The sequence below is a fragment of the Bacillus sp. 22-7 genome (assembly GCF_010628845.1).
Taxonomy (GTDB): domain Bacteria; phylum Bacillota; class Bacilli; order Bacillales; family Cytobacillaceae; genus Cytobacillus; species Cytobacillus firmus_B.
Genome location: NZ_NJQY01000004.1, coordinates 92,262 through 133,538 on the forward strand (window position 1 = coordinate 92,262; position 41,277 = coordinate 133,538).

Consider the following 41,277-nt stretch of genomic DNA (forward strand, 5'->3'; position numbering starts at 1 on the left):
AAAAATCGCTCATAAAATAGGAATTTCGCCCATAAATACAAAAATTGCTCATAACATCCCAAATTCCGCCCATAACACGAATAACCAAAGGAGCTGCCATGTACATTAAAATCTATCAATATCATATCCGCCCGGAAAACGAACAGGAACTGATGCTGGTCCAGCGGAAAGCTGGTAAAATCTACCTGAATTACATCGAGGCTCAGACTAAAATGTTAAAAAATAAAAAAGATGAGACAAAGTGGACAGAAATCAGTTTTTTTAAGTCGGAAGAGGACTATCAAAGCAAGCTGCCGCTGATTAACAACGATCCCGGCATCCAGGAGCTTTACAAAAGGTTTGAATCACTTCTGATCAGTGATATAAGGGAAGAGGATTATGAGGAGTGGTTTTAAAAACTATAGCTAATGACTTTCCCTCTTAGGGAAAACCTCCTATTTATTTCCCATTCTGTCATTTTGAAGTTATAGTACGATATAATCGAAGAAAGACATAAGAGGGGAGATATATACATAAATGGAGCCTATTCATAAAGTTTCAGCGTATCTTACTCAAAATGCAGAGGTTTTATCTAGAGAACTGGTTAAAGAAATCGTAAAGCGATTTGGTTTCGAAATTCCCAAACCGGAATTTGAGGCTGCCGTTTCGATGTATTTGGAGTTTATGAAGTTCCTGGGAACCATGATTGCAAGCAGCAGTGACATGGTTCCTGAAGGGCTGGTTGAATGGAGCAAAGGAAATGGCGAACGGGCTGCCTCCGAGGGAGGGAAAATTTCTGATATCGTCATCCGGTATCCGGACACCCGCCTCGTTTTTACTGATAGATTAAAGAATATTGGCGAGAAGTTTGAATTAACGGCTGATGAGATTATTTCTATTGTTAAAAAAGTGAACTTTATGCTGGATATCAGCATCAATGAGACCGTATTTGCCTTTGAACGGCACTCCGAGGAACAACTGAGAGAGACGCAATCTCAGGTAAATGAGCTTTCTGCAGCCATTGTACCGATTCAGGACAGCATTGCAATACTTCCATTGATCGGCAGCATAGACTATGACAGAGCTCAAATCATCATTGAGAGGACAGTCCCTCGGGTCAGTCAGCTGGGAATTGAAACCCTAATTATCGATTTTTCGGGCACGGTGAATATAGATGTTGAAATTGCCAATCATATTTTTGATATCCGGAATATCCTCCAGCTAATAGGTGTTAAGACCATTGCCACAGGTATCAGACCGGATTTGGCAAAAAATGCCGTTGTCCTTGGCATTGACTTGTCATCCCTTGAAGTATACTCGAACGTCCTGCAGGCGATTAGAAGCATTAAATAACGGGAATGAATGGAGCTGCTCATAAAGCGGCTTTTTTTTATAAAACTAGAAAATGAATATTTAAAAAACAATTGTCGAACCCCAAATCACATGATAGTATTTAGATATTTTCCAATATATTAAATTAACAAAATTATAGATACTATTAAAAAGATTCGTATGGGAGGCTTTTTGCATGACTGTTTTTACATCCGCTTATTTTACAATGACTGAACAGGAAGCCATTGAATATGCCAGGACAAGGCTGAATTATTTTGCTCCAGATGCTGAATTGGACTGCAGGGAAATTGGCGATGGCAATTTGAACTATGTTTTCAGGCTGACTGACCATAAACACAAGAAGTCGCTGATTATCAAGCAGGCCGGACCGGTTGCCAGGATATCAGATGAATTTAAGCTGTCTCCTGACCGCAACCGTATTGAATATGAAATTCTTGATCTGCAAAACAAGCTCGCTTCTGGCTTCGTGCCACAAGTGTTTAACTACGATCCAGTAATGAATTGTACCGCAATGGAGGATCTGTCAGATTACACTATTATGAGAACAGCCTTAATGCAGCATGAAAAATTCCCGCTGTTTGCTGACCATATCTCGACTTTTCTGGTAAATACCTTATTGCTTACTTCAGATGTCGTAATGGGGCATAAGGAAAAGAAAGAGCTCGTCAAAAAGTTTATCAACCCGGAACTATGCGAAATTTCAGAGGACCTCGTCTTCACAGAACCGTTTTACGATTGTGTGAGAAATGAAGTATTTGAAGGCACCAGGGAATTTGCCAAAAAGGAAATTTGGGAGGATCTAAAGCTTCAGCTTGAAACGGCAAAGCTTAAATTTGAGTTTATGACCAATGCCCAGTCCCTGCTGCATGGCGATCTGCACACAGGTTCAATTTTTGTAAAAGAAGATTCTACTAAAATTATTGATCCTGAGTTCGCCTTTTATGGCCCGGCCGGATACGATATCGGAAACGTGATTGCCAACCTGATTTTCGCCTATGTGAATGCGAAATATACCATCACTGAAGATGAAGCAAGAACCGATCAGCTTGGTTATCTTGAAAACACAATAGAAGATATTATCGACTTGTTCCAAACGAAATTCCTGCAGGCCTGGGATGAGAAAGCAACTGAACAAACAGCCAGCTATGAAGGCTTTAAGGAATACTATCTTGATACAATTCTGCGTGACACAGCAGCAGTCACAGGACTTGAATTGTGCAGGAGAATTATCGGGCTGGCTTCTGTAAAGGATGTCACATCCATTGAAGATAACACCAGCAGAGCTGCAGCAGAAATGATTTGTCTGGCAGCCGGAAAAATGTTTATTATGGATAGGGAATCTTTTAAAACAGGAGCGGATTTTGTGCGCACTTTAAAAGACTGTGAAAAAAGATTCTAGAGGAGGCAGCATGATGGGGAAACCAGTGGATGTGATCCAGTCTGTGAGATTGGACGATGAAATCAATACACTCATTCTATTAGATCAAACAGTTCTGCCGAATGAAAAGAACTTTTTGCATTTGAAAGAATTAAAGGATATTTGGGATGCAATCTATCATTTAAAGGTCCGAGGTGCACCTGCCATTGGAATAGCCGCGGCTTACGGTGTTTATTTGGGCACAAAGCAATCAGCCGCAGATAGCTATGAAGAACTTTATCTGGATTTTAAAAAAGCGAAAGAATACCTGGCGTCATCACGGCCAACTGCTGTCAATCTGTTTTGGGCGCTCGACCGCATGGAAGCCCGTTTCCAGAAGGAAAAAGGTAAAGCTGCAGCGGAAATAAAGCAGGCCCTGAAAGCGGAAGCAGAAAAAATTCGTGCTGAGGATGAAAAAGTTTGCGAATCGATCGGACAGTACGCGCTTTCTGTACTTGAGCCTGGATGGGGCATTCTGACACACTGTAATGCAGGAACAATTGCGACCGCTAAATATGGGACAGCCCTTGCTCCGATTTATTTAGGGCAGGAAAAGGGATATGATTTTAAAGTATACGCCGATGAAACCCGTCCGCTTCTGCAGGGGGCCCGCCTGACCGCATGGGAGCTCGAAGAAGCAGGTGTGGATGTCACGCTGATCTGCGATAATATGGCCAGCATCGTCATGAAAGAAGGAAAGATTCAAGCTGTACTTGTCGGCTGTGACCGTGTTGCAGCCAATGGTGATGCAGCCAATAAGATTGGAACATCCGGCGTTGCGATTCTCGCGAAACATTATAATATACCTTTCTATGTTTGTGCTCCGCTGTCAACAGTTGATCTTGCATGCAAAACAGGGGACGACATCCATATTGAATTAAGAAATTCAGAAGAGATTACTTCTAAATGGTACGAAAAGCCGATGGCGCCAGAGGGTGTAAAAACCTATAATCCCGCCTTCGATGTAACAGATAGTGAACTGATCACAGGCATTATCACGGAAAATGGCATCGCGTATGCACCTTACACAGAAAGCCTTCCAAAGATGTTCAAATAAGAATAAAAATCCTCCTGACCAAGCGGTTAGGAGGATTTTTATTCTTCATATCTTTAAAGCGTTTAACTAGGAAAATGTCCCTGGCATCTATAAAAAACGGAGTGTAATTTTACTCTTTGTATCTATCGAAGGAACTAATATTTTTGGGGTAATTTATTTATTGCTGGAAATATTATGAATTTAACAACATATGGATAGTAGAAAAATTTTGTAAATCAGTCAAAATGCCTGTTACTTTTTGAGAAGCTATGTTTCTATGCCTGATTCTAAAGTCTGATAATTAAACATTTTAGCATATTGTTAGAGTCTGAATATTTTAAATATACTAGAAATACAACAGGAATCGACAGAAAAATATAGACTTGAGAGGAGAAAAAGGATGAAGAAAAAAAGGGCATTAGGAGCAGCACTTCTAAGTATGACCATGGGTTTATCAGTTTTCACAGCGGGGGCATTCGCTAAAGAACCGGAGACCCAAAATGAAACCTACCGGGTATTGATCCAGGGTCCGGCAAATGCTAAAGCCAGTGTGAATTCACAGGTGGACAAGCGTTGGGATTTTGGCAGCGATGGCATGACTGCAGAGGTTAATGCTAAGCAATATCAGGCACTTCTGAAAAATAAGAACTTAAAGATTGAAAAAGTAAGCGAAGTTACTCTTGATACTGCCAGAACAGAGGCATCCAAGAAAGATTCAGTTTCTATTCAGGCAGCAGGATATCCTAGTGATCAAACACCATGGGGAATTGCTTCGATCTATAATAACAGCAGCATTACGAGTACGTCAGGCGGAAGCGGCATTAAGGTTGCAGTTCTTGATACAGGCGTTTATACCGGTCATATTGACCTGGAAGGCTCTGCGGAGCAATGTAAAGACTTCACTCAATCCACTCCGCTTGTAAATGGTTCTTGTACGGATCGCCAGGGCCATGGAACACATGTAGCCGGGACGGTTTTAGCACATGGAGGATATGATGGCCAGGGGATCTATGGAGTTGCTCCACAGGCGAAGTTATGGGCATATAAAGTCCTTGGAGATAATGGTTCGGGATATTCAGATGATATTGCAGGAGCAATCCGCCACGTAGCGGATGAAGCATCCCGTACTGGTTCTAAAGTGGTCATCAATATGTCCCTTGGTTCAAGCGGCAAGGATTCCCTCATCAGCAGTGCGGTTGATTACGCATACAGCAAAGGTGTCCTTGTTGTGGCCGCAGCAGGAAACTCAGGCTACAGCGCTAATACAATCGGCTATCCTGGAGCTTTAAAGAATGCGATCGCGGTTGCAGCTCTTGAAAACGTTCAGCAAAACGGTACATACCGTGTAGCCAACTTCTCATCGCGCGGAAATCCTAACACGGACGGCGACTATGTCATTCAGGAAAAAGACGTGGAAGTGTCTGCACCTGGTGCAAGCATCGAGTCTACGTGGTATAACGGAGGCTATAATACGATCAGCGGAACATCCATGGCAACACCTCACGTAGCAGGCCTTGCCGCAAAGATTTGGTCTTCCAGCCCATCCATGAGCCACACTCAGCTTCGCACAGAGCTTCAAAATCGTGCCAAGCAATATGACATAAAAGGCGGATACGGAGCAGCAACTGGTGATGACTATGCGTCAGGCTTCGGATACCCACGCGTAAAATAACGAACAGAATCATACCCCCGAAAACCGTCTGATCTCTGATCAGGCGGTTTTTTTAATATTTCCGCGGAAATGATCAAATTTTGGCGAAACTACAAAACTAATAGAAAATGCTGAAACAAATTTATTTTGAATATACAATAGGGAGTGGATGTGAATAGGAAGGGAGCTGGCAGCCATGGCTGTTCATAATACATATCTTAATGACCAGGAAGCAAAGGAATTCATCTGCGAAATCGGCAGAAGAATATACAATAAAAACTTCGTTGCTGCAAACGACGGAAACATTTCCATTAAAGTGAACGACCGTGAACTCTGGACATCACCAACCGGAGTGAGCAAAGGATTTATGACACCGGATATGATGGTTAAGATGGACCTTTCAGGTAATGTCCTGGAAGGAGAGCTGAAGCCTTCTTCAGAAGTAAAGATGCACCTTAGAGTGTATCAGGAAAATACTGAAGCAAAGGCTGTTGTCCATGCCCATCCGCCTGTTGCAACTTCATTTGCCATAGCCGGAATCAGCCTTGAAAAACCCGTATCACCAGAAGCGATAGTCTTGCTTGGCAAAGTTCCGGTAGCCCCGTATGCCACCCCCGGAACACAGGAAGTGCCGGATTCCATTGCTCCATACTGCAGGGATTACAATGCTGTCCTTTTAGCGAATCATGGCGCACTAACCTGGGGAAGAAACATAACTGAGGCCTTTTTTCGGATGGAGTCATTGGAACACTATGCACTCATGCTGATGTATTCTGAACACACCATTCAAAAGTCAAACGAACTTAGTACAGAACAAATTGCAGAGCTGATCAAAATCCGCGAAAAAATGGGCATTCATACGGGTGGAATACCGGTTCCGAATAGTGATAAGGAAATCCGGACAGCTTCCAGCCTGCCGGAAGAAATAATCGAAAATATTGTTCGGAGAGTAACGGAAGAAGTCCTAAAAAACGTTTTAAAATAGCCAAAAAGGGATAGCTATAAGGGTATAGCAACATTGTATAATTTACCCCTTTTAACGAAACCTATCTTGAATACCTTATTGAAACGTGAGGAGAGATTCTGATGAAACTGCTGGTCATTGGCGGGGTGGCTGCAAGTATGTCAGCCGCATCGAAATTAAGAAGAATGGACGATAAAGCGGAAATTACCGTCTATGAAAAAGGCAAATTTTTATCCTACGGTGCCTGCGGTCTTCCGTATTATATTTCCGGCGAAAATGATGATTACCGTAAAATGATCGCAAGAACACAGGAGCAATTTGATGAGAGGAACATTAAAACACATCTGCAGCATGAAGTTTTAAAAGTGGATACAAACAAAAGGGAAGTAACGGTTAAAGACCTTGCATCTGGTAAAACGTTTACAGATACATACGATAAGCTGATGATTGGAACAGGCACGTTTCCTACCATGCCCCCATTTCCTGGAGCCGATCTTGAGAACGTTCAGGTGCTGAAAACAATGGAAGATGGAATGGTACTAAAAGAAATTTCCCGCAAACCAGAAGTGAATGATGTTGTAATTGTCGGCGGAGGCTATATTGGAATCGAAGTGGTTGAAGCGATGAAAACCCTCGGCAAAAATGTGCGGGTTATTGAAATGGGTGAGAGAATTTTAGCTCCTTTCGATAAGGAAATAACCGATATCGCTGAAAAAGAAATCCGTGATAACGGCGTACAACTGAATCTGGGTGAAAAGGTAGAGAGCTTCAGCGGCAATGGGAAAGTGGAGAGTGTCAAAACGGATAAAGGCACTTATAAAGCAGACTTAGTGCTTGTTGCTGTTGGTGTAAAGCCTGCTACGAAGTTTCTGGAAGGATCGGGAATAGAGATGGCGGAAAATGGAGCCATCATCATCGACCGTGAAATGCGGACAAATATTGAAGGTGTTTATGCTGCGGGGGATTGCGCTCAGGTTTATCACAAGGTGCTTGAAGAAAATGATTATATTCCGCTGGGAACAAACGCGAATAAATGCGGCCGCCTGGCTGGGGCCAATATAGCCGGCAGTCATGAAAAATATGTGGGAACTTTGGGGAGTGCCGCGATTAAAATTTTTGATATGGAGCTTGGGAGAACGGGGCTTTCCGAGGAGGATGCTAAAAAGCTTGATATTGGCTACACAACTGAATTTGTAAAAGCGGCCGACCATCCGGACTACTACCCGAATCAGACTCCTATCTGGATCAAGCTGATATGTGAGAAAGGAACAAACCGAATACTCGGAGCCCACGCCATCGGAAATAAAGGAGTGGTCCTTCGAATTGATGTATTTGCCGTTGCCATCCACAATAAGATGGCAGCAGAAGAGCTTGGCATGGTGGATCTTTGTTATGCTCCGCCGTTTGCGGGTGTCTGGGATGCTGTCCATATCGCAAGCAATGCAGCAAAGTAATGGATTAAAGTCAGCGGAATTCGCTGGCTTTTTAATTTTCTCAGGAGGTTTTTGTAAGAAGGTGTTGAATATTGTCCATATACAATCCCTTTTATGGAGGCTGAAATGTTTACAAGAATTGATACAGTTTTTCTGCAGGTAACTGATTTTGGAAAAGCCATTGAATGGTACAGCACAGTGCTGGGTTTCCCGGTAAGATGGAAGGATGATCAGGGAGGGTATGCAGCCCTGGAGGTTGGGGAAACGCCTTTAACCCTTGTCCGTTCTGAAAAAGTAATTCCCTCCTCTTATATGCCATTTAACTTTTATGTTTCCGATATTGAAGAAGCACATCAGCATCTGGCAGGGTATAAAGTGAAAACCGGTCCAATCGAGGATGATGGAACGGTAAAGTGGTTTGAGTTTGAAGATCCTGACGGCAATAAGCTTGGCGTATGCCATTTTAAAGAGTAAGGAAAAGCTGCCTTTTTAGGCAGCTTTTACAGTTATTAATAAGAGTCCTTCGCCAGCTTAGGATGGCGGTTCATGGCACCTAGAAGAATCAGTCCGCTCAGGATAAGCAGGAGGCTTGTGACCACGAAGACGGCAGAAAAACCCAAATAGCCGGAGATCAAACCGCCGATGACCGGTCCGATTATATTCCCGAAAAAGCGAAGACTTGTGTTGTACCCAAGCACTTCACCCTGCATAGCAACCGGCGCTTCCTGGCGGATATATGCGATCCGGACAGGAATGATGCCCCCGATGGTGACACCAAGTGCAAAGCGGACAAGAACAAGCTGCCACATGTTTGAGACAAATCCTCCCGGCAGATAAAACACGCCTGCGAGGAAGAGGAGAACAACCAACGTTTTAATATAGCCGTACTGATCCCCAATTTTCCCCCATTGCCTGGCCATCAGCAAGTTGCCAAGCCCTGCAGCTGAAAAAGCAATCCCCGCAAAAAACGCCAGATTTTCCGGTCCGTGCAATTCACTGACATATAGGGATAGGATAGGCTGGATGCTGAAGTGGGCGATTTGAACAAGCGTTGATATCAGCATAACTGTCAGCAGGATGGGATTACTGATAATATGCTGAATGACCGCCTTGCTTGAATACCGCGTTTTCTCGCCCTTTTGAGTTTGGATTCTGTGTTCTTTTGTGAAAAAGACAAGAAAAGCGGAAACAAAGATGGCGATGGAGGTCCATTTGAAGGTATCTGAAAATCCGAATAAATCTGCAAGGACTCCGCCGAGAAGAGGGCCCATCAATGAACCTGTGATGCTTCCGGTCTGCAGTGTCCCCATCACCCTGCCGGCAATTTCCTTCGGAGTTTGCGTGGAAATAAACGCCTGTGACATTCCGATGAAGCCTGTAAAAATCCCCGTAAACAGCCTGAGAAAAAACAGCTGCCAGACATTTGTTACGTACCCCATCAGAAATATGGATATGCCCATGCCGATTCCGGACAGAATCAATATTTTCCTGCGTCCAAAAAGGTCCCCGATTCTTCCCCACACAGGTGAAAAAAGAAACGCAGTCACAAATGTGATCGCAAACGTCCACCCTGACCAATGCTGCACATAGGTTGGAGATTGGTCGCCAAAGCTTTCTATATATAACGAAATAAAGGGAAGGACCATCGTCATGCTGCCAGCCACAAAAAAATTGGCAAACCACATAATCATTAAATTTCTTTTCGTCTGTTTTACCATATTTGAAACACTTCTTTCCGGTCAACGTTTCGTTTCCCTAAATATATAATAACGAAGATTACAAAAAATAGGAAGGGTTATGCTATCACTCTAATTTTTATATATCCTCTCAAATATGATAAAAACCGCTTTACTCAAGGAATCCAGAAAATTCTATGACATTATTACCACAGTCCGTTAAAAAAACATTGTCTTATAACAGTATTTATTCTATAATTCCTAATAGGAAAAAGATTCAGAATATATACTAAAAGGGGGAAGTTGTTTGGAAGCTTTTATTAATCAGCTAAACGGTATTTTATGGAGTACACCTGTTATCTACATCTGTCTTGCAATAGGGTTGTTCTTCTCAGTCTTAACTCGATTTTTACAGGTCCGCCATATCAAGGATATGGTACTGCTCATGTTTCAAGGGAAAAGTTCCGCAGCGGGCGTTTCGTCTTTCCAGGCCTTATCTATTGCTCTTTCCGGCCGTGTAGGAACTGGTAACATTGCAGGTACTGCCACTGCCATCGCAATGGGTGGACCTGGTGCTGTATTCTGGATGTGGGCCATTGCTTTTATCGGAGCAGGCAGTGCGTTCGTTGAATCAACGCTGGCTCAGATTTACAAAGTGAAAAAAGACGGGCTATACCGAGGCGGTCCGGCCTATTATATTGAAAAGGGAATCGGAATTAAATGGTTTGCCGTCCTTTTCGCAATTTCTGCTTTGCTTGCTATGGCACTTTTAATGCCTGGCATCCAGTCAAACTCAATTGCGCTTGGAATGGAAAATGCGTTTGGCATAGACAAAACAGTAACAGGCCTTATCATTATCGGTTTACTTGCCCTGATTATTTTCGGCGGTGTTAAGCGTATTGCAACTGTAGCTCAATATACCGTTCCTTTTATGGCAGTGGGTTATATTTTAGTCGCTTTAATTATTATTGCCATGAACATTGGTGAGCTGCCTGGCGTAATTTCGTTAATTTTCAGCAGTGCCTTTGGTGCAGACTCCATGTTTGGGGGAATTATCGGAAGCGCAATCGCATGGGGTGTAAAACGCGGAATTTATTCAAACGAAGCTGGTCAGGGTACTGGCCCGCATGCTGCTGCAGCTGCTGAGGTTTCCCACCCTGCCAAGCAAGGTCTTGTACAGGCATTCTCAGTATATATTGATACGCTATTCGTATGTTCCGCTACAGCTTTCATGATCCTATTTACTGGAATGTTCAATACAGTCGGTGCTGATGGAAAGACTCCAATTGTAGAAAATCTTCCAGGAGTGGAAGCTGGACCTGGGTATACTCAGGCAGCTGTTGAATCTGTGCTTCCAGGCTTCGGTGCCGGATTTGTTGCTGTTTCTCTTTTCTTCTTTGCTTTCACAACCATCATGGCCTACTACTATATGGCTGAAACAAACGTAGCTTACCTGATTAGCGGCAAGAACAGCAAGCTGGCGATGTTTATCCTGAAGATAGTCTTGCTTGCTGCAACATTCTATGGTGCTGTTAAAACGGCAGGCCTGGCGTGGGCACTCGGAGATGTTGGCTTGGGACTAATGGTTTGGCTGAACTTAATTGCCATCGTGATCCTAAGAAAACCTGCTCTGATTGCACTTAAAGATTATGAGGCCCAGAAGAAACAAGGTCTTGATCCAGTATTCAATTCCAAGAAGCTTGGCATTAAAAATGCTGAGTATTGGGAAGAGGAATACAAGCCGCAGGAAGAAAAAGTATCTTAATAGAAAGATAAGAGATGTCCGGCTGATGCCGGGCATTTTTTTACAATCTTTATACTACTTTTACAATTTTCATGTAATTACTTAGCATTCTCTTAATATTCATCTTTTAGTATTGTACTTGGGTTTGATACATAAATACGCTGCAAACAATATAAAAGAAGAGGTGCTAAGGATGTCAGAATTGAATCGCCGCAAGTTTTTAACGTATGTAGGTACAGGTGTGGGAGCTTTAACTGTAGCTTCGACAGGTTTGGGGGCAATGATTCCAAAAGCAGAAGCTAAGGGCGTTGAAGCAGCCTCCCATTTATTCGGATTCCAAAAAAAAATCTCTGGTTTAAATTTTAAGCCGATTGATCCGACAGATAAGGATGACCTTGTTTTGCCGCGTGGTTACAAATACGATGTTGTGGCAGCCTATGGAGATGTTATTAATAAAAAGGGCGATACATTCGGCTTTAACAATGACTTTACCTTATATTTTCCAATTGATGGGGACAAGCGCGGTCTTTTATGGGTGAATCATGAATATTCAAGCGATCTATTTGTTCATGGTGCAAGGCCGGCAAATGGCAAGTATTCCGCAGGGCAAATTCAAAAAATGCTTTACAACCAGGGCGGATCGATTATCGAAGTATACCGTGATAAAGAGGGCACCTGGAAATTGGACACGAATTCCAAATATGCGCGCCGTATTACAGGCTTGACTCCGTTTCAGCTGACAGGTCCTGCCAAAGGTTCAAAAGCAGTGGGCGGTGCAACGAATGTACAGGGGACTTTTGCCAATTGTTCCGGCGGCATGACATTGTGGGGCACGGTTTTATCAGCTGAGGAGAATTTTGAATCTACATCAAAGGATGCAGGATTAAATGATACGCATTATGGCTGGATCGTGGAAATCGATCCGTTTGATCCAAATTTCAAGCCGCGCAAGCACACCGCCCTTGGTCGCTTCAACCATGAAAATGCAGCAGTCGGCCTGACCAATGACAATCGGGTTGTGGTTTATATGGGCGATGATAAGAAAGATGCATGCGTGTATAAATTCATCAGCAAAAATAAATATGTAAAGTCCCGCGGGAAAGCCAACGCAGACCTTCTGGAAGAAGGGACACTTTATGCGGCTAATATGGGGAGCGGAAAATGGGTGCCATTAACGATCGAAAATGTGCAGAAAGCCGTCAAGGGGAATGCAGATCTTTTAAAGAAATTCCAAACACAGGCTGATGTGGCTGTCCACTGCCATGAAGCAGCTCTGCTTGTTGGCGGAACGCCTACTGACCGTCCGGAAGATGTGGAAATCAGCCCGTTCGATAATACGGTATTCATTGCCCACACCAACAATGATAAACATGGCAACTTTCACGGCCATATTACCAGATTTATCGAAGAAGGAGATGACCTGGGGGCACTTACTTTTGATTTTGAAATCTTCGCAGCCGGCGGAAAACAGAGCGGCTTCAGTGCACCTGACAATCTGACTTTCGATAGCCTTGGCAATCTCTGGACTGTAACAGATATGTCATCAAGCAAGCTGAATACAGGAATCTACACACATTTCGCCAACAATGGCATGTTTGTCATCCCGACGATCGGAAAAAATACAGGTGATGCCTTTCAGTTTGCTTCAGCTCCCGTTGAAGCAGAACTGACTGGACCCTCTTTTACACCAAACGAGACAACCCTGTTCCTGTCCATTCAGCATCCGGGAGAAGAGACGGAAGACCTGAACAATCTGACAAGCAAATGGCCGCACCGCAAGGGAGACACCATGCCGCGTCCGGGAGTTGTGGCGATTACAGGCTTCAAATACTAGGAGGTTACTATGCTATCAAATATCGGGATACCAGGATTGATTATTGTTCTAGTGCTTGCGCTGATTATTTTCGGCCCATCCAAGCTTCCTGAAATCGGCAGGGCATTCGGCACCACCCTAAAGGAATTCAAGAAATCCACACGCGAACTTGTTTCAGACGAACAGCCGGAAGATAAGAAAAAAGAATTGCTGTAAGAATGAATAGGGAAGGGAGAGTTATCTTCCTTCCTTTTATATAAAGATAAGAAAGCATATAATTTTTGAACGTCGATAAGTGTCTAGCTCCAGCGCCTACCCCCTCGAGGTCACAAGCCAATCCTCCCAAAAAGGCAAAGAACGCCTTTCCGGGAGGCTCGTCTTGTGCTTGTCGGGGGTGGGCAAGGCGCTTGCGCTTTTCTATTGAGGTGATTAATATGAACAATGAAGCAGTAAATGTTCTCCAGCATTTTGAGGAGCTCCGGAAGAGGCTTATGATTATAGCTGCTGTCTTTATAGCGTTCTTGGCACTATCTTTTATTTTCGTCAGCGACATTTACCAGTGGCTGGTTAAGGATCTGGACTTTAAATTAGCTGTTCTCGGTCCATCTGAAATTCTATGGGTCTATTTTATGCTTGCGTCTGTTGTAGCCATTGCAGCCGCCATCCCGGTAGCTGCCCATCAAATCTGGCTGTTTGTCAGTCCGGCGCTTACCGGAATGGAGAAAAAGGTGGCCTTATCCTATATTCCCGCGTTATTTTTCCTGTTCATTACCGGTATAGCATTCGGATATTTCATCCTTTTGCCGCTGGTTCTGAATTTTTTAATGACCTTATCCGGAGAGATGTTCACCGCCTTTTTTACAACAGAAAAGTACTTTCAATTTGTGCTGCATTTAACACTGCCATTCGGCTTTCTGTTCGAGCTTCCTGTTGTGATTATGTTCCTGACCAGCCTGGGCATTATCAATCCCTATTCGCTGCAGAAGATAAGGAAGTATGCCTATTTCGTGCTGATTGTGGTTGCGATCTTAGTCACACCGCCTGACTTTATTTCAGATATACTGGTCACATTGCCTCTCCTGCTCCTGTACGAGGCGAGTGTGAGCCTGTCCAAAATCATATATAACAGAAAGCAGAAAAAGCAGGCTGTTTTGCAGTAATTTTAATTAAAACCAAAACACAAAAAAGCTTGGACCGTAAATGTCCAAGCTTTTCTATTATTCTCTTACTTTACACGCGGGAAGCCAAAGCCTGATGCATAATCATCTCCAGCGGCAGCTCCTGTTCCGCCAAGAATATCATTTTGCTTGGCGCGGTTCTGAAGCTCGGCGCGAAGCTGTGTATGGGACATGGATGGATTTTGGGCCCAGATCTTAGCAGCCAATCCGGATACATGGGGAGTAGCCATGGATGTGCCGCTGATTGTGCTGTAGCTGCCATCATACCATGTGGATTCAATCGCTCTGCCTGGTGCAGACACCTCAACATCACGCTCCTGAATCACGAAGTCGCCATCAGTTGCAGGATTGCCCCGTGATGAAAAATCTGCAACACGGTAGGATCCATTTTGCTGAACATTTTCAAGAGCCGCCACTGCAACAGCATTCACCAATGCGCCAGGATAGCCAATCGTGTTATCGGCAGGACCATCATTTCCGGCAGCAGCCACTACCAGGACACCTTTGCTGTATGCGTAATCAACTGCATCTGCAATCAATGTGCTTTTAGAGCTTGAACCTAATGACATGGAAATGACCACTTTAGATCCTGTGCGGACCGCTTCATCGGCCGCATGCTTAATAGCTCCGGCGATGTCATCAGAATACCCTGATCCTCTGTCATTTAACACCTTATATGCCCAGAGATCTGCGTCTGGAGCCACCCCATAAACGCCTTGTCCGTTAGCGCCGCCATGAGCCAGTACAGTACCCGCAACATGTGTGCCGTGTCCGTTCTTGTCTCCGCAGCTTCCGTCAATTAAAGGTGTCTTTCTTTGTGTAAAGTCTTTACACTGTTCAGCTTGTCCAGCAAGGTCAGCATGCGCTGTATTTACCCCTGTGTCCAGCACGGCAACTTTTACCCCATTTCCGCCTGAAGTGCTTTGGATGGAGCTGTCATTATAAATGGCCTCAATTCCCCAAGGTGTACCGTCTGCCGGAGCTGATGCAGCCCCCGATCCAGGTTTTGCAGCTGTCACAGGTGCATTCTTAACTTCATCTACTCTATCAATCTTTAAGTTTTTATTTTTTAAAAGTGCCTGATACTGTTTAGCATTGACTGTTGTAGTAAAACCTTTCTGTCCAAAATCCCACCGTACTCCGTAGTTCGATTTTGCCTTTGCCTTTTCCGCACTTGGTCCCTGAATAACGACCCGGTAGGTTTCATTGCTCTCAACCTGCTGGCCAAATGCCCCTGATGCAAATACAGAAAGCCCCATTGCGACACTTAATACCGCTGATCCAATTATTCTTTTTTTCTTCATCCAAAATCTCCTCTCAAAATATGTATTGTCCACAGCCGGAAAAGCTGTGACTCTATTATATTTACAAAATTCAGAATAGTTAAACTGGTCTTTTGTACTATTTTTCTAAATTAAAAGAAATTTAACTTTTGAGGTAAATATTTCAACTTATAAATTGGATATAAATGGAGTTATTTGAGCACGGAGGAGGGTATAGCCTATTAAGTCAATAAAGGAGTGTGAAGCATGAGAGCTGTAACTTACCAGGGAGCAAAAGATATTCAAGTGAAAAATGTGGAGGATCCCAGAATTGAAAAAAGAGATGATGTGATTGTCCGAATCACGTCAACAGCCATTTGCGGATCGGACCTTCATTTATATCAGGGAAACATGCCGTTGCGGCCCGGGTATATTATCGGGCATGAACCAATGGGAATCGTTGAGGAGACAGGCCCTGATGTGACACGGGTCAAAAAAGGCGACAGGGTGGTTATTCCATTTAATGTGTCATGCGGTCATTGCTTCTACTGTCAGCATGATATGGAGAGCCAATGTGATAATTCGAACCCGCATAATGATTCAGGCGGCTATTTTGGCTATACAGAGAAATATGGAAATCACCCGGGCGGCCAGGCAGAGTTTTTGAAGGTGCCATTTGGCAATTTTATGCCCTTTGTCATACCGGAATCATGCGAGCTGGAGGATGAGTCACTGCTCTTTTTATCAGATGTGCTGCCGACAGCTTATTGGAGTGTGGAGCATTCAGGTGTAAAAGCGGGAGATACAGTCGTCGTCCTCGGCTGCGGTCCCATCGGGTTAATGACCCAGAAATTTGCCTGGATGAAAGGTGCTAAGCGGGTAATAGCGGTCGATCATCTTGATTACCGTCTGAACCATGCCAAACTCACCAATGATGTAGAGGTCTATGACTTCACTAAATATGATGACATAGGAGCTTATCTGAAAGAAATCACCCAGGGTGGAGCTGATGTGGTCATTGATTGTGTGGGCATGGATGGAAAGAAATCCGCAGTTGAAAAAATCGAACAGAAGCTGAAGCTGCAGGGAGGAACGCTTGGCCCGATTCAAATTGCGACAAAAGCCGTCCGTAAATTTGGAACTGTCCAGCTGACAGGTGTCTACGGGCTGACTTATAATATGTTCCCGCTGGAGGAATTTTTCTCGAGAAATGTTACCATTAAAATGGGGCAAGCCCCTGTTGTTCACTACATGCCTGAGCTGTTCGAAAAAATCACGAACAAGGAATTTGATCCAAAGTCGATCATAACTCATCAAATTCCCCTCCAAGAAGCAGATCGTGCATATAAGATTTTTAATGACCATGAAGATGACTGCATCAAAGTCATCTTAAAACCTTAGCAATAATACAAAAACCGGCCAAGAAATACCTTGGCCGGTTTTTTGAAGTTTAAGAATATAACATAATATACATGTTTCGACACAAACGTATATAATAGTGCTAAAGGCATACAATTAATAGAGTTAACCAAGGAGCATGTAAATGAAAGGCTTTAATCAAGATACATTGATAAAAGAAGAAACAAAAGCAGTCACCCTTTTTATCTGGCTGTTTTATATTATTTTAACGCTTTATGATTTATTTTATTATTATCTGCTTCCACTTAATACAGGCGGCACTGCCGGGCTCCCGGATGGAGGGCTCGGATGGGGCTATTATCTGGCTATTATCGGTCTTTTGCCGTTTGGGCTTTATTTTATCAGGGCGAAACGTCCTTTTCTCGTAAAATACTTATTTTTTGCAGGTTTTTCCATGATTGATTTTAGCAGCAGCATGCTGATTTATTTTGGTGAATCGAAGGAATTCCAGAGCGGAAGCGCAGTAGAACTTCTATTTATTATTTTTGCGCCAATTTTTGTGAATAAGCGCTATTTTTGGATTGTAACCGGAGGTATGGTTGCGAAGTATCTTCTGGCTGGTTTGATACTGAGCAGCCAGAAGGTAATGGTGCCAATCGTGCTTTTGATCATTTTTTCAAGTGTTTCCTATGTTCTGCTGAACCGCTTTTATTCATATATTAACTCGCTGACACATGTTTTCCAGGAACTCCGCCAGACGGAAAAGCTGGCTGCTGTTGGGCAGATGGCTTCGGCAGTGGGCCACGAAGTGAGAAATCCTTTAGCAGCATTACGAGGGTTTACTCAGCTGCAGATGGAAAAGCACCTTGAAGATAGGGATCGATATAAAATGATGATTGAGGAAATCGACCGCATTAATCTGATTGCTGATGACCTTATGATCCTGAGCAAACCAAGGCTGCCTATGTTTAAAAGGGTTGAACTGAATGCAGTGGTTCACTACGTCCTCTCAATCATTAAAGAACAGGCAGCCAATCAGAATATCCGTTTTGAAACAGAGAATCTGAAATCCCTTCCTAAAGTTCAATGTGACGAGCATATGCTGAAACAGGCTTTTATTAATCTGATCAAAAATGCAATGGAATCTATGACAGAAGGCGGCACAATCGTGATTTCGGCCAAATTGGCGGAGGGTGAACACGTTTTGATCAGCATTAAAGATGAAGGCTGCGGAATAGATGCAGAAAATATGGAACGGGTCGTGGATCCATTTTATACAACGAAGCCGGATGGAACCGGTTTAGGACTGATGGTTACCAAGCAGGTTATGGATGAACATAAGGCGAAGATCATATTTGAGAGTGAATTGGGAAAAGGGACCATTGTGAACCTTATTATCCCTATAGAACAGCCGGCAGAATAAAAGAATTTCGGGGGATGTACATTTAATGTGCATCCTCTATTTGTATTCAGGACTATTGACCCGATATAAATTAAGTGTTAATAGTTGCTATTTACCTATTAATTATACATAATATATACAAAATATGCACAAATTGGCTAAGAGCCGGAGGGACACGACGATGCTATTTCAGTTAAAAAAGAGGAATCAACCTTCATTTTTTCGAACTTTCCAGGAGTAGAGGAAACAGTTGAAGTAAAAGATCAGCGTATTACTGAACGATTGTGGTATATGGGCTTTTCAAAGAAGCATCTTGAGACACTTCAGGACCTGAACCCGGTGATTTCACCCCTGTTGGATGAATTGCTTCAGAAAGTTCTGGATCATCTATATAAACAGTCGCCATTAAAGAGAATTGCAGATAATAATACAAGCAGGATAGGCTTTATGGCGTATATGTCCGTTATTTCCAGAGCTTATTAAGCGGCAATCTGGATGATGAATACTTCGCGATGAGAACGAGGATTGGCAATACCCATAACGGGGCTGGTCTTCCAGTTGAGTGGTTTCTGGCCACATATTCTGCCATTAATTCATTATTGGTGCCTAAGATCGTCGCGGAACTGCACCAGGATCCTGATAAGCTGACGAACGCATTGCTGGCTCTTACACATATCATCAATCTGGATTCCCAGCTGGTTGTCGAAAATTATCTGCAGGCCAGAATGAATGAACTCAATGAATTAAATGCTTCAAATGCCCATCTGCAGAAAGAATTAAATTCTATCAGCCAGGAAGTAGCAGCCTCGGTCCAGCAAACGGAAGCTTCGATCAATGAGACAAGCTTAAAAGCCGATCAAATCCGCAGGGAAACCGAAACAACGCAAAAAAGCAGCAAAAATCTGCTGAACCTGACTAACCTCAACCAAACACAAATGGGTGAGATGGTTCATGCTTTCAATAAAGTCCTTCAGGATGTGGAGAAGTCTATAAGCGGAATTGAAGCATTAAAAGGAATCTCTGAGCAAATTATCACGATGACAAAAGGGATTGAGGATATTGCCGATCAGACGAACCTGCTGGCACTGAATGCATCTATTGAGGCAGCCCGGGCGGGTGATGAAGGACGTGGATTTGCTGTAGTGGCAACCGAAGTGAGAAAGCTTGCAGAAAACTCTAAGAAGATGAGCAGCCATATCAAGGAACAAATCGAAAAAAGCGACAATCAAATCAGCGTGCTGGTTGATACGATGAACTCCATGAATCTCTCAACAAAAGAATCACAAGCTCAGATTCAGCAGGTTAAAGGCGGGCTTGTTACCGTGAAAATGGAAATGAAACAGTATCTGGACATGTTCGGCCGCAATAAAACAGACCTCGACAGCATTGTTCAGTCCATTCAGGAAATTAATCATACAACCGAAAGCCTGTCCCTTCTTGCAAATGAGCTGAAGGAAAAGGCTGAGGGTGGAGATAGGAATTATTAATCTCTATTATAATAACTAGTTAAAATGATGCAGCATCCTTTGGGGGTGCTGTTTTTTTTAGGTATTTAGAAACTGATTTTTACAAAAAATTAATAAATCGCCACACGAAACGCTCCTATTTACTCATTCTCAAATAAGTCTAAAAATAGATAGAATTATGAATGTTATCATCCTAATCTACTAATATCGAGGAGATGTATCCATTTGAAAAATCCTGCGCGCAAATTAGGTAAAACAATTCTTGCTGCAACTATGTCCCTATCTGTCTTGGCAGCTCCTGTTTCATATGATTCTGTAATGGCAGCAAAGCCTGATCATACAGGGAAACCTGAACATCAATTCAGCCATGAAGTAAGCCTTCGGATACTGGGAACAACGGATATACACACACACCTTTATAACTATGATTACTATAAAGATGCAGAAACCATTGAATTTGGACTGGCTAAAACAGCTACCTTAATTAAACAGGCAAGAAAAGAATCAAAGAATACATTATTATTTGACAACGGCGACTTAATCCAGGGAAATCCGCTTGGCGATTATAAAGCAAAAGTAGATAAGCTTGAGGATGGGGAAGTGCACCCTGTTTTCAAGGCTATGGAACTATTAGATTATGATGCCGCTACGGTAGGAAACCATGAATTCAATTATGGGCTCGATTATCTGGATGAGGTCCTGGATGATTCGCCATTTCCTTATGTGAATGCCAATGTCTACAAAGATGACCACGATCTAAATCCGGAAAATGATAAAAATTATTTTAAGCCATATAAAATCATCAAGAAAAAAGTGGTTGATGAAAAAGGCAGAAACCAGGTTATTAAGGTTGGGGTTATCGGTGCTGTGACTCCGCAGATTACACAATGGGACAAAGCCAATCTTGATGGAAAAATCATCACAAAAGACATTGTAAAATCAGTAGAAGCTAATATTCCTAAAATGAAAGAAGAAGGTGCGGACATTATCATTGCGCTTGCACACTCCGGCATGGGGGATGCAGCATATGCTGAAATGGAAGAGAATGCAGCCTACGACTTAACAAAAGTAGAAGGCATTGATGCGGTCATTTCCGGACACAACCATAAGAATTTTCCGGGAGATTTCACCGATCTTCCTGGAGTAGATACAGAAAAGGGAACGGTCAACGGGGTGCCGTTCATCATGCCGGGCAGCTGGGGCAACCAGCTTGGCGTTATGGACCTGACCATTGCCAAGGTAAAGGGCAAGTGGCAGGTTAAGGATTCCCAGTCATCTTTAAGGTCTATTTTCAGAAGCTATAAAAATGAATCCGGCGCGACCGTCAAGGAAAGCCTGGCAGATGCAGATCCTGCTATTTTGAAAGCTGTAAAGGAAGAGCATGAAGGAACCGTGAATTATGTCCGCCAGCCTGTCGGGGAAACAACAGCGGATATCCACAGCTATTTTGCACTTGTAAAAGATGATCCTTCCATTCAAATTGTAACGAATGCACAAAAGTGGTATATCGAGAAGCAATTAATAGGAACGCCGGATGAAAATACACCCGTGCTTTCAGCGGGAGCTCCATTTAAAGCAGGCGGCCGCAACGGGGCGAGCTATTACACATATATCCCTGAAGGCACAATCGCCATCAAAAATGTAGCTGATCTATATTTGTATCCCAATACAGTCGCTACGGTAAAAATTAAAGGTGCAGATGTGAAAGAATGGCTTGAAATGTCTGCAGGGCAGTTCAATCAGATAAAAGAAAATGAAGCAGGAGAACAGTCTCTCATTAATAATGATTTCCCTACTTATAACTATGATGTAATCGATGGTGTGACATATGAGATCGATGTAACAGAACCTGCTAAGTATGATAAGGATGGCAAGCAGATTAATGCTGATGCAAACAGAATCAAAAATCTTCAGTATAACGGAGCACCTATTGATCCAGATCAGGAATTCATCGTTGTGACAAATAATTATCGGGCCAGCGGCACTTTCCCTGGAGTCAGAAACAACACAGCAGTAGAGCTTTATCCGGATGAAAACCGCCAGGCAATCATTGATTATATCCGTGAAGAACAAACCATCGATCCTTCTGCAGATGCCAATTGGTCATTTGCACCGGTTGCCGGTGAAGTAAATGTAACGTTTGAATCTTCACCGGATGCAAAGAATGCAATTGCTGAAGGCAGCGGAATCGGCTACGCCGGTGAAGCAGGCAATGGCTTTTCGAAGTATTCGCTTCAATTTCCGGAGCCAAAGCCTTTTGAAGTCCAGCTTTTGGGAATCAATGATTTCCATGGCCAGCTTGATACATTTAATGCCGGCTTGAATGCGGGCGGAGTCGAATATTTAGCTGCACATTTAAAACAGCGAGAAGCAGCGAACCCCAATACAATCATGCTGCATGCCGGTGATGCAGTCGGGGCGAGCTCCCCTGTTTCTGCCCTTCTTCAGGACGAGCCAACCATTAATATGCTTAATGAGATCGGTTTTGATATAGGTACAGTCGGAAACCATGAATTCGATGAAGGGGTAGATGAAATGCTCCGTCTCATCAATGGCGGTGCCCATCCTAAAACGGTGGAAAAGTATGGTGAGTTTGAAGGAGCAGACTTTCCGTATGTTGCAGCAAATGTAGTCGATGAAACAACAAAGGAACCAATCCTTGATCCATATGTTATTAAAGAAGTAAATGGAGTGCCTATCGGCTTTATTGGCATTGCCTATTCCGATACTCCTGGAATCGTAACGCCAAGCGGAACAGCTGGAGTAGAATTCACAGACGAAGCGGAAGCGATCAACAAGTATACGGCAGAGCTGAAGGAACAGGGCGTTAAATCGATTGTGGTCATAACTCACAATCCTGCAGTGTCTGATCTGGATGGGGCTAATCCTCAAGAAGAACTCGCAGAAATTGCAAATTCGGTTGATGATGAAGTGGATGTGATGTTCGGCGGGCACAACCATAAGTACACAAACACTGTAGTAGACGGAAAATTGCTTGTTCAATCCTATTCATATGGTACAGCTTTCTCTGATGTAGATTTAACAATTGATCCGGTTTCCGGGGATATTGTTGCTAAAAAAGCTGAAATCGTAAACGCTGCACGTGATATTGAACCAGATGCTGTAATCAAGGAAATGCTGGATGCTTATGTTGCTGATGCAGCTCCAATTTTAAATGAGGTTATCGGCCATACTTCAACTGGCATTTCGAGGGATGTAAATGCTGACGGAGAGTCTCCGATGGGGAACTTAATTGCAGACTCCATGATTGCACAGACCAATACTGACTTTGCCTTCATGAACTCAGGCGGCGTCCGTGCAGGCATTGATGCGGGAGATATTACGTGGAAAGAAGCTTTTACAGTACAGCCTTTCGGAAATGACCTTGTAACATTGACATTGACCGGTGCGCAGATTAAAGAACTTTTTGAACAGCAGTGGGGTTCAAAAGAAAGAATTATGCATGTTTCCGGTTTAAAGGTGACGTATGATTCTTCGAGAGCTGCTGGAGATCGGATCGTTTCTTTAGTAAAGACCAATGGAACGCCAATCACTGCAGAACAAGAATATTCTGTGACAGTAAACAATTATATGGCTGATGGGGGAGACGGTTACAGCGCCCTGTTAAACGGCAAGAACCGCACTGTGGATATCGTCGACCTTGATGCTTTACTCAACTACATCAAAGAACAGAAAGAAGTAAACCCAGTGGTTGAAGGAAGAATTACCAAATTGAATAAATAAAAGTAAGGGGGCATCAGAGCAGTCTGATGCTCTCTTTTTTTATACCCCTAAATAAGCATTAATACCCAATTATTTTTTCCTGCTGAATAAATTGATCAAAATTACCTACTAAAATGTTATCAAAATATTAAAATAACAGTATTGTTAGACTATTAAAAACTTTATGTTAGTTTGATAGAATTAATCTCGCACTTCGGAAATTCAGAAAAACTAAATAGGAGGCTATGAGAATGAGTAATAAGAATAAACCTTTTAAGGTTGTATCTTCCATTACAGCCAGCACGATGATGGCAGCTGCACTATTTGCGGGATCTTTTGCCGGGACAACAGCAGCTCCTTCAAAAGCTTCAGCAGAGGAACTTTCTGCACCGATTGATTTGAATATTGTGAACGAAGACCGGCTCGGGAAGGCATTAAAAGAAAGAGGATTAGTTAAAAAGGATGCTTCTTCCAAAGAAATAGAAAAAGCAGTAAAGGAATACATAAAGGAAAAACAAGGTGAAAAGCAGCCTGGAAGTACAAAGAATAGCCATGGCCATGAGGATGCGTTTGACAAAAAAACAAAGGATTTTTTAACCAAACAAAAAGACAAGCTGTCAAAGCAGCTGAATAAGGGTCATAAAAACTTTAAAAAGGGCAAACCGGACGGATATGTAAAAGTAGATCCGGCCAAAGAAGCAAACTACAATGGTGATGTCAGAACAGACAAAGTGCTTGTGCTTTTAACTGAATTTGAAGATTTCAAGCATAACAATGTAACACAGGAAGAGGGCTACATGTACGCTGATGATTTCAGCAAAGAGCACTATGAAAAACTGATGTTTGGCGATACTGAATTTGAGTTATTTAATGGAGACAAAGTAAAAACATTTAAGCAATTCTATGAAGAGCAGTCCGGAGGCAGCTACACGGTGGACGGCACTGTGTCCGAATGGCTGACGGTCCCTGGAAAAGCGGGCGATTATGGTGATGATAACCCTAACGGAGGCCATGACAATTTATCTCCTCTAGGACCTCGCGACTTAGTAAAAGAGGCTTTAAAAGCAGCTGTAGACGCTGGGATGGATCTTTCAGAATACGATGAATTTGATCTATATGATTTAGATGGAGATGGAAACCTTAACGAGCCTGATGGATTGGTTGACCATCTAATGATTATCCACGCTGGTACAGGACAGGAAGCTGGCGGAGGTGCGCTCGGTGATGATGCCATCTGGTCTCACCGCTGGACGCTTGGCGGAGTATTTGCAGTTCCGAATACAACTGCCAAGGTAGATTATTGGGGCGGAAAAATGGGCGCATTTGATTATACGATTCAGCCTGAAGATGGAGCTGTCGGGGTGTTTGCCCATGAGTTCGGACATGATTTAGGATTGCCGGACGAGTATGATACGCAATACACCGGTCAAGGTGAGCCGGTTGCTTCCTGGTCCATCATGAGCGGCGGCAGCTGGAACGGCAAAATAGCTGGTACAGAGCCAACCAGCTTCTCACCGCAAAACAAAGAATTTTTCCAAAAAGGAATGGGCGGAAACTGGGCCAATATTATGGAAGTAAATTATGAAGATATTGATAAAAAAGGTTTGGCAACAGTTATTGACCAAAGTGTAACCAAATCTAAAAACCCGGGCATTGTAAAAGTAAATCTTCCTGAAAAAGAAGTGAAGGGAATTGAACCTGCGTTTGGAGAGAAATATTACTACAGCACGAAAGGTGATGACCTTCATACCACTTTGACGACGCCTGAATTCGACTTAACAACTGCCAAAGAAGCTGTCTTCAATGCGAAAGTTTATTATGATATTGAGTTTGATTATGATTATCTGACAGTTACTGCAACATCCGATGGCACAGAAACAGTAATTGATACAATTGGTGATGAAGATACAGACGGCGATGCCCGTGCAGAATCTTCAAAAGGACAATGGGTGGATAAGGAATATGACTTAAGCGGATTTGCCGGTAAAAAAGTTAGCCTGACATTCGAATATGTAACAGATGGCGGCTTAGCATTGGACGGATTTGCGATGGATGAAATCACTGTAACAGCTGATGGAAATGTGATTTTCTCAGACGATGCTGAAGGCGCCTCTCAGATGGCACTTGACGGATTCATTGTTTCCAACGGAATCAGCTTTGCGAAGAACCATTATTACCTTGAGTGGAGAAATTACGCAGGCTCCGATACAGCCCTTGCCCAATCAAGAGGTGTAAAATACAACACTGGTTTAGTTGTTTGGTATGCTGATGACAGCCACACAGACAACTGGGTTGGCGTTCATCCGGGAGAAGGTTTTCTTGGAGTGGTGGATTCACATCCGGAAGCCATTACCGGTCTGTTAGATGGCAAAGAAACAGTATCTCAAAGCACAAGATATCAGATTGCAGATGCTGCGTTCTCCTTGGACAAAGCACCAGCATGGGAAGTAAGTTCTCCAACCCGCGGGGATTATGACTACCCTGGTCTTAAAGGAATTTCAGTTTTTGATGATTCCAACAAGTACATCAACAGTCTGATTCCTGATGCAGGACGAATTGTTCCTGAACATGGCTTGAAATTCCAAGTGGTCGGTGAAGCCAAGGACAACTCTGCCGGAGCTGTATGGATTCATAAGTAAGTATTAAGGCACGGATGCCAGAAATGGCTTCGTGCCTTTTCCTGTTAAGGGTGGACAACTTCCTGCCGATAAGCTAGTATCATTACCGATACTAGTTTTTTCCGATTTTTCGGCTATACTAAAAATAATTTATCTGATTACACGCAATAAAGTTAAAGGAGTAACATATGACACAATTTTTTATTGAAAATATGAAACCATTTATCCTGGAGGCATGGAAAAAGTCTGCGTTTACTCAGCCGACGACCATTCAGGCAGAAGCGGTTCCTCCGGCTTTGGAAGGCAGGGATATTATTGCCGAGTCTCCGACTGGAACAGGCAAGACACTTGCTTACCTGCTGCCGGTCCTGGAAAAAATTGATCCGGATAAACAGGCGGTACAGGCTGTCATTTTAGCCTCTTCACAGGAGCTTGTGATGCAGATATTAAGCGAGATCCAAAAATGGGCTGAAGGCAGCGGAATTAAGGCAGCTTCTTTTATCGGCGGAGCTAATGTGAAAAGGCAGCTTGAAAAATTAAAGAAGCATCCGCACATTGCTTTAGGAACGCCGGGACGGGTGCTGGAGCTGATTAAACAAAAAAAGCTGAAAATGCATGAAGTGAAAACCATTGTCCTGGATGAAGGTGATCAGCTTCTCGTTAAGGAACACACTCAGACGGTTCAAAACATTGTTAAATCTACACTTAAAGAACGCCAGGTCCTGTTGTTTTCAGCGACACTGCCGCCGGTTGTTGAGCAGCTTGCAAAAGAACTGACAGCTGATGCTGAAGTCATTCGTGTCGAGAAGGATGAAACCATTCAGGCTGCAGGTGTGGACCATATTTATTTTGTGGCAGAAGCGCGGGACAAAATCAAAATGCTCGAAAAGGTCTCAAGGCTTGAAGATATAAAGGCACTGGTATTTGTCAAGGATATCGGCAACCTCACGGTAATGGCCGAAAAGCTTGATTTTAAAAATATCTCTTCAAGCACTCTGCACAGCGACCTGAGCAAATTTGACAGGCAGAAAGCCATCAAGAACTTCCGCACGGGCAAAACGAATATGCTGATTGCCACAGATGTTGCGGCAAGAGGACTGGACATCAAGGGAGTCACCCATGTCGTACATTTTGACTTCCCGAAGGATATGAATCAATATGTCCACCGCTCGGGAAGAACAGGAAGATTCGGCGCAGGCGGAACCGTTATTTCTCTCGTCACTGAAAGAGAAGAGCGAGAACTTAAAAAAATGGCGAAAGAACTGGGCCTCACTGCCGAAAAGAAAGTCATGCGCGGCGGCCAAATCGTTTAAAAATAAAGTGCCGGGCACCTATATCAATTGGTGCCTGGCATTTTTTTATAAAAAGGAATTTCTCCTTTTCTAAGCGAATTAGTAAGTGGAACTTTATTTCACTAAAGAATAAGGGGAAAATCAATGATGGAGAATCCAAGGCTAAAGAATTTTCATGATGATTATTTGCTTGAAGCCACGATAGAAGAACTGCAGGAAAAAATGCAGAATGGGGAAATCACCTCCAAAGAAATTGTATTAATGTATATGAACCGAATTGGTCAGCTGGATCAAAGCATTCATTCTGTTTTGGAACTCAATCCGGATGCACTGCATATTGCAGCTGCTCTTGATGCGGAAAGAGAAAAGAAGGGGCCACGCAGCCCTCTTCATGGAATACCTATATTGTTAAAGGATAATATCGATACAGGAGACAAGATGCAGACAACTGCCGGGTCACTTGCTTTGAAGGATCACTATGCACAAAGTGATTCATTTGTGGCTTTTCAATTAAGAAAAGCGGGAGCCGTCATTATCGGAAAAACGAATATGACAGAATGGGCCAATTTTATGACAGAAGGGATGCCGAGCGGATACAGCTCACGGGGCGGACAGACCTTAAATCCTTATGGGCCTGGGAAATTTGATGTAGGAGGTTCGAGCGCAGGATCCGGTGCCGCTATTGCCGCTAATTTTGCAGCTGCAGCCATTGGAACGGAGACATCAGGCTCCATACTAAGTCCTGCCAGCCAGAATTCTCTCGTTGGAATTAAGCCGACAGTGGGACTTGTCAGCCGAACCGGAATTATTCCAATTGCCCATAGCCAGGACACTGCAGGGCCTATGGCAAGAACGGTAAAGGATGCAGCATTATTATTGAACGTACTGGCAGTCTCTGATGAAAATGATCCGGTTACCCTGACAAATCAGGATCTGCAGGGGAAGGATTTTACCGCTTTCCTTGATGAAAATGGACTGCATGGCGCACGAATCGGCATTGCCAGGGAGACCTATTTTGACTACTTAAGTTCTGAGAAGCTCGCCGTTATGAATCAAGCTGTAGCCCTGTTAAATGAACTTGGGGCAGAGGTGGTCGACGAAATAGTGATTCCTTCCACAAAAACTGAGTGGAGCTATGATGTCCTGACTTATGAATTTAAAGCGGATGTGAATGCCTATCTGCGGACTGTCGCCCCGCACCTTCATATTCGCACCCTGTCCGATGTCATTGAATTTAATGAAAAAAACAGCGAAAAGTGCTTGAAATACGGTCAATCCATTCTGATTGAAGCGGAGGAAACAAGCGGAGATTTAACGGAAATGGCCTATATATCAGCACTTGAGAAGGATATATATTTTTCAGGGGAGCAGGGCATTGACTATGTAATGCAGGAGCATAATCTGGATGCCATCGTGTTCCCGAATAATTATGGAGCAGGCATCCCGGCAAAAGCGGGATATCCATCCATCACAGTACCTGCCGGGTATACCCCGGAAGGAGAGCCGGTGGGCATTACATTTACAGGACTTGCCTATAGTGAGCCGCTCCTGATCAAACTTGCTTATGCCTTTGAACAGGCTACGAGTCATAGAATAGCACCTGAACTTGGAGTGCCGGCATCAGAATAACTGTTACATAATTGACTCATACTACACCTGATAAAACAAAAAAGGAGCAGATGAGAATATGGGCAGAACCAAACTTGGAAATGGCAATGCACAGCGCAATAACAATAAACACAGACCGCAGCGAACAAGCGAAGAGCTTGTTGAATTCACAACCGGCAGTAAAGAAAAGAAAGAAAACAACGTGCAGGACTGATTGAGCCAAATCCTCCTTTTTAAAGGGGGATTTTTTGCTGCCGCTATCCGAAAATAAAAATGAGCTATACGGTAGTAAAACGGTTTATCCGAAAATAAAAATGAGCTATACGGTAGTAAAACGGTTTATCCGAAAATAAAAATGAGCTATCTGCAAGTAATATCCAGTTATCTGAAAGTAAAAGCGGGCTCCAGCAGTTCAACATCTATAAGGCAGCCATATTTACACCCCAAATGTCTAACCGCACATCAAAAAATGGGCTATCCGCACAGAAAAAATCTTTTCCGCACATAAAATTCAGCTATCCGCACAGAAAATAGGTTTATCCGCACATAAATGGATGGGAATCGGATCAATCACTGCAAATTCCACAAAAAAGACAGTTTCCCATGGGAGACTGTCTATAAAATATTATTATTCTTCCACTTTCTTCAGCGGTTTGGCCGCCGGACCTTCCACAACGGTTCCATCATAGGAAAAGCGGGAGCCGTGGCATGGACAGTCCCATGTGCGGTCACCATGGTTCCATTCGCATTCACATCCCATGTGGGTGCATGTTGTATCCACAAGATGAAGGCTGCCTTCAGGATCTCTGTATGCACCTGTCCGCTTGCCTTTAATCATCACGACGCCGCCTTCATCATTTGACAGATCTCCTGTTTCTTTTGGCACGAATTCAAGCTTGCCTTTGATCAGCTGTCCGGCCACATCTGTATTGGCTGCGATAAATTTTTTTATGCTCGGGTCAGCCTGGAATCTGGATGGCGTAAACAGTTCGGCATAAGGATTGTCTCTTTCCATAATCTGATCCTTTATCAGCATGGCAGCTGCTGTCCCGTTTGTCATACCCCATTTCCGGTAGCCTGTTGCGACAAAGATATTCTTCTGTTTGGACGTGATCGGGCCGATATAAGGGACCTTATCAAGTGTGTATAAATCCTGGGCAGACCATCGATAAGGATAATCGGTAATACCAAGCACCTCTTCCGCAAAGACTTCCAGGGCTTCGTAGTGCTTCATTGTATCCGGCCCATGGCCTGTTTTGTGGCTGTCGCCGCTCACTAAAATGAGCTTGTCTCCATTATAGGGTGTGTACCTCAGCGAGCGGGTCGGTGAATCGGCACTGTAATACATGCCTCCAGGGAAATCCTCTTTGATTTTTACGCCAAGTACATAAGATCTTTCCGGAGATAATCTGGAAAAATAAAAACCTTTCATATCCGCAAAAGGAAAGTGGGAAGCCGCAATGACATATTTGCATTTCAGGCGATAGCCATCTCTGGTTACAACATCAGGAAGACTGCCTTCTTCAATATCTGCTGCTGTTGTATTTTCATACACAATTCCTCCCAATTCCACAAAGTCTTTAAGCAGCTTTTTCAAGTATTTAACCGGATGGAACTGGGACTGGTCAAACATGGAAAGCACGGCTGTAGTATTGATGTTAAACGGAATGCTCTCCTTCATTCCGTGTGGGATTCCGAGTTTTTCATAGGCTTGCCGCTCTTTATCGACTTTTTGTGCATACTCTTCCGATACAGCGTAGATAATTGCTTCTTCATTACTGAAGTCACATTCAATTTGTTTTTCAGTTACTGTGTTCCGGACGAAATTCAGTGCATCAGCCGAAGCCTGATAATAGAGCTTGGCTTTTTCCACGCCAAAGTGGCTGATCAATTCATCATAAATTAAGCCATGCTGTGCCGTCACTTTGGCTGTTGTATGGCCAGTGGTACCGTTCAGAATATTGCCTGCTTCAAGAATCGCCACTTTAAAGCCTTCCTTGGCAAGAAGGTACCCTGCCGTTATCCCGGTAATGCCTCCGCCGACAATTGCAATTTCCGTTTGAGCATCTTCTCTGAGCTTGTCAAAGGCCGGAAGTTCCTCCTCTCTCCAATAAGGCTCTGGATATTGGGGCGTATTGTGGTTGGATGTCGTCATACCCTGTCCTCCTGTAACGTTATATTCGTTCATAATTTTTCCTGCAAACCCTATTTCTATACAATTTCTCCTTCTCTAACCATACCCAAATAATTTTTAATTAATCAGGTGGATTGGTAAATCGGAACCTGGACGGTTTTTTCTTTAATTCTGGATAAAATGGGCAGACCGAGAAAAGATATACAATATCCAATGTTAATGGGGTACAGTCATGATTACATTTAGCTATCTGACCATTTTTCTGCTCTTGGCTATATTGAGCACCATATTTGATATGAAAATATTTGATTATACGTTTTGGGAAGCTTTGAGGAATCTGCTGTTTTCAGAGATTGCCACTGGAAGAATGATTATTATTTTTACTGTTTTGATTGGCTTGGCCTCGAGTGTCGCTGTTGATTTCCGCCTTTTGAAAGCGAGGAAAAAGAAGCTGCCATCATAGATGCTTAATTGAACGTACACATCGTAAAAGGGATTGGTGATGGAATGTTAAAAGAGAATATCTCTCTCAGCCAGCTGCTGACATTGTTGATCAATTTCCTTTTAGGAAGCGCCATTGTTGTCGGAGTAGGCGGGGATGCCAAGAAGGATGCCTGGATTGCCATTGCAGCTTCCGTTATGTTTGGGTTTGGGATCATGCTATTCTATTACTTCCTGATCAGCAGGGTGCCCGGGAAAAATTTTTATGAGCTCATGGAAATTGGTTTTAAAAGACCAATTGCCATTATTTTTTCTAATCTATATGCAGTTTATTTTCTGTACCTTGCCAGCCGGGTGGTCAGGGATTTTGGCGAATTGATTGCTTCGGCCATTCTGCCGTCGACGCCAATTGAGATCATTTCGCTGACCATCTGTCTTGCCATGGCCTATATTTTATATCTCGGTCTTGAAGTACTTGGCAGAACTTCAGAAATTTTTACTCCTTATTTATTCGGATTTTTATTCCTTCTGACCATCCTTTTATTTGCAAGCGGGAATGCCAATTTAAATGAAATAAAGCCCGTGCTCGGTGATGGGGTTAAACCAGTTTTGAAGGCGCTTTTTCCAACTTTAATCGTGTTTCCTTTTGGCGAGCTTATTGCATTTACGCTCATCCTTCCCGTAGTAACCAATTTTAAATATTGCCTGCGTGTGTCATTGCTGGGAGTGGCAATTGCGGGTGCGCTTTTATTATTTGCGATGTTTTTGATGATTGTGACACTTGGATCAGATGCTTTGCTGCGTTCCAATTTTCCCATGCTCAGCTCAGCCCGTGAGGTCTCCATCGGCAATTTCATAGAAAGAATTGATGCGCTCGTTGTTTTTATCATGATGCTGGGGATTTTGGTAAAGGGGTCGGTGTTTATGTTTGCTGGATTGAAGGGCTTGGAATACACCTTCAGACTTCCATACCGGTATTTTTCCCTGCCGGTTGCCATGATTGTTTCAGCTTATTCTGTATTGATATCAGTAAATTTTGGTGACCATTGGCAGGAGGGACTTGAGATGGTCCCATACTTCCTGCATTTGCCGATGCAGTTCGGTCTGCCTTCACTTGTTTTAATCGCAGTTTTATGGAAGAGGCGAAAGAAAAAGGTTAAACCCGGCACGAAGGGGATGAAGTTTTGAGTATTCTTAAGTCACTTTTAAAAATGCGCAAAAAAAAGGAATACCCTGTTCAGATTGAAGAAGCGGCAGTCGCAGGTCCGGATCTTAAAAGCATGAATCTGGAACAGCTGAAGGAAAAAATAAACGCAGAGTTCGGGAACACGATTGATTTAAGCATGGATGAGCTGAAAACAGAAGGCAAAGATGCGCTGCTTATCTATCTTACAACCATGATTGATACTAAATTACTAAAGGAAACGATCCTGCAATCAATCAGCGGGAAAGAGGATGGTTTTAAATTAACAAATGCGGATGATTTAAAGTCTTTATGTAAGGAGAAATTCGGAGGAGCAGGCTATCAGCTGATTGGGTCATTCGATGAGATTATCACCTCTCTGCTTTATGGAAACATCATCATTTTATTTAAAGATATGGAAAAGGGGCTTTCCCTATCCATGGCTATCGGCGAAGACCGGTCCATAACAGAGCCAAGCACTCAGACGGTTATCCGGGGTCCTAAGGATGGGTTCGTGGAGTCGATAACAACAAATGTAAGCCTGCTGAGAAGAAGAATAAAAAACAGAAACCTCCGTTTTGAAAAATTCATCATTGGTTCTGAGACAAACACTTCTGTATACATCGGGTATATGGAAGGCACAGCAAATGAAAAGATCGTTGGAGAGGTACGCAAAAGACTTGGCCAGATAAAGGTGAACGCCATCTTTGAATCCGGTAATATTGAAGAGCTGATTGCAGATAAATCTGCGACACCTTTTCCGCTGGCGCTAAATAGTGAGAGGCCTGATGCGGTGGCTTCCAATTTGCTTGAAGGGAAAATTGCCATCCTTGTCGATGGCACACCTTTTGTACTGGTGGTTCCGGCTGTACTGGTCGATTTCTTTTCCATCGCAGAAGATTATTATCAAAACTTCATGATGGGAAGCTTCTTAAGAATAATCCGATATTTATCCTTTATGATTGCCTTGATTACGCCATCCTTATATGTCGGGATTTTAACCTTTCATCATGAGCTTCTGCCCACGCCCCTCCTTCTCGGGATTATTGCCCAGCGGGAAGGAGTGCCGTTTCCGGCAGTCATTGAAGTAATATTGATGGAGGTAACCTTTGAGATCCTGAGGGAAGCAGGTGTCCGGATGCCAAGGGCTGTCGGGCAGACTGTTTCAATTGTAGGGGCTCTCGTAATCGGACAGGCTGCAGCAGAAGCAGGGATTATATCGAATATTATGGTCATCATTGTCGCTATTACAGCCATCGCCAATTTTGTATCGCCCACTTATAGTTTTGCTGCAGCAGCAAGGCTGTTAAGGTTTCTCCTGATTATTGTGTCGGCCATATTGGGCTTATATGGCGTCCTGATAGTACTTGTTTTTATTGTGGCCCATCTGAGCTCTCTCAGATCTTTTGGCGTTCCATATCTTTCGCCGGTTGCACCGTTTATCATCGAGCAGCAGAAGGATGTATTTTTCCGATTCCCGATCTGGAGCATGAGGAAGAGGCCTGCTTATTTAAAAACGCAGAATCCTGAAAAATTTCCAAAGACAGGGTCGCCTTCTCCTCCCCCAATGAAAGGAGAGCAGCCCAATTGAAAAAATTTGGTGTGATGTCCGCCATTGTTTTGACGGTTATACTGCTCTCTGGATGCTGGGACCAGAGAGAGCTGGGTGAAATAACCGTTGTGACAGGAATGGCTGTGGATAAGGGCGAGGATGGTAAATATACCCTGACTGTTGAAGGTATTAATGCAACAGAGTTGAATAACCGCACCGCCAGCGGCTATGCTCCTTCCATTGTTTATTCTGCTGAAGGAAACTCTTTGGCTGAACTGACTTATAGAGTGAACGAAGGGATATCCAGGCATTTGATCTATTCCCACATGCGCACTCTGATTATCGGAGAAGAGCTTGCAGAAGAAGGCATTATTGACTTTATTGATTTCTTGGAGAGAAACAGAGAAATTCGGGATGATTTTAATATTTTGATTGCAAGAGGGGCCAAGGGCTCTGATGTTCTAAAAGTGACGTATCAATTCCAGAAATCAACTTCTTTAAAATTGCACACGCAGCTGGACACCATGATGAAGGATTGGGGTGGAGACCCAGGAGTGAGGATGAATGATGTTATTACAGCCTGGACCGCCCCGGGACGCCAGCCTGTAATGGCCGCTGTCAGGATTAAGGGTGACCCGGAAGCTGGCGCCAGTGCGGAAAATATGATGAAGGTCACCCCGGATGCGCTTGTCGTCCTGGACTCACTGGCTATATTCAAAGGTGATAAGCTGGAAGGGTTTCTGACATTGGAGGATTCAAGAAATTACTTATGGATTCAGAATAAAATTAATAAAACATCCATTACCGTTAAGTGCAATGAAAGCCAGTATATGGGGCTTAGAGTATATGATACAAGGACAAAGGTTAAAGGGAAACTCGAAAATGGAAAAGCAAAGATAGATATAAAAATCAGAGCAGAGGCGTATATTGATGGGACTCATTGCAACGATCAGTTTGATAAGGCAAAGACATATGAAGAAAATGGAGAAATTGCCCAAAAGCAGATTAATGATATGGTTGGAAAAACGATTGAGAAGGTTCAGCAGGAATATGGCACCGATATTTTTGGTTTTGGTGAAGTTGTGCTGAGACAGGATTATCAGAACTTCAAAAAAGTCCAGAATAACTGGGACGAAAAATTTGCTGATGCGGATATACAAGTAGACACAGCATTAATCATTCGGCGAACGGGCATCAGGACTAAAAGCTTTCTGAAGGAAGTAAAGTAGTGATCCTTTCATTCATTGACGCATAAAAGCTGTATTGATATAATTTTTTATAAATTCAGCTAATTATTATTAAAAAGGTCTGGGCACTTCTCCAGACTTATTTCTTTTAAAGGGGAAAGGCCAAATGAATTTCGAAACTTCTGTTCTGCATAGAAAAAATAACAGCAATCGCAAAATTAAAAGTAAAGTCACACCCATCTATCAAACCTCCGCTTTTGCTTTCAGCGATCTTGATGAGCTGGAGGGATTTTATCAGGGGAACGGCAACTATCTTTATTCCCGGGTGGGAAATCCGAATACAGATGAGCTTGGTGAATTAATTGCCGGCCTTGAAGGAGCGCCAGCCGGGACAGCTGCCTCCTCCGGTTTATCTGCCATCCTCTCGGGAGTGCTTGCTGTGGTCAAAAGCGGCGACCATATTGTGGCTGCCGATGACCTGTACGGAGGCAGCTTCCATTTAATTAAGGAAGAGCTGACACAGCTCGGTATTGAAGTTACATTTGTGCCATTTTCTGATGCTCATCAGGTGGAGGGGGCCATTAAGGAAAATACAAAACTTCTATACTCAGAAAGCATCACAAATCCTTTATTGCGAGTGGAAGACCTTGAAGAAGTCGTCCGTCTGGCGAAGAAGCATCATCTCGTTACCCTGATTGATAATACATTTGCCACTCCTTATCATTGCAAGCCCTATTTGAAAGGCATTGATCTAGTTGTCCACAGTGCAACCAAATACATAGGCGGGCACAGTGATATCACTGCAGGTGTCCTCGTGGGAGATGAAGAGCTGGTTGGAAAAGCGCGCGGCAAAATTGTAAACCTCGGGGCAAATCTAAGTCCGTTTGAAGCCTGGCTGACCTGCAGGGGAGTGAAAACGCTGGCTCTCAGAATGAAGCAGCAGTCTGCCAATGCCAGAAAAGTGGCAAGGGCATTAGAGCAAAACCAGGAAGTAAACAAAGTCTATTATCCTTTTCACCACGGCGAAGAAGGGTTCGGTGCCATCGTCACGATTGAATTGTCTGACACTGCTGATGTGAATAAGTTTTTTAAAGAGCTTGGATGGATTAAAATTGTGCCGACACTTGCGGGTGTTGAAACGTCCGTATCTCATCCCCTGACAACATCCCACCGGGCACTGCCTCCTGAAGTATGCAAAGAACTCGGCATTACCAAGCAGGTGGTAAGGATATCCATTGGCATTGAACATGCGGATGATATTATTGCGCAGCTGAATGAGGCTGTTAATCGGAGTCTGTGAGGATCTTAGATGCTCTCGAGCTGGTCAAACAGCCAAAACTTCAATAAAACCAAAAAAATAACAGTTAAGATGAAGTTTTTCAGACTGAATGTCAACTTGCCATTCTTGGGCAAAACAATGCCCATTGAAACCAGGTACCAGAACCACTTCTTATTGGTCAATCTATTCGGATTGGTGAATTGCCCCTGCTGTTTCTTTTTATTTTCATGCCGGGCCCAGAGAAGTACAACGATGATATCAAGACATGAGCCGATGGCTATGGCTGTGATCACAAAAGTATTGGATGGCTGCCATTTTCCTTCGTTCTCAGCTGCTTTCTTTTCCTGATTGTGCTTTTGAATATGGAGTTCTTTGGAGAAAGCAGAAGAAATTTCTGAAGGCTGTTCCTGTTGAAAAGCGGGTTTGAATGAGGCAGCCGCAAAAATTAAACTTCCTAATAACGCAATATAAATGATAAAAAACATTAAAGCCTGATTGCTGGAATGGTTCTTTTGCATATGGAAAAACCTCCCTATATCATCATCGTACCATTTCTAACATCAAAATATTGGAAACTATTGTTACGAAAAGTTGAACAAACGAAAAAAATTGATTGTGCAGTTTTCAGGAATGAAGTGAATCCTTCCATTAAATACTAAGGTAACAGTATTTTAGGAAGGAGCTGACACACCATGCCTGAGCTTCCGGAAATGGAAACCTACAGAAGGCTGTTAACGGAGAAACTGGTCCCTAAAGTCATTACTGATGTAGAGGTAAACCGCGAAAAATCAATAAATGTGCAGCCTGCCCAATTCAAAAGTCAGCTGATTAATGTGCAAATAACGCAAATCCAAAGAAGGGCCAAGCACCTTATTTTTAAGTTGAGCTCCGGTAAAAATCTGCTGCTGCACCTTATGCTCGGGGGATGGATGTATATCGGCAGCGAAGCGGACAATCCTGACAGAACCAAACAGGTTATTATTTCTTTTGGTGATAAAAAGCTTTATTTTATTGGATTAAGACTTGGCTATCTGCATTTGCTGACAGACTCAGAGGTGGATAAGGAGCTTTCCCATCTGGGGCCGGAGCCTCTGGATCACACATTGGGATTTCCGGCCTTCCGGGAACTGATCGGAAGCAGAAGAGGAATGCTGAAAACGACATTTGTCAATCAGAAGTTTCTCTCCGGAATAGGCAACTGCTACAGCGATGAAATCTGTTTTGAGGCCGGACTGCTGCCAATGAAAAAAGCAGATGAATTGAATGAGGATGAAATAAAAATCCTGTATCAGTCCATGAAGGGCGTATTAACCCGTGCCATTCAGTTTGGGGGCTATATGGAAGAGCCCTTATTTAAAGGAGATGCCAAAACCGGGGGTTATAATGAGCAGTGCAGGGTCTATGACAGAGAAGGAGAACCATGCCTCCGCTGCAGCAGCCCTATAGTCAAAGAAGAAATATCCTCACGAAAAACGTTCTATTGTGCAAATTGTCAAAGCTAGAAAAGAGGCTGCCAATTCCGGCAGCCTCTTTTCACTACTCTTTCGAATCACTCTGAATCCTGTCAACAGTCGTGGAATCGCGGGAATCCATTGCACCCTTTAGAAAATGGACAAGCATAAATCCGACCAGCCCCAATGAAACAATAAAACCGATTGTAATAGCCCACATTAAAGCCATCCTTTAACCTCCCTTTTCTATTAGCGCAGAATTTCCTTACTAAAAGATATATGCCTGAAATCTGCAATCTTTCCCTTTCGATTATGAAAAAAGGAAGGGAACAGGCTGCTGCATATCGAAGTATTGAAAGATGGCATAATGAGGTTTACAGCCAAAAGTGCTAAAGGAGGAGATCTCTTTTGGATTTTAAAACGGCAGACTTATGTGATGAACACAGCCAGGAGCTGCGTATTTGCCAGCAGGAGTTTAAATCTTATGGGCAAAAAAGAAAGTTTTCCGGCCCCATTTCTACGGTTAGAGTGTTTGAAGATAACGTGCTGGTCAAAGAGTCGCTGGAGTCCATTCCGGAGGGAAGTGTCCTGGTGGTGGATGGCGGAGGTTCAAAAAGATGCGCACTAATGGGGGACAGGCTTGGTGAGATAGCTCAATCAAGAAAGCTTGCCGGTGTGATTATTTATGGATGCGTTCGGGATACTGTGGAGCTTGGAAGACTGGATACAGGCATCCTGGCACTTGGCTCAAATCCTTTGAAGAGCAGAAAAGAAGGAAAAGGGGACCGCAGCATTCCTGTTACATTTGGCGGGATTGACTGGAAGCCGGGTGAATATGTATATGCAGATGAAGATGGAGTGATTGTCTCTTCTGTACCGCTTATTTAAAGTTGAACACCCGCTTATGAGCGGGTGTTTTCTATCTTTGGCACTTTCCTGCTTAACACAGAATACCGTATCTAAAGGGGGTGCACAGCATGATTATCATCTTTTTGCTTTTATGGGCAGCCGGCATTTATCTTTTGTTCCGCAGCAGGAATGAGGAAGAAGAACACTTGGTGCTGAAGCTGATTGGTTATTATCTATTAGGAACATTTACTTTTAGTTTTAATGGCATTGTTCTGCCGGTTGGTTTTGTGATCAGTTTATTCCTGAAGCCCCGGCAGAACAGAAGCGTGAAGCGGGTCTCTGCGATTTTTGGGCTGGTAATAATGCTCCTTGGTCTTTTTTTATAGACTTTCACCATTTCGAATGAAATGAAGGCTTTCAATCCTCTTTAACCGCTTCCTTTTCAATGCTGATTTCTTCCGGCAGCATTGTTGAAGCCTTCGGGACCTGGCGGGGCTCATAGTCTATTTCATCAGATGAGTATATTCTGATCACCATCTGGCCGTGCAGGGCTTTTGCCCTTATAAGCAGGGGAAAGCTGTAACGGTTCTTAAAGGTGAAATCAGGACCATACCAGCTTACCGTTGCATCCCGGCCGGGCGGTACATATGGAACCTTCTTGCTGTGGGAATAACGCTCGAGTACCTTCACGCCTGCCCTGTCAACTGCATTGAACAGAGTGGAGGAAACCTGGCAGATCCCGCCGCCGATATCTTCTGACAACTCCCCTCTTACGATCACCGGAGCGCGCATGTAGCCTTTCCCCGCCGTTCTTTTGCCGACAGCCCGGTTAAAAGAAAATACTTCATTCGGAAACACAACAGTATTATCAAGAGCTTCGGCTGCAAGCTGAATATTATGAGAGCGTGAGGTGTTATTCGGATTAAAGTATGTAGCATACTGGCCGATCATTTTAACCCGGATATGGGAAAGCAGGTCCCGGTCGACTCTTGGATAAACGGGGAGCATCGGAATCTCAATTCTGCCCGGCCCTTTATGATAAAAATAGGAATAAAAAATATCTGTGAATGCTTTACGGTGCAGTATTCTGCCGGGTTTCTCAGCAACGATCCGCCCGCTATCACCTATATAAGCGTTCATAGGCGGAATATACGTCTGACGATCCAATGTCTCAAGCAGCTGAATGAACCGTTCACTATCTACCAGAGGAAGCCCGGGAAAAGGTATTTGATAGTCTATTCTGCTGATAGTTGAAATGGGTTTGCCGTCGTTTTCGATGGATAAATCTTCTGGGGGTCCAGCAGTCTGTGTTTGTGCTAATATCATAATCCCTAATATCCATGAGAAATACATATCACACTTCACCTCCGCCATTAGTATTGGCAGGAAAGAATTCTTTCATGTGCCGAAAGAACTGTTTATCAGGCAATTTCAATCAGCATTGGCCGCTTGCTGCAAGAAGCAATTATGAAATGAAACACACATAAAAAGGAAGCTCCGGTGATCGGGGCTTCCTTGTGAATGCCTATTATCTTTTTTCATCAACCAGCTGGCAGTCTGCTGAGGAATCATCTTCATTTTTATCAACCCAGAGCTTGTACATGGCTTTCCCGTCACTAAGTGTTCCATCTGCCATATCCATTGGCAGCAGGGCGAAAAAGACATAATAAAAGGAAAAATAGACGAATTGGTACCACAGCATATTAGCATCCAGAATACCAATTCGAATCAAGTGATTCACAAGAAAAATACTGGCAATGTTTAAAATGGATCCTCCTAAAAAGATAAGAGATTTGGTCAGTTTATTGTTGTATGTTAAAGATGTATACTCACATCCCCCATACCAGAAGTAAAACCGCCTAACCTCCAAATACCTCGTTGAAAACAGGATTTTACCTGTGCCAATAATAACCCGGATCCCTTTCCCGCCAAAAATGGCTGCAAAGAATATATGACCAAGTAAATGAATGAGTGTCACTATTGGGAATACCACAAAAAAGGCTTGCATGAACTTCATAAAATCATCATACCCAAACATGGGAAGACCTCCACTTCAATAGATGTGTATCAAAAACTGCATATTGCAGACATCATTATTATTTGTTTGCATACCCCATGTGTACCCCCCTGTCTGCTGTTCTAACGTACATTCTTTTTCCAGATTTCCCAGCTTTATCGCAGTCTAACGGGCAGTAAGACCCCCATTCAAGACTCAGAGGAATCAAAG

Annotated in this window: 36 protein-coding genes and 1 pseudogene; 30 read left to right on the forward strand and 7 right to left on the reverse strand. The window is 43.3% G+C overall.

Annotation, left to right across the window (positions count from 1 at the left end; translation table 11 throughout):
* Positions 1 to 98 precede the first annotated feature (98 nt).
* The 8 genes from CE058_RS02375 (at position 99) to CE058_RS02410 (ending at position 8,307) form a co-directional block, all read left to right on the forward strand.
* A complete protein-coding gene (locus CE058_RS02375) occupies positions 99 to 395 on the forward strand; it encodes a hypothetical protein (RefSeq protein WP_163140061.1) in 297 nt (98 codons plus the stop codon).
* A 121-nt stretch (positions 396 to 516) separates the two neighbouring features.
* Positions 517 to 1,332 carry an STAS domain-containing protein gene (locus tag CE058_RS02380; protein WP_163140063.1) on the forward strand — a complete coding sequence of 272 codons (816 nt, stop codon included), beginning with the start codon at positions 517 to 519 and terminating at the stop codon, positions 1,330 to 1,332.
* 175 nt (positions 1,333 to 1,507) lie between these two features.
* Complete coding sequence (mtnK, locus tag CE058_RS02385) at positions 1,508 to 2,731, forward strand: S-methyl-5-thioribose kinase (RefSeq protein ID WP_163140065.1); 1,224 nt, start codon at positions 1,508 to 1,510, stop codon at positions 2,729 to 2,731.
* A 13-nt stretch (positions 2,732 to 2,744) separates the two neighbouring features.
* The gene (mtnA, locus tag CE058_RS02390; protein WP_197214498.1) at positions 2,745 to 3,806 is read left to right on the forward strand and encodes an S-methyl-5-thioribose-1-phosphate isomerase; all 1,062 of its coding nucleotides are present in this window, start codon (positions 2,745 to 2,747) and stop codon (positions 3,804 to 3,806) included.
* Between the two features lie 379 nt (positions 3,807 to 4,185).
* Entirely contained in the window at positions 4,186 to 5,457 is a 1,272-nt protein-coding gene (locus CE058_RS02395) for a S8 family peptidase (RefSeq protein ID WP_163140069.1), read from the forward strand.
* 175 nt (positions 5,458 to 5,632) lie between these two features.
* Complete coding sequence (locus tag CE058_RS02400) at positions 5,633 to 6,421, forward strand: class II aldolase/adducin family protein (protein ID WP_163140071.1); 789 nt, start codon at positions 5,633 to 5,635, stop codon at positions 6,419 to 6,421.
* Between the two features lie 101 nt (positions 6,422 to 6,522).
* Entirely contained in the window at positions 6,523 to 7,854 is a 1,332-nt protein-coding gene (locus CE058_RS02405; RefSeq protein ID WP_163140072.1) for a CoA-disulfide reductase, read from the forward strand.
* A 105-nt stretch (positions 7,855 to 7,959) separates the two neighbouring features.
* A complete protein-coding gene (locus tag CE058_RS02410) occupies positions 7,960 to 8,307 on the forward strand; it encodes a VOC family protein (RefSeq protein ID WP_241746591.1) in 348 nt (115 codons plus the stop codon).
* A 35-nt stretch (positions 8,308 to 8,342) separates the two neighbouring features.
* Here CE058_RS02410 and CE058_RS02415 read toward each other — a convergent pair whose 3' ends face one another.
* Positions 8,343 to 9,551 carry an MFS transporter gene (locus CE058_RS02415; protein WP_163140076.1) on the reverse strand — a complete coding sequence of 403 codons (1,209 nt, stop codon included), beginning with the start codon at positions 9,549 to 9,551 and terminating at the stop codon, positions 8,343 to 8,345.
* 265 nt (positions 9,552 to 9,816) lie between these two features.
* Here CE058_RS02415 and CE058_RS02420 point away from each other — a divergent pair, with 265 nt between their 5' ends.
* From CE058_RS02420 to tatC, 4 genes are all read left to right on the forward strand, one after another.
* Positions 9,817 to 11,274, forward strand: a complete 1,458-nt coding sequence (locus tag CE058_RS02420; RefSeq protein ID WP_048010588.1) for an alanine/glycine:cation symporter family protein — start codon at positions 9,817 to 9,819, stop codon at positions 11,272 to 11,274.
* Positions 11,275 to 11,446: 172 nt separating this feature from the next.
* Complete coding sequence (locus CE058_RS02425) at positions 11,447 to 13,087, forward strand: PhoX family protein (protein WP_163140078.1); 1,641 nt, start codon at positions 11,447 to 11,449, stop codon at positions 13,085 to 13,087.
* A gap of 9 nt (positions 13,088 to 13,096) precedes the next feature.
* Positions 13,097 to 13,282: a twin-arginine translocase TatA/TatE family subunit gene (locus CE058_RS02430; protein WP_035326193.1), complete on the forward strand. Its 186-nt coding sequence runs from the start codon at positions 13,097 to 13,099 to the stop codon at positions 13,280 to 13,282.
* Between the two features lie 218 nt (positions 13,283 to 13,500).
* On the forward strand, positions 13,501 to 14,226 hold the full coding sequence (gene tatC, locus CE058_RS02435) for a twin-arginine translocase subunit TatC (protein ID WP_163140080.1): 726 nt from the start codon (positions 13,501 to 13,503) through the stop codon (positions 14,224 to 14,226).
* A gap of 65 nt (positions 14,227 to 14,291) precedes the next feature.
* Here tatC and CE058_RS02440 read toward each other — a convergent pair whose 3' ends face one another.
* Complete coding sequence (locus CE058_RS02440; protein ID WP_163140082.1) at positions 14,292 to 15,548, reverse strand: S8 family peptidase; 1,257 nt, start codon at positions 15,546 to 15,548, stop codon at positions 14,292 to 14,294.
* Positions 15,549 to 15,773: 225 nt separating this feature from the next.
* Here CE058_RS02440 and CE058_RS02445 point away from each other — a divergent pair, with 225 nt between their 5' ends.
* The 10 genes and pseudogenes from CE058_RS02445 (at position 15,774) to CE058_RS24965 (ending at position 29,188) form a co-directional block, all read left to right on the forward strand.
* Positions 15,774 to 16,907, forward strand: a complete 1,134-nt coding sequence (locus tag CE058_RS02445; RefSeq protein WP_163140084.1) for a zinc-dependent alcohol dehydrogenase — start codon at positions 15,774 to 15,776, stop codon at positions 16,905 to 16,907.
* 142 nt (positions 16,908 to 17,049) lie between these two features.
* On the forward strand, positions 17,050 to 18,288 hold the full coding sequence (locus CE058_RS02450; RefSeq protein WP_163140086.1) for an ATP-binding protein: 1,239 nt from the start codon (positions 17,050 to 17,052) through the stop codon (positions 18,286 to 18,288).
* A 165-nt stretch (positions 18,289 to 18,453) separates the two neighbouring features.
* Positions 18,454 to 18,750 (forward strand): protoglobin domain-containing protein, encoded by a 297-nt coding sequence (locus CE058_RS25220; RefSeq protein WP_163140285.1) that lies wholly within the window; start codon positions 18,454 to 18,456, stop codon positions 18,748 to 18,750.
* Positions 18,717 to 18,980 (forward strand): annotated as a pseudogene (locus CE058_RS24955) (protoglobin domain-containing protein); the annotation flags it as partial. The gene CE058_RS25220 and the pseudogene CE058_RS24955, both read left to right, overlap by 34 nt.
* Before the next feature lie 12 nt (positions 18,981 to 18,992).
* Positions 18,993 to 19,754, forward strand: coding sequence for a methyl-accepting chemotaxis protein (locus CE058_RS24960; protein WP_353618123.1), 762 nt, complete (start codon positions 18,993 to 18,995; stop codon positions 19,752 to 19,754).
* A 204-nt stretch (positions 19,755 to 19,958) separates the two neighbouring features.
* Positions 19,959 to 23,477 carry a bifunctional 2',3'-cyclic-nucleotide 2'-phosphodiesterase/3'-nucleotidase gene (locus CE058_RS02465; protein WP_163140090.1) on the forward strand — a complete coding sequence of 1,173 codons (3,519 nt, stop codon included), beginning with the start codon at positions 19,959 to 19,961 and terminating at the stop codon, positions 23,475 to 23,477.
* A gap of 230 nt (positions 23,478 to 23,707) precedes the next feature.
* Positions 23,708 to 26,095 carry an immune inhibitor A domain-containing protein gene (locus CE058_RS02470; RefSeq protein ID WP_163140092.1) on the forward strand — a complete coding sequence of 796 codons (2,388 nt, stop codon included), beginning with the start codon at positions 23,708 to 23,710 and terminating at the stop codon, positions 26,093 to 26,095.
* A gap of 167 nt (positions 26,096 to 26,262) precedes the next feature.
* Positions 26,263 to 27,387: a DEAD/DEAH box helicase gene (locus tag CE058_RS02475; protein WP_163140094.1), complete on the forward strand. Its 1,125-nt coding sequence runs from the start codon at positions 26,263 to 26,265 to the stop codon at positions 27,385 to 27,387.
* 126 nt (positions 27,388 to 27,513) lie between these two features.
* The gene (locus tag CE058_RS02480) at positions 27,514 to 28,995 is read left to right on the forward strand and encodes an amidase family protein (RefSeq protein WP_163140287.1); all 1,482 of its coding nucleotides are present in this window, start codon (positions 27,514 to 27,516) and stop codon (positions 28,993 to 28,995) included.
* A 58-nt stretch (positions 28,996 to 29,053) separates the two neighbouring features.
* A complete protein-coding gene (locus CE058_RS24965; protein ID WP_258549819.1) occupies positions 29,054 to 29,188 on the forward strand; it encodes a hypothetical protein in 135 nt (44 codons plus the stop codon).
* Between the two features lie 414 nt (positions 29,189 to 29,602).
* On the opposite strand, the gene CE058_RS02485 is transcribed toward CE058_RS24965, so the two are convergent.
* Entirely contained in the window at positions 29,603 to 31,129 is a 1,527-nt protein-coding gene (locus CE058_RS02485) for an FAD-dependent oxidoreductase (RefSeq protein WP_163140096.1), read from the reverse strand.
* 211 nt (positions 31,130 to 31,340) lie between these two features.
* Here CE058_RS02485 and CE058_RS02490 point away from each other — a divergent pair, with 211 nt between their 5' ends.
* The 5 genes from CE058_RS02490 (at position 31,341) to CE058_RS02510 (ending at position 36,771) form a co-directional block, all read left to right on the forward strand.
* Positions 31,341 to 31,571 carry a hypothetical protein gene (locus CE058_RS02490; protein WP_048010600.1) on the forward strand — a complete coding sequence of 77 codons (231 nt, stop codon included), beginning with the start codon at positions 31,341 to 31,343 and terminating at the stop codon, positions 31,569 to 31,571.
* Positions 31,572 to 31,579: 8 nt separating this feature from the next.
* Entirely contained in the window at positions 31,580 to 32,737 is a 1,158-nt protein-coding gene (locus CE058_RS02495; protein ID WP_227888934.1) for a GerAB/ArcD/ProY family transporter, read from the forward strand.
* Positions 32,734 to 34,323, forward strand: coding sequence for a spore germination protein (locus tag CE058_RS02500; RefSeq protein WP_048010602.1), 1,590 nt, complete (start codon positions 32,734 to 32,736; stop codon positions 34,321 to 34,323). The genes CE058_RS02495 and CE058_RS02500 overlap by 4 nt, the downstream gene beginning before the upstream one ends.
* Positions 34,320 to 35,513, forward strand: coding sequence for a Ger(x)C family spore germination protein (locus CE058_RS02505; RefSeq protein WP_048010603.1), 1,194 nt, complete (start codon positions 34,320 to 34,322; stop codon positions 35,511 to 35,513). Before CE058_RS02500 ends, CE058_RS02505 begins: the two co-directional genes overlap by 4 nt.
* A gap of 124 nt (positions 35,514 to 35,637) precedes the next feature.
* Positions 35,638 to 36,771: a trans-sulfuration enzyme family protein gene (locus tag CE058_RS02510; RefSeq protein ID WP_048010604.1), complete on the forward strand. Its 1,134-nt coding sequence runs from the start codon at positions 35,638 to 35,640 to the stop codon at positions 36,769 to 36,771.
* A gap of 5 nt (positions 36,772 to 36,776) precedes the next feature.
* Here CE058_RS02510 and CE058_RS02515 read toward each other — a convergent pair whose 3' ends face one another.
* Entirely contained in the window at positions 36,777 to 37,268 is a 492-nt protein-coding gene (locus CE058_RS02515; protein ID WP_163140098.1) for a hypothetical protein, read from the reverse strand.
* A 174-nt stretch (positions 37,269 to 37,442) separates the two neighbouring features.
* Here CE058_RS02515 and mutM point away from each other — a divergent pair, with 174 nt between their 5' ends.
* Positions 37,443 to 38,252 carry a bifunctional DNA-formamidopyrimidine glycosylase/DNA-(apurinic or apyrimidinic site) lyase gene (gene mutM, locus CE058_RS02520; protein WP_048010606.1) on the forward strand — a complete coding sequence of 270 codons (810 nt, stop codon included), beginning with the start codon at positions 37,443 to 37,445 and terminating at the stop codon, positions 38,250 to 38,252.
* Positions 38,253 to 38,286: 34 nt separating this feature from the next.
* Here mutM and CE058_RS24650 read toward each other — a convergent pair whose 3' ends face one another.
* Positions 38,287 to 38,430, reverse strand: a complete 144-nt coding sequence (locus CE058_RS24650) for a hypothetical protein (RefSeq protein ID WP_175609172.1) — start codon at positions 38,428 to 38,430, stop codon at positions 38,287 to 38,289.
* Positions 38,431 to 38,609: 179 nt separating this feature from the next.
* On the opposite strand from CE058_RS24650, the gene rraA reads away from it, so the two are divergent.
* Positions 38,610 to 39,089: a ribonuclease E activity regulator RraA gene (gene rraA / locus CE058_RS02525; protein ID WP_048010607.1), complete on the forward strand. Its 480-nt coding sequence runs from the start codon at positions 38,610 to 38,612 to the stop codon at positions 39,087 to 39,089.
* An 89-nt stretch (positions 39,090 to 39,178) separates the two neighbouring features.
* Positions 39,179 to 39,436: a hypothetical protein gene (locus CE058_RS02530; protein WP_048010608.1), complete on the forward strand. Its 258-nt coding sequence runs from the start codon at positions 39,179 to 39,181 to the stop codon at positions 39,434 to 39,436.
* 31 nt (positions 39,437 to 39,467) lie between these two features.
* On the opposite strand, the gene CE058_RS02535 is transcribed toward CE058_RS02530, so the two are convergent.
* Positions 39,468 to 40,403 (reverse strand): VanW family protein, encoded by a 936-nt coding sequence (locus CE058_RS02535; RefSeq protein ID WP_163140100.1) that lies wholly within the window; start codon positions 40,401 to 40,403, stop codon positions 39,468 to 39,470.
* A 175-nt stretch (positions 40,404 to 40,578) separates the two neighbouring features.
* A complete protein-coding gene (locus CE058_RS02540; protein ID WP_048010610.1) occupies positions 40,579 to 41,088 on the reverse strand; it encodes a hypothetical protein in 510 nt (169 codons plus the stop codon).
* Between the last annotated feature and the right edge of the window lie 189 nt (positions 41,089 to 41,277).

What these genes read in the sequence shown, in the direction of transcription:
- CE058_RS02375 (WP_163140061.1), top strand. Translation starts at nt 99, where the DNA reads ATGTACATTAAAATCTATCAATATCATATCCGCCCGGAAAACGAACAG.
- CE058_RS02380 (WP_163140063.1), top strand. Translation starts at nt 517, where the DNA reads ATGGAGCCTATTCATAAAGTTTCAGCGTATCTTACTCAAAATGCAGAG.
- mtnK (WP_163140065.1), top strand. Translation starts at nt 1,508, where the DNA reads ATGACTGTTTTTACATCCGCTTATTTTACAATGACTGAACAGGAAGCC.
- mtnA (WP_197214498.1), top strand. Translation starts at nt 2,745, where the DNA reads ATGGGGAAACCAGTGGATGTGATCCAGTCTGTGAGATTGGACGATGAA.
- CE058_RS02395 (WP_163140069.1), top strand. Translation starts at nt 4,186, where the DNA reads ATGAAGAAAAAAAGGGCATTAGGAGCAGCACTTCTAAGTATGACCATG.
- CE058_RS02400 (WP_163140071.1), top strand. Translation starts at nt 5,633, where the DNA reads ATGGCTGTTCATAATACATATCTTAATGACCAGGAAGCAAAGGAATTC.
- CE058_RS02405 (WP_163140072.1), top strand. Translation starts at nt 6,523, where the DNA reads ATGAAACTGCTGGTCATTGGCGGGGTGGCTGCAAGTATGTCAGCCGCA.
- CE058_RS02410 (WP_241746591.1), top strand. Translation starts at nt 7,960, where the DNA reads ATGTTTACAAGAATTGATACAGTTTTTCTGCAGGTAACTGATTTTGGA.
- CE058_RS02415 (WP_163140076.1), bottom strand. Translation starts at nt 9,551, where the DNA reads ATGGTAAAACAGACGAAAAGAAATTTAATGATTATGTGGTTTGCCAAT.
- CE058_RS02425 (WP_163140078.1), top strand. Translation starts at nt 11,447, where the DNA reads ATGTCAGAATTGAATCGCCGCAAGTTTTTAACGTATGTAGGTACAGGT.
- CE058_RS02430 (WP_035326193.1), top strand. Translation starts at nt 13,097, where the DNA reads ATGCTATCAAATATCGGGATACCAGGATTGATTATTGTTCTAGTGCTT.
- tatC (WP_163140080.1), top strand. Translation starts at nt 13,501, where the DNA reads ATGAACAATGAAGCAGTAAATGTTCTCCAGCATTTTGAGGAGCTCCGG.
- CE058_RS02440 (WP_163140082.1), bottom strand. Translation starts at nt 15,548, where the DNA reads ATGAAGAAAAAAAGAATAATTGGATCAGCGGTATTAAGTGTCGCAATG.
- CE058_RS02445 (WP_163140084.1), top strand. Translation starts at nt 15,774, where the DNA reads ATGAGAGCTGTAACTTACCAGGGAGCAAAAGATATTCAAGTGAAAAAT.
- CE058_RS02450 (WP_163140086.1), top strand. Translation starts at nt 17,050, where the DNA reads ATGAAAGGCTTTAATCAAGATACATTGATAAAAGAAGAAACAAAAGCA.
- CE058_RS24960 (WP_353618123.1), top strand. Translation starts at nt 18,993, where the DNA reads ATGAATGAACTCAATGAATTAAATGCTTCAAATGCCCATCTGCAGAAA.
- CE058_RS02470 (WP_163140092.1), top strand. Translation starts at nt 23,708, where the DNA reads ATGAGTAATAAGAATAAACCTTTTAAGGTTGTATCTTCCATTACAGCC.
- CE058_RS02475 (WP_163140094.1), top strand. Translation starts at nt 26,263, where the DNA reads ATGACACAATTTTTTATTGAAAATATGAAACCATTTATCCTGGAGGCA.
- CE058_RS02480 (WP_163140287.1), top strand. Translation starts at nt 27,514, where the DNA reads ATGGAGAATCCAAGGCTAAAGAATTTTCATGATGATTATTTGCTTGAA.
- CE058_RS24965 (WP_258549819.1), top strand. Translation starts at nt 29,054, where the DNA reads ATGGGCAGAACCAAACTTGGAAATGGCAATGCACAGCGCAATAACAAT.
- CE058_RS02485 (WP_163140096.1), bottom strand. Translation starts at nt 31,129, where the DNA reads ATGACGACATCCAACCACAATACGCCCCAATATCCAGAGCCTTATTGG.
- CE058_RS02490 (WP_048010600.1), top strand. Translation starts at nt 31,341, where the DNA reads ATGATTACATTTAGCTATCTGACCATTTTTCTGCTCTTGGCTATATTG.
- CE058_RS02510 (WP_048010604.1), top strand. Translation starts at nt 35,638, where the DNA reads ATGAATTTCGAAACTTCTGTTCTGCATAGAAAAAATAACAGCAATCGC.
- CE058_RS02515 (WP_163140098.1), bottom strand. Translation starts at nt 37,268, where the DNA reads ATGCAAAAGAACCATTCCAGCAATCAGGCTTTAATGTTTTTTATCATT.
- mutM (WP_048010606.1), top strand. Translation starts at nt 37,443, where the DNA reads ATGCCTGAGCTTCCGGAAATGGAAACCTACAGAAGGCTGTTAACGGAG.
- CE058_RS24650 (WP_175609172.1), bottom strand. Translation starts at nt 38,430, where the DNA reads ATGGCTTTAATGTGGGCTATTACAATCGGTTTTATTGTTTCATTGGGG.
- CE058_RS02530 (WP_048010608.1), top strand. Translation starts at nt 39,179, where the DNA reads ATGATTATCATCTTTTTGCTTTTATGGGCAGCCGGCATTTATCTTTTG.
- CE058_RS02535 (WP_163140100.1), bottom strand. Translation starts at nt 40,403, where the DNA reads ATGTATTTCTCATGGATATTAGGGATTATGATATTAGCACAAACACAG.
- CE058_RS02540 (WP_048010610.1), bottom strand. Translation starts at nt 41,088, where the DNA reads ATGTTTGGGTATGATGATTTTATGAAGTTCATGCAAGCCTTTTTTGTG.